At 70.3% G+C, this 57191-nt stretch carries 48 protein-coding genes (1 of these 48 running past the window's edge); 23 read left to right on the plus strand and 25 right to left on the minus strand.

The window, feature by feature from the left end; translation table 11 throughout:
- From ACFQ7C_RS17855 to ACFQ7C_RS17875, 5 genes are all read right to left on the minus strand, one after another.
- On the minus strand, positions 1-617 hold a 617-nt coding region (locus tag ACFQ7C_RS17855), incomplete at its 3' end, for an ABC transporter substrate-binding protein (RefSeq protein WP_378904364.1).
- Positions 618-672: 55 nt separating this feature from the next.
- Positions 673-1983, minus strand: a complete 1311-nt coding sequence (locus ACFQ7C_RS17860; protein ID WP_378904366.1) for a sulfate adenylyltransferase subunit 1 — start codon at positions 1981-1983, stop codon at positions 673-675.
- On the minus strand, positions 1983-2903 hold the full coding sequence (gene cysD / locus ACFQ7C_RS17865; protein WP_378904368.1) for a sulfate adenylyltransferase subunit CysD: 921 nt from the start codon (positions 2901-2903) through the stop codon (positions 1983-1985). The genes ACFQ7C_RS17860 and cysD overlap by 1 nt, the downstream gene beginning before the upstream one ends.
- On the minus strand, positions 2900-3643 hold the full coding sequence (locus tag ACFQ7C_RS17870; RefSeq protein ID WP_378904371.1) for a phosphoadenylyl-sulfate reductase: 744 nt from the start codon (positions 3641-3643) through the stop codon (positions 2900-2902). Before ACFQ7C_RS17870 ends, cysD begins: the two co-directional genes overlap by 4 nt.
- Before the next feature lie 124 nt (positions 3644-3767).
- Complete coding sequence (locus ACFQ7C_RS17875; RefSeq protein WP_378904542.1) at positions 3768-5495, minus strand: nitrite/sulfite reductase; 1728 nt, start codon at positions 5493-5495, stop codon at positions 3768-3770.
- Positions 5496-5788: 293 nt separating this feature from the next.
- Here ACFQ7C_RS17875 and ACFQ7C_RS17880 point away from each other — a divergent pair, with 293 nt between their 5' ends.
- Positions 5789-7453 (plus strand): cell wall-binding repeat-containing protein, encoded by a 1665-nt coding sequence (locus ACFQ7C_RS17880; RefSeq protein WP_378904374.1) that lies wholly within the window; start codon positions 5789-5791, stop codon positions 7451-7453.
- 37 nt (positions 7454-7490) lie between these two features.
- Here the strand turns inward: ACFQ7C_RS17880 and ACFQ7C_RS17885 are convergent, their stop codons facing one another.
- The gene (locus ACFQ7C_RS17885; protein WP_378904377.1) at positions 7491-8198 is read right to left on the minus strand and encodes a sirohydrochlorin chelatase; all 708 of its coding nucleotides are present in this window, start codon (positions 8196-8198) and stop codon (positions 7491-7493) included.
- 124 nt (positions 8199-8322) lie between these two features.
- Positions 8323-9168 (minus strand): hypothetical protein, encoded by an 846-nt coding sequence (locus ACFQ7C_RS17890; RefSeq protein ID WP_378904380.1) that lies wholly within the window; start codon positions 9166-9168, stop codon positions 8323-8325.
- 117 nt (positions 9169-9285) lie between these two features.
- Here ACFQ7C_RS17890 and ACFQ7C_RS17895 point away from each other — a divergent pair, with 117 nt between their 5' ends.
- Complete coding sequence (locus ACFQ7C_RS17895) at positions 9286-9921, plus strand: MarR family winged helix-turn-helix transcriptional regulator (protein WP_378904383.1); 636 nt, start codon at positions 9286-9288, stop codon at positions 9919-9921.
- Positions 9922-10016: 95 nt separating this feature from the next.
- Positions 10017-12287 carry a cell wall-binding repeat-containing protein gene (locus tag ACFQ7C_RS17900; RefSeq protein ID WP_378904386.1) on the plus strand — a complete coding sequence of 757 codons (2271 nt, stop codon included), beginning with the start codon at positions 10017-10019 and terminating at the stop codon, positions 12285-12287.
- A 65-nt stretch (positions 12288-12352) separates the two neighbouring features.
- Here the strand turns inward: ACFQ7C_RS17900 and ACFQ7C_RS17905 are convergent, their stop codons facing one another.
- The 3 genes from ACFQ7C_RS17905 to ACFQ7C_RS17915 all read right to left on the minus strand — a co-directional run bounded on the left by ACFQ7C_RS17905 (position 12353) and on the right by ACFQ7C_RS17915 (position 16698).
- Entirely contained in the window at positions 12353-14320 is a 1968-nt protein-coding gene (locus ACFQ7C_RS17905) for a substrate-binding domain-containing protein (RefSeq protein WP_378904389.1), read from the minus strand.
- Between the two features lie 200 nt (positions 14321-14520).
- The gene (locus ACFQ7C_RS17910) at positions 14521-15093 is read right to left on the minus strand and encodes a hypothetical protein (RefSeq protein ID WP_378904392.1); all 573 of its coding nucleotides are present in this window, start codon (positions 15091-15093) and stop codon (positions 14521-14523) included.
- Between the two features lie 123 nt (positions 15094-15216).
- Complete coding sequence (locus ACFQ7C_RS17915) at positions 15217-16698, minus strand: MFS transporter (protein WP_378904395.1); 1482 nt, start codon at positions 16696-16698, stop codon at positions 15217-15219.
- A gap of 81 nt (positions 16699-16779) precedes the next feature.
- On the opposite strand from ACFQ7C_RS17915, the gene ACFQ7C_RS17920 reads away from it, so the two are divergent.
- The 6 genes from ACFQ7C_RS17920 to ACFQ7C_RS17945 all read left to right on the plus strand — a co-directional run bounded on the left by ACFQ7C_RS17920 (position 16780) and on the right by ACFQ7C_RS17945 (position 23138).
- Positions 16780-18363 (plus strand): MFS transporter, encoded by a 1584-nt coding sequence (locus ACFQ7C_RS17920; RefSeq protein WP_378904398.1) that lies wholly within the window; start codon positions 16780-16782, stop codon positions 18361-18363.
- On the plus strand, positions 18360-18896 hold the full coding sequence (locus ACFQ7C_RS17925) for a hypothetical protein (RefSeq protein WP_378904401.1): 537 nt from the start codon (positions 18360-18362) through the stop codon (positions 18894-18896). Before ACFQ7C_RS17920 ends, ACFQ7C_RS17925 begins: the two co-directional genes overlap by 4 nt.
- 162 nt (positions 18897-19058) lie before the next feature.
- Positions 19059-20927 carry a molecular chaperone DnaK gene (gene dnaK, locus ACFQ7C_RS17930; protein ID WP_378904404.1) on the plus strand — a complete coding sequence of 623 codons (1869 nt, stop codon included), beginning with the start codon at positions 19059-19061 and terminating at the stop codon, positions 20925-20927.
- 2 nt (positions 20928-20929) lie between these two features.
- Positions 20930-21547: a nucleotide exchange factor GrpE gene (locus tag ACFQ7C_RS17935; protein WP_378904407.1), complete on the plus strand. Its 618-nt coding sequence runs from the start codon at positions 20930-20932 to the stop codon at positions 21545-21547.
- Between the two features lie 15 nt (positions 21548-21562).
- Positions 21563-22561 (plus strand): DnaJ C-terminal domain-containing protein, encoded by a 999-nt coding sequence (locus ACFQ7C_RS17940; protein ID WP_378904410.1) that lies wholly within the window; start codon positions 21563-21565, stop codon positions 22559-22561.
- Positions 22562-22667: 106 nt separating this feature from the next.
- Entirely contained in the window at positions 22668-23138 is a 471-nt protein-coding gene (locus tag ACFQ7C_RS17945; protein WP_378904413.1) for a heat shock protein transcriptional repressor HspR, read from the plus strand.
- A 63-nt stretch (positions 23139-23201) separates the two neighbouring features.
- Here the strand turns inward: ACFQ7C_RS17945 and ACFQ7C_RS17950 are convergent, their stop codons facing one another.
- The gene (locus tag ACFQ7C_RS17950) at positions 23202-26564 is read right to left on the minus strand and encodes a DUF5979 domain-containing protein (RefSeq protein WP_378904416.1); all 3363 of its coding nucleotides are present in this window, start codon (positions 26562-26564) and stop codon (positions 23202-23204) included.
- 126 nt (positions 26565-26690) lie between these two features.
- On the opposite strand from ACFQ7C_RS17950, the gene ACFQ7C_RS17955 reads away from it, so the two are divergent.
- Positions 26691-27107 (plus strand): MmcQ/YjbR family DNA-binding protein, encoded by a 417-nt coding sequence (locus tag ACFQ7C_RS17955; protein ID WP_378904419.1) that lies wholly within the window; start codon positions 26691-26693, stop codon positions 27105-27107.
- Between the two features lie 48 nt (positions 27108-27155).
- On the opposite strand, the gene ACFQ7C_RS17960 is transcribed toward ACFQ7C_RS17955, so the two are convergent.
- Positions 27156-28556: a DUF2252 domain-containing protein gene (locus ACFQ7C_RS17960; protein ID WP_378904422.1), complete on the minus strand. Its 1401-nt coding sequence runs from the start codon at positions 28554-28556 to the stop codon at positions 27156-27158.
- 54 nt (positions 28557-28610) lie between these two features.
- Between ACFQ7C_RS17960 and ACFQ7C_RS17965 the strand changes: the two genes are divergently transcribed.
- Both ACFQ7C_RS17965 and ACFQ7C_RS17970 read left to right on the plus strand, forming a co-directional pair.
- The gene (locus ACFQ7C_RS17965) at positions 28611-29705 is read left to right on the plus strand and encodes an AI-2E family transporter (protein ID WP_378904425.1); all 1095 of its coding nucleotides are present in this window, start codon (positions 28611-28613) and stop codon (positions 29703-29705) included.
- 43 nt (positions 29706-29748) lie between these two features.
- Positions 29749-30843, plus strand: a complete 1095-nt coding sequence (locus tag ACFQ7C_RS17970) for a DUF998 domain-containing protein (protein WP_378904428.1) — start codon at positions 29749-29751, stop codon at positions 30841-30843.
- Positions 30844-30849: 6 nt separating this feature from the next.
- On the opposite strand, the gene ACFQ7C_RS17975 is transcribed toward ACFQ7C_RS17970, so the two are convergent.
- The gene (locus tag ACFQ7C_RS17975; RefSeq protein WP_378904430.1) at positions 30850-32193 is read right to left on the minus strand and encodes an ion channel protein; all 1344 of its coding nucleotides are present in this window, start codon (positions 32191-32193) and stop codon (positions 30850-30852) included.
- A 113-nt stretch (positions 32194-32306) separates the two neighbouring features.
- Between ACFQ7C_RS17975 and ACFQ7C_RS17980 the strand changes: the two genes are divergently transcribed.
- Positions 32307-33095 (plus strand): potassium channel family protein, encoded by a 789-nt coding sequence (locus ACFQ7C_RS17980; RefSeq protein ID WP_378904433.1) that lies wholly within the window; start codon positions 32307-32309, stop codon positions 33093-33095.
- 102 nt (positions 33096-33197) lie between these two features.
- Here the strand turns inward: ACFQ7C_RS17980 and ACFQ7C_RS17985 are convergent, their stop codons facing one another.
- Genes ACFQ7C_RS17985 through ACFQ7C_RS17995 form a run of 3 tightly spaced genes read right to left on the minus strand, consistent with a single transcriptional unit; the run spans position 33198 to position 34392 of the window.
- On the minus strand, positions 33198-33533 hold the full coding sequence (locus ACFQ7C_RS17985; RefSeq protein ID WP_378904545.1) for an SHOCT domain-containing protein: 336 nt from the start codon (positions 33531-33533) through the stop codon (positions 33198-33200).
- A gap of 25 nt (positions 33534-33558) precedes the next feature.
- Positions 33559-33975 carry a DUF6325 family protein gene (locus tag ACFQ7C_RS17990; protein WP_378904436.1) on the minus strand — a complete coding sequence of 139 codons (417 nt, stop codon included), beginning with the start codon at positions 33973-33975 and terminating at the stop codon, positions 33559-33561.
- 24 nt (positions 33976-33999) lie between these two features.
- Positions 34000-34392: an SHOCT domain-containing protein gene (locus ACFQ7C_RS17995; protein WP_378904439.1), complete on the minus strand. Its 393-nt coding sequence runs from the start codon at positions 34390-34392 to the stop codon at positions 34000-34002.
- Positions 34393-34566: 174 nt separating this feature from the next.
- On the opposite strand from ACFQ7C_RS17995, the gene ACFQ7C_RS18000 reads away from it, so the two are divergent.
- Positions 34567-35706, plus strand: coding sequence for an AI-2E family transporter (locus tag ACFQ7C_RS18000; protein ID WP_378904442.1), 1140 nt, complete (start codon positions 34567-34569; stop codon positions 35704-35706).
- A gap of 174 nt (positions 35707-35880) precedes the next feature.
- Here ACFQ7C_RS18000 and cls read toward each other — a convergent pair whose 3' ends face one another.
- A complete protein-coding gene (gene cls, locus ACFQ7C_RS18005; protein WP_378904445.1) occupies positions 35881-37356 on the minus strand; it encodes a cardiolipin synthase in 1476 nt (491 codons plus the stop codon).
- 93 nt (positions 37357-37449) lie between these two features.
- Between cls and ACFQ7C_RS18010 the strand changes: the two genes are divergently transcribed.
- Complete coding sequence (locus ACFQ7C_RS18010; RefSeq protein WP_378904448.1) at positions 37450-39093, plus strand: SulP family inorganic anion transporter; 1644 nt, start codon at positions 37450-37452, stop codon at positions 39091-39093.
- A gap of 48 nt (positions 39094-39141) precedes the next feature.
- Here the strand turns inward: ACFQ7C_RS18010 and ACFQ7C_RS18015 are convergent, their stop codons facing one another.
- On the minus strand, positions 39142-41484 hold the full coding sequence (locus tag ACFQ7C_RS18015) for an arylsulfatase (RefSeq protein WP_378904451.1): 2343 nt from the start codon (positions 41482-41484) through the stop codon (positions 39142-39144).
- Positions 41485-41610: 126 nt separating this feature from the next.
- On the opposite strand from ACFQ7C_RS18015, the gene ACFQ7C_RS18020 reads away from it, so the two are divergent.
- Positions 41611-42546, plus strand: a complete 936-nt coding sequence (locus tag ACFQ7C_RS18020; RefSeq protein ID WP_378904454.1) for an HAD family hydrolase — start codon at positions 41611-41613, stop codon at positions 42544-42546.
- A 53-nt stretch (positions 42547-42599) separates the two neighbouring features.
- Here ACFQ7C_RS18020 and ACFQ7C_RS18025 read toward each other — a convergent pair whose 3' ends face one another.
- The 4 genes from ACFQ7C_RS18025 to ACFQ7C_RS18040 form a co-directional block, all read right to left on the minus strand.
- The gene (locus ACFQ7C_RS18025) at positions 42600-43514 is read right to left on the minus strand and encodes a formylglycine-generating enzyme family protein (RefSeq protein WP_378904457.1); all 915 of its coding nucleotides are present in this window, start codon (positions 43512-43514) and stop codon (positions 42600-42602) included.
- 91 nt (positions 43515-43605) lie between these two features.
- Entirely contained in the window at positions 43606-44277 is a 672-nt protein-coding gene (locus ACFQ7C_RS18030) for a GAP family protein (RefSeq protein WP_378904460.1), read from the minus strand.
- 61 nt (positions 44278-44338) lie between these two features.
- Complete coding sequence (locus ACFQ7C_RS18035) at positions 44339-45178, minus strand: LLM class F420-dependent oxidoreductase (protein WP_378904463.1); 840 nt, start codon at positions 45176-45178, stop codon at positions 44339-44341.
- 13 nt (positions 45179-45191) lie between these two features.
- Positions 45192-45833, minus strand: a complete 642-nt coding sequence (locus tag ACFQ7C_RS18040; RefSeq protein ID WP_378904466.1) for a hypothetical protein — start codon at positions 45831-45833, stop codon at positions 45192-45194.
- Between the two features lie 129 nt (positions 45834-45962).
- On the opposite strand from ACFQ7C_RS18040, the gene ACFQ7C_RS18045 reads away from it, so the two are divergent.
- The 3 genes from ACFQ7C_RS18045 to ACFQ7C_RS18055 all read left to right on the plus strand — a co-directional run bounded on the left by ACFQ7C_RS18045 (position 45963) and on the right by ACFQ7C_RS18055 (position 49795).
- Positions 45963-47180, plus strand: coding sequence for a glycosyltransferase (locus tag ACFQ7C_RS18045; protein WP_378904469.1), 1218 nt, complete (start codon positions 45963-45965; stop codon positions 47178-47180).
- Positions 47181-47186: 6 nt separating this feature from the next.
- Positions 47187-48452, plus strand: coding sequence for a glycosyltransferase (locus tag ACFQ7C_RS18050; RefSeq protein WP_378904472.1), 1266 nt, complete (start codon positions 47187-47189; stop codon positions 48450-48452).
- A 302-nt stretch (positions 48453-48754) separates the two neighbouring features.
- Complete coding sequence (locus tag ACFQ7C_RS18055) at positions 48755-49795, plus strand: GlxA family transcriptional regulator (RefSeq protein WP_378904475.1); 1041 nt, start codon at positions 48755-48757, stop codon at positions 49793-49795.
- A 27-nt stretch (positions 49796-49822) separates the two neighbouring features.
- Here the strand turns inward: ACFQ7C_RS18055 and ACFQ7C_RS18060 are convergent, their stop codons facing one another.
- Positions 49823-50233, minus strand: a complete 411-nt coding sequence (locus ACFQ7C_RS18060) for a hypothetical protein (protein WP_378904478.1) — start codon at positions 50231-50233, stop codon at positions 49823-49825.
- 208 nt (positions 50234-50441) lie between these two features.
- On the opposite strand from ACFQ7C_RS18060, the gene ACFQ7C_RS18065 reads away from it, so the two are divergent.
- The 3 genes from ACFQ7C_RS18065 (at position 50442) to ACFQ7C_RS18075 (ending at position 54942) form a co-directional block, all read left to right on the plus strand.
- Positions 50442-52106 carry a SulP family inorganic anion transporter gene (locus ACFQ7C_RS18065; protein ID WP_378904481.1) on the plus strand — a complete coding sequence of 555 codons (1665 nt, stop codon included), beginning with the start codon at positions 50442-50444 and terminating at the stop codon, positions 52104-52106.
- A 94-nt stretch (positions 52107-52200) separates the two neighbouring features.
- On the plus strand, positions 52201-54414 hold the full coding sequence (locus ACFQ7C_RS18070) for an ATP-dependent Clp protease ATP-binding subunit (protein WP_378904484.1): 2214 nt from the start codon (positions 52201-52203) through the stop codon (positions 54412-54414).
- Between the two features lie 33 nt (positions 54415-54447).
- Entirely contained in the window at positions 54448-54942 is a 495-nt protein-coding gene (locus ACFQ7C_RS18075) for a hypothetical protein (RefSeq protein WP_378904487.1), read from the plus strand.
- Positions 54943-55103: 161 nt separating this feature from the next.
- On the opposite strand, the gene ACFQ7C_RS18080 is transcribed toward ACFQ7C_RS18075, so the two are convergent.
- Positions 55104-55685, minus strand: a complete 582-nt coding sequence (locus tag ACFQ7C_RS18080) for a nitroreductase family protein (RefSeq protein WP_378904490.1) — start codon at positions 55683-55685, stop codon at positions 55104-55106.
- A gap of 131 nt (positions 55686-55816) precedes the next feature.
- Between ACFQ7C_RS18080 and ACFQ7C_RS18085 the strand changes: the two genes are divergently transcribed.
- On the plus strand, positions 55817-56659 hold the full coding sequence (locus tag ACFQ7C_RS18085) for a UbiA family prenyltransferase (RefSeq protein WP_378904493.1): 843 nt from the start codon (positions 55817-55819) through the stop codon (positions 56657-56659).
- Positions 56660-56676: 17 nt separating this feature from the next.
- Here ACFQ7C_RS18085 and ACFQ7C_RS18090 read toward each other — a convergent pair whose 3' ends face one another.
- Positions 56677-57191: the final stretch of an FAD-dependent oxidoreductase gene (locus ACFQ7C_RS18090; protein WP_378904496.1), read on the minus strand. It continues 625 nt past the right edge of the window; only the last 515 of its 1140 coding nucleotides appear in the window; its start codon lies off the right edge, out of view — the gene reads right to left on this strand; it ends in the stop codon at positions 56677-56679.

The following is a 57191-nucleotide window of genomic DNA, read 5'->3' on the forward strand; positions in this document are numbered from 1 at the left end:
ACCCACGGCTCGGGAAGCCATGCGCCGTCGAGCTGGCCGTCCTGGAACAGCGTCAGCGTCTGCGCGTTCTCGGTCGGGGTGATCTGCACGTCGCCCCCGCCGGAGGTGTCGGTCTCGAAGCCCTGGTCGGCGAGCCAGACGCGGGCCGACACGTCCTGCGTGTTGCCGAGCTGCGGCGTCGCGATGGTGGTGCCTTCGAGGTCTGCCGGGTCGTCGATGCCGTCCCGTACGACGAGCGCTGCGCCGCCGGTCGCGGCACCGGCGATGATGCGGGCGGACTCGCCGCCGGACTGGATGAAGGTGTTGATCGACGGGTTCGGGCCGATATAGGTCGCGTCGATCGCGCCGGCGGAGAGCGCCTCGATGGCGGCGGGGCCGGCGTTGAAGACCTGCGTCGTGACCTCGACGTCGCCCAGGGCCTCGTCGAACAGGCCCTCCTCGAGGCCGACGAGCGCCGGCGCGTGGGTGACGTTCGCGAAGTAGCCCAGGCGCAGCTCGCTGACCGAGGCGGCGTCGCCGCCGTCGCCCGGCTCCGCTGCGGCGGAGGCGCAGCCGGCCATCATCGCGGCCACGAGTCCCAGGGTTGTGAGTGCTGTCGCAGTGCGGATCTTGTTCACGGTGTCGCCTCCTTAGGTCGGGTGTTGCTCAGTGGTGGTGGGTGTGTGCGCCGGGTCAGGCGCGCACGATGCCGGCGGCGAGCGTTGCGCCGTCGGACGGATGGATCACGAGGAACGAGCCCCCGTGGCGGCTGGCGGCGTACGGCTCGAGCGGCAGGTCCGCCGCCAGGCGCAGCCGCACGCGGCCGATGTCGTTGGTCTCGAGCGTCTGCGCCGCCCCGTGGGTCAGCGCATCGAGGTCGTAGCGCGACTCGATCTGCGCGACGATGGCCTGCACGGTCGCGGTGCCGTGCTTGACGAGGACACGGATGCCGGGGGTCAGCGCCCGCGCATCGAGCTGGAAGAGCTCCGCATCGAACTCGCGACGCCCTGCGGGCAGCGTCCCCGCGGCGACCACGAGCGCTCCGCGGGCGGTGTCGATGTCGCGGTCGAACTCGAGCGAGACGGACTGCGGAGCCGTCGCCTCCTCGACCTCGGCACCCGCCACACGGATGCCGGTGACCGCGGTCTCGGAGCCGCCCGGGAAGATCTCGACCCGGTCGCCCACGCGCACGACGCCGCTCGAGATACGGCCGGCGACGGCGCGGTAGTCGCGCAGGCGCTCGGCCTCGGCAGCGTCGATGCCCGGGGCGAGGCCGCCCTGCGGGCGCAGCACGAGCTGCACCGGAAGGCGCAGCGGCTCGAGCTCGCGTTCGGCGTCATCCGCGGCGGGAAGGGTCTCGAGCAGTTCGAGCAGCGCCGGACCCTCGTACCAGGGGGTGCGCTCCGAGCGGTCGACGATGTTGTCGCCCTCGAGCGCCGACACCGGGATGACGTGCAGGTCCTCGATGCCGAGCTCCGCCGCCACGGCCTCGGCCTGGGCGGCGACCTCGGTGAACGTCTCCTGCGAGAAGCCGACCAGGTCGATCTTGTTGACCGCGACGATGACGTGGGGCACGCGGAGCAGGGCGACCACCGCGAGGTGCCGCTTCGTCTGCTCGAGGACGCCCTTGCGGCCGTCGACCAGAACGATCACGGCGTCGGCGGTCGTCGCGCCGGTGACCATGTTGCGGGTGTACTGCACGTGCCCGGGGCAGTCGGCGAGGATGAACGACCGCGCGCCCGTCGAGAAGTACCGGTAGGCGACGTCGATCGTGATGCCCTGCTCGCGCTCGGCGCGCAGGCCGTCGGTGAGCAGGGCGAAGTCGAACGCGCCGTGCGCGAAGCCGCGGTCGGCCGAGGTGCGGGCGACCTGCTCGAGCTGGTCGGCGAGGATCGCCTTCGAGTCGTGGAGCAGGCGTCCGACGAGCGTCGACTTGCCGTCGTCGACCGAGCCCGCCGTCGCGAACCGGAACAGCGTGGGCTGGGCGGTGAGAGTCGCGGTCATCAGAAGTACCCGTCCTTCTTGCGGTCCTCCATGGCCGCCTCGCTGAGGCGGTCGTCGGCGCGGGTCGCACCGCGCTCGGTGAGGGTGGAGACGGCGACCTCGGCGACGATCGCGGCGAGGTCCGCAGCATCCGATTCCACCGCTCCGGTGCAGCTCATGTCGCCGACCGTGCGATAGCGCACGGTGCGGCGCTCGACGGTCTCGTTCTCGCGGGGCGGCGAGAACTCGCCCACGGGCCGCCACATGCCGTCGCGGGCGTACACGTCGCGCTCGTGCGCGAAGTACAGCGGCGGGAGGGCGATGCCCTCGCGCCGGATGTACCGCCAGACGTCGAGCTCGGTCCAGTTCGAGATCGGGAAGGCGCGCACGTGCTGGCCCGGCGTGTGGCGGCCGTTGTACAGGCTCCACAGCTCCGGGCGCTGGTTGCGCGGGTCCCACTGGCCGAACTCGTCGCGCAGCGAGATGATGCGCTCCTTGGCGCGGGCCTTGTCTTCGTCGCGACGGGCTCCGCCGAAGACGGCGTCGTGGCGGCCGGCGGCGATGGCGTCGAGGAGCGGCAGCGTCTGCAGCGGATTGCGCGTGCCGTCGGCGCGCTCCTGCAGGCGGCCGTCGTCGATGTAGTCCTGCACGCGGGCGACTTCGAGGCGGATGCCGAGGCGCTCGACGGTCTCGTCGCGGAAGGCGATGACCTCGGGGAAGTTGTGGCCGGTGTCGACATGCAGCACCGGGAAGGGCACCTTGCCGGGCGCGAACGCCTTGGTGGCGAGGTGGAGCACGACGACGGAGTCCTTGCCGCCGGAGAACAGCAGCACGGGCCGTTCGAACTCGGCGACGACCTCGCGGATGACGTGGATGGCCTCGGCCTCGAGCAGGTCCAGGGTCGAGAGCGCTGTAGGGGCTGCGGTGTTCGAGAGGGTCATTCGTGGAGCCCGCATTCGGTCTTCGAGGACCCGGCCCAGCGGCCGGATCGGGGGTCTTCGCCGGGCGCGACCGGCTTCGTGCACGGCTCGCAGCCGATCGAGGGGTAGCCGAACCCGACGAGCAGGTTCACCGGCGCCTTGTGCGCGGCGGCGTAGGAGAGGACGTCGTCGAAGCTCCAGGCGGCGACCGGGTTCACCTTGACGAGGCCGTTGCGCTCGTCCCATGTCACGAGGGGCGTGTTCGTGCGGGTGGGCGCCTCATCGCGGCGCACGCCCGTGAACCACACCTCGTAGCCGCCGAGGGCGTCCTGCAGGGGCGCGACCTTGCGGCGCGCGCAGCACAGGCCCGGGTCGCGCTCGAAGAGCTTCGCGCCGAACTCGGCGTTCTGCTCGGCGACGGTCTGGTCCGGCGTGATGTCGACGATCCGCACGTCGAGCGCGCGCTGAACCTCGTCGCGCGTCGCGTAGGTCTCCGTGAAGTGGTAGCCGGTGTCGAGGAACAGAACGTCGACGCCGGGCAGCTGCTCGGCCACGAGGTGGGGCAGCGCGGCGTCGGCCATCGAGCAGGCGACGGCGGCAGCATCCGTCCCGAAATTCCGTGCGACCCACGCGACGACGTCGGCAGCGGATGCCTCGTGATCGGTCAGGCTGCCGAGCTCGAGGTTCCCCTGCTCGGCGAGAGCCTTCAGCTCTTCGTGGGTGCGCTTGGTGGTCACGCGGGGTGCGAGTGAGACGGTCACTGGAGCCCCACCCCCTTCCCGCGAGAGAACACCTGGTGGACGAGAGGTAGGGAACCACCCGTCATCTCGGCGAGCAGCTGTACTCTCGCGGAGCATGGAGCGGTGGTGAGAGCGAGGCCGCGGGTCACTGGAGCGCCTCCTCTTCGGCGCGGTGGGCCCACTGGGCGAACGTCTCGTCGGCAGCGGCGTCGCGCTCGGCGAGGAAGCGCTTGACGACCCGCTCGGTGTAGTCGGCGATGCCGTCGGCGGCGACCTTCAGCCCGCGCACGGTGCGGCCGAGGCCGGCGTCGTCGCGGTCGGCGTTCACGAGCCCGCCGCCCAGGTGCACCTGGTAGCCGGGGACCTGCTCGCCGTCGATCGTGACGAGCTGGCCCTTGAGGCCGATGTCGGCGGTCTGGATGCGCGCGCACGAGTTGGGGCAGCCGTTGACGTGAAGGGAGATCGGATGCGGCAGCTCGAACTGCTCGAGACGCTTCTCGAGGTCGAGCACCGCTGCCGTCGCGTACGCCTTGGTCTCGACGATCGCGAGCTTGCAGAACTCGATGCCGGTGCACGCGATCGTGCCGCGGCGGATGAGGCTCGGGCGGGCCGAGAGTCCGAGCTCGTCGAGGCCGGCGATGAACGGCTCGACGTTCTCCTCGGGGATGTCGAGGAAGACGAGCTTCTGGTGAGGAGTCGTGCGCAGGCGCGTCGAGCCGTGGGCCTCGAGCAGGTCGGCGAGCTTCGCGAGCGTCGGGCCAGAGACGCGGCCGACGATGGGAGTCGCCCCGATGTAGAAGCGGCCGTCCTTCTGCTTGTGCACACCGACGTGGTCGCCCTGCGTGAGCGGCTTCGGCGCGGCCGGGCCGTCGGGCAGCGCGTAGCCGAGGTACTCGTCCTGCAGCACCTGGCGGAACTTCTCGGCTCCCCACTCGGCCAGCAGGAACTTGAGGCGCGCCTTGTTGCGCAGGCGCCGGTAGCCGTAGTCGCGGAAGATCTGCGCAACGCCGTGCCAGGCGTCCGCCACCCGCTCGGGGGAGACGAAGACGCCGAGGCGCTCCGCGAGGCGCGGGGTCGTCGACAGGCCGCCGCCGACCCACAGGTCGTAGCCGAGGCCCAGCGACGGGTGCTCGACGGCGACGAACGCGACGTCGTTGATCTCGTGCACGACGTCCTGGCTCGGGTGACCGGTGATCGCGGACTTGAACTTGCGGGGCAGGTTGGCGAGCGACTCGTCGCCGATGAAGCGCGACGTGATCTCGTCGATCTGCGGCGTCGGGTCGATGAGCTCGTCGGCCGAGATGCCGGCGACCGGGGAGCCCAGGATGACGCGGGGAACGTCGCCGCAGGCCTCGGTGGTGCCGAGGCCGACTGCCTCGAGGCGGCGCCAGATCTCGGGCACATCCTCGACGCGCACCCAGTGCAGCTGCACGTTCTGGCGGTCGGTGAGGTCGGCGGTGTCGCGGGCGAAGTCGGTGGAGATGCCGGCGATCACGCGCAGCTGCTCGGTGGTGAGCTGTCCGCCGTCGATGCGCACGCGCATCATGAAGTACTCGTCCTCGAGCTCTTCGGGCGTCAGGGTCGCGGTCCGGCCGCCGTCGATGCCGGGCTTGCGCTGCGTGTAGAGCCCCCACACGCGGAAGCGTCCGTGAAGGTCGGTCGGGTCGATCGACGCGAAGCCGCCCTGCGAGTAGATGTTCTCGATGCGGTCGCGCACGCTCAGGCCGTTGTCGACCTGCTTCCACTCCTCGTTGCCGTTGAGCGGGGTGGTGCCGTCGATCTTCCACTGGCCGTTCGGCTTCGACGACGGGCGCGGCGGGCGCACGGCCGCGCGCGGGCGCTCCGCGCCGGCGGGCGCTTCGGTGTCGCTGATGGTCACGGTGGCCTCCGGGGTGAAACCCGGGGCGTCCCCCGGGCGGGACCCTATCGAGTCCATTGCCTGAGGCTAGAAGCGGGCGTCCGTGAGACCTATCCGAGCGTCAAGAGGCGTTAACCGACGTAACGGGGCGTCACAGAGTTGCGGGTGGCGAGGTTTGTGGACCGGTCCTGTAGATCGACGGATGCCGCGGCCGACGCGCTGTGGATAAGTCTGGCTGCCCGCGCCTGCCCGCTGATACGTTGGCGCCGAACGCCCGATGGGGCGCCCTACGGCAGGAAGGCTCTTTGTTGCCCCTGAAACGGCTCGCCGCGCTCGTCAGTCTCTCCCTCGTCTTCGTCGGGCTCGTGCCGGTGGCCGCGCAGGCCGTGGAACCGGCGCCGGTCGCGAACGGCTCGATCTCGGGCACCGTGACGGTGCTCTCGCAACGCGAGTCGTCGCCTGCGCAGGGGTACGTGCAGCTCTTTCGCTGGCCCGCTGACGGCCAGCCGTACTACATCGCGAACTCCGCGTTCACGAACGGTGCGTACGCGTTCGACGGCCTGCGCCCAGGCGATTACGCACTCATCTTCTCGTCGGACATCGCCGGGGGTGCGCGATGGTGGAGCGGTACCGGCCCCGCAGACACGCCGGCCCGTGTCACCGTGACCGCGGACGCCGCCGTGGTCGTGGACGCGCAGCTGGTCGCCCCGGTCCAGGTGCTCGCGTCCATCGAATACCGCGCCCGCGCCGCGGACACTCCGCGACGCTTCGACGAGCAGATCGTCGACGCCTACCGCTTGGACGAGCAGACGGGTCGCTTCGAATTCTCGTCGGCCATCCACGTCAAGAGCGTCGTCGACCCGCAGCCGCACGGTGGGCTCGAACCGGGGACGTACCGGTTCGCCGCGCACAGCAGCTCCGTGCAGGTCGACGGCAAGTGGTACGACATGGCTCGCCGGTTCTTCGACGACACCGCGTTCCTGGGTGAAGCCCGCACCGTTGCGATCCAGCCCGGCGACGTCGTCGACCTCGGATCCCTCGTGTTGGAGCCGTGGGGGTTCAGGGAGACCCGGCTGGCGGGGCCCGACCGGTTCTCGACCTCGGTCGAGGTCTCACGGGCTGTCATCCCCGACGGTCATCGGGCGCCGGTGGTCTACCTCGCCAATGGGTACCGATTCCCCGACGCGCTCGCGGCCGGTCCTGCCGCTGCTCGTCAGGGCGGCGTGGTGCTGCTGACCGATCCCGAGGTGCTTCCCGACGTCGTCGCGGCGGAACTGCGACGACTCGATCCGCAGCGGGTCGTCGTCCTCGGACGGGCCGACGCGGTCTCCGAGGCGGTCGTCGATCGCATCGGTGACGCCCTGCCCTCGGCAACCGCCGTCGAGCGCATCGCCGGCGTCGACCGGTTCGAGACCGCGGAACTCCTCGTCAGGGACGCGTTCCCCGGCGCCGAACAGGCCTTCGTGGTCTCGGGGCTCAAGTTTCCCGACGCGCTCGCCGCGGGCGCGGCGGCGGCGTCGGTCGACGCGCCGGTTCTGCTGGTCCAAGGAGACGGGGGTCTCGACGCGCGCACGAGCGGACTGATCGCCGACCTCGGCGTGAGCCGGGTCGTGGTCGCGGGCGATGCGGCGACGGTGAGCACGGCGATGGAGGCAGGTCTGGTGCAGCAGCTGGGGCGCGCCGACGTCGTGCGCCACGGTGGCGCCAACCGGTTCGAGACCGCGTTCGAGATCAATATGGCGTCCTTCTACGAACCTGACCACGTGCTGGTGGCGTCGGGCCTCGGCTTCCCCGACGGCCTCTCCGCGATCGCGTTGGCCGGCGCCTACGATGCGCCGCTGTACCTCTCCACCCCGACATGCGTGCCGTCGTCGGCGCGAGTGGGCACCTGGCGCACGACGGTCGGCGAGGTGACACTCATCGGCGGGCCGACGTCGGTCGCCGTCGTCAACACCAGCGCGCCCCTCTGCTGAGCCCGCCGGAACGAGAGCCGTCCCGACCGTCGCGGTCTCAGACGGGCGCTACGCCGCGACCGGCCAGGTAGCGGTCGATCACGAGTTCGACCAGGGCGGCCGGCGGCTCCCTGTCGTCGAGCAGGGGATCGGCCACCGCCGTTCCGCCGGCGAGTCTCACGGCGAGGTCGTGGAAGTAGCCGGGGGCAAGGAGGTAGTCGGCGACAACCACGCGGGGGGCGTGCACCCCGGCCTGAGCGACGGCGACGTCGACGCGGGGGTCGACCGCGGCGAGGAAGCCGACCGTGACGTCGCGCTCGAGCCGTGCGCTCAGCATCCGCGCGATCTCCCGGCAGTCCTCGTTCGCACGGTCGTCGGTCGAGCCGGCCACCGCGAGCACGAGCGCGTCCTTCGGTCCCAGACCGAGCGGTTCGAGGCGTGCGAGGAGCGCGTCGACGAGGCGCGGGTCAGGCCCGAGTGCCGGCGCGATGACGACGTCGTCACGTCCCGCGGACTGCTCGATGAGGTCGACGCGCACGTGGTACCCGGCTGAGAGCAGCAGCGGCACGATGACGACAGGCAGGCCCGCCGGGATCGCATCGAGGGATGCGGCGACATCCGGCTGCTGCACGTCCACATGGCCGAGTCGCACCGTCACACCGGGCAGCCGCTGCGCGACGGCGTCGACCAGCGCCGCGACCGCGGCCTGCCCCGCGGGCGACGACGTGCCATGCGAGATGGCGAGGAGCGCGGGGGCGGTGGTCACGGCCCCATTGTGCCCCGCCCGTGTGTCGCGCGTGTGACGGCCTGGGCGTGGAATCGCGAAAGGGTGTGTTCCCGCACTCTGCGGTGGAGGGAACACACCCTTTCGCGGATCCGGATGCTGCGGCTCAGGCCGCGCCGGACTCCCGGCCGCGGGCGAAGCCGGCGTCGAAGCCGCGCTCGTACGCCCGCTGTGTGCGACGCCCGCCACGACCGTGACCGCCGTGGTGGCCGTGACTGCCATGCGGGTGGCCGTGGCCCTCGTGGTGGCTGTGGCCGGCGTGCGGGTGCTGACCGTGGCATCCGCCGTCTCCGTGGCCGCGGAGGGGCTCGTCGAAGCGCTCGGCCGGGTGGCCGGGGCGTCCGGGAGCGAAGCCGCGGTGGCGGTTGCGACCGTAGCCGTCGTGGACGTCGGGGTCGAACGGGCGCGGACGCCCGCCGAAGCCCGGACCGAAGCCGCCGAACCCCGGACCGAAGCCCGGCCGGAACCCGGGGCCGAAGCCGGGACGCCCGACTCCGCCGCTGCGACCGGCTTGGTTCTCGTCCCAGCCGAGCTCGCGCGCGATCGCCTCGAGCGAGCCGGTCAGGGCGGTGTAGGCCGCGTCGTCTCCGACGGCGGAGACGACCCGGGCGCGGAGGCCGTCGACGATCGCGCCGATGCGCTCCTTCTCGGAGCGGCCGAGGCTTGTCAGGACCCACGTGCCGTCCCCCTGCTCCTCAGCCGAGCCGCGCTCTTCGAGGCCGCGCAGGCGCTTGCCCCTGCGGGCGAGGCGCTCACGGAGCTCCGGGGCGTCGATGTCGCCCGACAGCACGTTCAGCAGCATCCAGTCGCGTCGCGAGATGCCCTCGGCCTCGAGCGCCGTCGCGAACTGGCGGCTGAGGAGCCCGTCGATTGCGCGCAGCCAGTAGCCGAACGGGCGCTGATCGGTGGGGCTGGTGTCGTCGATCGCTTCGTTGTCGTTGATGTCGTTCATAGGAAGTCCTTTCGAAGGCGGCTCACGAGGGCCGCCGGGGAATACATGTCGAAGTGCATGTACATGCAGTGTGACATGCACTTCGAATCCATGTCAAGTCGCATGTAAATTGGAGGCATGCCGTCCACCCCTGACGACCAGTCCGACGCGATCGCCGCCGCACTCGCCCGCCTGCGCGGACGACGGATGCCTCGGCCGCCGTGGGGCGACGGCCCCGGTCCGCACTCCGCGGGGCCGCACGGCCACGGCCACGGCGCGCCCCACGCTTACGGGGAACACGGCCACGGCGCCGAGCACATCCACGACGACGGCTCCATCCACGGCTTCGCGGGTCGCGGAGGCCCGTGGGGTCGAGGCGGTCCAGGTCTCGGCGGCCCGGGCTTCGGCGCCCCACCGTGGGGCGGCGGCGGCCGCTTCGGCGGGCCGGCGCGCATGAGACTGCTCGAGGCGCTGGCCGCAGCATCCCACCCTCTCTCGGTCGGCGAGATCGCTGACGCCGTGGGCGTCGATCAGCCGCGGGCATCCCGGCTCGTGCAGCAGGCCGTCCAGCTCGAGCTGGTGCGGCGCGAGGCCGACCCCGACGACGCCCGCCGCACGCGTGTGGCCCTGACGGACACCGGAACCCGTCTGGTGCGCGGGTTCCGCGGAGAACGGCGAGAGGCCGTCGACGCGGCGCTCGCGGCCTTCACCGACGCCGAGCGCGCGGAGCTCGCGCGTCTGCTCACCAAGCTCGCGGACGCCTGGCCGGTCTGACCTGAGGACTTTGTCCACAGGGCCCACAGTGCGCAGGGTCGCGCTCTGTTACGGTCGCTCTCGATGACCCTTGGGGTCGACCGGGAAGGACCGCCGTGGCCAGACTTTCACGTCCCCTGGGCTTCGCTGCATCTGCTGTCGCCATCGCCATCGCGGCCGGCGCCAACGTCGCGCTGCCGGCGGAGGCGAGCGCTCCCCCGACGGGCATCGTCGGAACCGTGCTGCCCCCGGACGGGGGCGCGTGGCGCGCGGACGAGCGGGTGGTCGTACGGGCCTGGATCGGCGACCTGAATGTCGGCCCGATCGTCGACGTCGACCGCACCACGGGTGCATACTCGCTGCCGATCGACGCCGGCACTTACAGCGTCTCTTTCCACTACGTCCTGACCGCCCCCGCGCCCCGCTCCATCATCGGCGAGTGGGCGGGCGGGGCGTATTCGCAGGCGGAGTCGATCCCCATCACGGTGACGCCTGGTGAGCAGGTCGACGTCGACGCGCAGCTTGACGTGGGAGCCATCGTCTCAGGCGCCTTGACGGGGGCGACGGGGGCGATCGATGAGGGCCTGGGCCGCATGACGATCTACGGTCAGCGCGACACTCGACTCGGCGGCGCGTGGGGCACGGTCGTGGGCGGCCGATTCTCCAGCAGTCCACTGTGGCCGGGCGAGTATCTGCTGTCCTTTGAAGGCGGGGAGAAGTGGCAGGGAGGGCTCTTCGACGGCTCGACTCTGCCGCCGCCCAACGGCAGCGCCGGCACGAAGTGGATCAGCATCCGGCCCGCTGAGCAGCTCGAATTCGACGTCGTCCTCGATCCGAACGCCTCCGTCTCGGGACGGGTGATGATCGACGACGGCGCCGGGCAACGCATTCCCTATGCCGATGCGCCGGTCTCCGTTCTGCTGATGGAGAACGGCGGCTCGGTCGCGTCGAGGTCCGCGAAGACGGCAGCTGATGGCACGTATACCGTCTTCGGCGTCGGCGCGGGCGAGCACGTCGTCTCGGTGCCCGAGTCTTCGGTGAGCATGACGTTCGGAGCACAGTACCCGTCGGAAGGAGAACTTCTCCCGGTCGCCGACGGGGAGGCCGTCAGCGGGATCGACATCGTCGTGCAACGAGGTGGGACGATCGAGGGGTCCCTGCACTGGCGCACCGCTCCGGGGCAGGATCTCTTCACCTTCGGCGACGCAGACGTCAGGGCTTACCGGCTGGACGAGGAATCATCGCTCTACGAGCCGCTCCCCGACTTCATGACCGGCGGACCGTATGCCGACGGCGTGTTCGTATCGCCTCTCCTCGAGCCGGGGCGCTACGCGCTGCAGTTCGCGAGCAAGTGGGAGTACATCGGCAGTGAGTGGTACGACAACGCGCGATACTTCGCCGGACGAACCGATATCGAGGTGGGTCCGGGTGAGAAGACCGATCTCGGTCAGATCGAGCTCGAGCCGCGCGCTTTCGACGTCGGCAGACTCTCCGGCCCCGACCGCTTCGCAACCGCCGTCGAGATCAGCCGATCGACAGCCCCACCCGGCACGGATGTGCCTGTGGTCTACATCACCAACGCCTATAAGTTCCCCGACGCTCTCGCGGCCGGGCCGGGCGCAGTGCTGGGCGGCGGGGTGATCCTCCCCACCGCCGCGGATGGACTGCCTGGCATCATCGCCGAGGAGCTGCGCCGTCTCGCGCCGCAGCGCGTGGTGATCACCGGCGACCTGGCTTCCATCTCGGCGCACGTCGAACGGCAGATCGAGCAGACCGTCGTGGCCGGCACGGCCGTGGATCGGATCGGCGGGACATCGCGGTATGAGACGGCGGAGCTGCTCGTGCGCGACGCCTTCGCCGATGCGGCCCTCGCGGTCATCGCGACGGGAGAGAAATTCCCTGACGCGCTGGCGGCCGGCCCGGCCGCGTCGGCCAACGGCGCGCCGGTCATCCTGGTGCCGGGCACGGGGGCGCTCGACGAGCGGTCGAGGTCGCTCATCGCTGATCTCCGGATCGCCGAGGTCGTGATTGCAGGAGGCGAAGAGACCGTCAGTTCGGAGATCGAGTCCGAGCTCGTCGCGATCCTCGGCCGGGATGCCGTCCTGCGCGCGGCCGGTGCGAACCGCTACGAGACGGCACGGATGGTGAACTCGGTGCTCTTGGGTGAGAGCGAGGAGGCGTTCCTCGCCACGGGTGCGGGGTTCGTCGATGCGCTCGCCGGTGGCGCCCTCGCGGGTGCGCTGGGCGCCCCCTTGTTCCTCTCGCCCGCCGAGTGCCTCAGCGCGGACGCAGCCTGGGGGCTGCTGGAGAAGAACGTCGCCGGCGTGACGCTCCTGGGTGGCGAGCCATCCCTGAGCCGGCAGGTGGAGGAGCTGGTGTCGTGCTGACCGATCTCACCGAGCCCACCGATCCCTTGGCCGGAGTCTGACACCGACCACAGCGGGCGGCCGCCTCAGAAGCTCGTGACGAGGTCGCCGAGCACCGCCTCGAGCTTCGACGGGTCGGTCGCGTCGTAGTAGTGCGCGCCCGTGGCGCTCGAGATCGACTGCAGCGTCGCCACGTCGGCGTCGGCACCGTACGCCAGCGTGAAGATCAGCACCGGGGTGGCGTGGTGCATGTCCTTCAGGTTCGCGAGCATCTGGTCGGCGCTGATCGTCGGCGCGTTCGGCGCGTCGTTCTCGCCGTCCGAGAGCAGCACGATGGCGTTGATGTGGTCACTCGACCACGAGGCGGCCTGCTGCGCCGCGAAGGTGTCGACCGCCTGGTAGAGCGGGGTGTCGCCCATCGAGGCGATGCCGCCGAGCGCACCGAGGAAGGCGTCGCGCGACGAGCCGATGTCGGAGACCGAAGACACGAGTCCCGGCACCATCGCGCCGTCGGGGGCCTGCGCGAAGGCCGCGAGGCCGACGTCGTCGCCGCTCGTGAAGTGGCCGAGCGCCGCCTCGATCGCCTTGCGCGCCTGCGTGAGCTTCGTGTCGCTCGCCGAGATGGGCTCGTCCATCGAGCCCGATACGTCGAGGAGGAACAGCACGTTCGCGCGCTTGCGCACGTCGGGGAACGACGCCTGGACCGCGGTCACGATGTCGGCGCCGGGGAACGGGAGCGTGCCCCTCTGGTCGCCGTCGAGCTGACCGACTTGCTGCACGCCCTCGTCGAGGTCGCGGTTGAGGTCGCGGTAGCCGGCGGTGCGCACGGCGGCCTGCCCCTGCGCGGTGTGCGTGAAGCGGATGAAGTCCGCCGCCGCCTCCGACTCGACCGGGTCGATCCACGGGCCGGTGAGGCGCATGATGGGGTTGTCGGCGGAGTAGTAGCCGTCCGCCGGATAGATCGGCACGAGCTGCTCGGCCGGCGGGTCGGCCTGCGTGCGGGTGATGCCGTCGCGGCTCGTGATGCCGCGGTTGTAGTCCCACACCGACTTCTCGTCGACGATGACCGCCGAGAGGAAGTCGGCGGCGGAACCGGATGCCTCGGCCTGGCGTGCGTGCCAGAGGAAGTGCTCGGGCGTGGCCATGTAGTGGCTCGTCGCCGTCTCGTTCTCGTGCACCTCCGCCTGCACGGCGGGGTCCTGCACCTGCGCGGCGGTGAAGTCCGTCATCGAGCCGGCGGCGGTGCCGTAGGAGGCGAACATGGCCGCCTCCCCCGACGTCGCGACGAGCGGGCTCGTCTTGCCCAGCTTGAACGCGCCCCACTCGGGGTGGCCGAGACCGCTCCAGAGGTCGGGGTCGCCGGCGGACTCGAAGATCTCGGGCCACGTCGGGGCCTCGGCATCCCATCCGATCGCGGCGGCGAGGTTCTCGGGCATCGCGAGCACGATGTCGGAGACCGCGACGCTCGCGCCCTCCGCGCGCAGGTTGGTCGCGCCGTCGGCCTGCGCGACGTCGACCCAGGTCGACGAGTCGGGCAGCCACACGGTGGGCTTCTGGTCGTCGGCGAGGTTCGGGAAGCTCGTCGCGACGACGGCGGCAGCCACACCCGACTTCTCGCGGGTGGTGGTGACCGTCACGCACGAGCCTGCGACGTTGCGCGGCTGGCTGTTGTAGGCGGCGGCGAGGCCCTCGACCATCTCGGCGTTCTCGAACGAGGACAGCACCTGCACGCTCGCGCAGGGCTCTGCGCCCGCGGTGGCGGCGGGCTCGTCCTCGGGGAAGACGATCGGCTCGGCGACGGCCGGCGCTTCGGCAGCGGGCTCGGCAGCCGGCTGCTCGGCGTCGGCGAAGTTCGAGACGATCGCGTACGACACGGTGCCGATCGAGCCGACCAGCACGACGATGCCGATGATGGTGGTCGCGATCAGCGCCTGGCGGCGGCGCTTGCGCCGGCGTTCGCGGCGCTCGTCGATGGCCGACGGCCGTGCGGGCTTCGACGGCGAAGCGCCGGCGGAGAAGGTGGGAGAAGGGGTCGATGAAGATGCCGAGGGCATCGGTGCGGTCTTCGGGTGGGAAGTCTGGCCCCTACGGGGGCCAGGGACGTCTTCCTCGCCGCGCGTTCCATCGCGCATGGGGGCATCCTCAAAGCGGGTGCGGCCGTGAAGCCGGGCGGGGGGTCACCGGCCGGGTAGTCCGGTCAGGCGACAGCCTAGCCCGAGTGCTCTTGCGAGACGAGCGGGAGAAAACCGTGAGATCACCGTGAAGCGGTGTTCAGCATGCCGATCAGAACAGCCGTCCACCAGGCAGTTTGCGACACGACGGCACTCCAGACGCACCACAACTTCAACCGGGTCGGCAGCGACGAGAAGCGCACGGAGCCCGGCAGGCGGTCGAGCTGGTCGGTGAGCCTCGTCATGGCCACGCCGTTCATCGCGGCGACCAGCACGGCGATCATCTTGATCGCGGTGAGCGGCTGTGCGAGGTCGGGCTGCAGGAACGCGCCGGTCGCGAACAGGCCCGCGATGCCCAGCCACGCCAGGGCGGTCACGGGGGGCTCGGTGCGGCGGAGGTCGTCGAGAGACGTGCGGCGCAGCATCCAGAGCAGCCCGCTCATCTCCAGCAGCACTGCCGCGCCGAGCCCCACGATCACCGATGCCAGATGACCGAACAGCGCCGGGGCGTGCAGCCACTCGTGCGGCACGACGGATGTGCCGATCCACAGCGACAGGAGCCACGCGATCAGCACCCACCAGTACCCGACCGCACGACGGTGACGGGCGGCGCGCAGGCGCTCGGCGCGTTGGCGCTGGATCAGCGGGGTCGTCACGGTGCCTCTCGGGTTCGGCGAGGTGAGGCACGCGTGCGCGACGACCCCCCGTCCGCATGTTGCCCGAAAGCGAGGGTATCGGATGCTGCGCCCCCGCCGGCCGGCCGGACCGATCCGCTGCTGTCAGCCGGCGATGTCTGCGGGCCGCAGCTTCACGGGGAGCAGCAGGAGGAGCCCGACGAGCAGCACGATCACGATGCCGAGGATGCCGAAGTGCGTCGCGCCGAACCACGCGATGAAGGCCGACCACAGCAGCGGTGACAAGAAGCTCATGACACGGCCCGTCGTCGCGTAGAGGCCGAAGACCTCGCCCTGCATTCCGGTAGGCGTGACGCGGGCGAGAAGCGAGCGGCTCGATGCCTGAGCGGGGCCCACCGCGGCGGAGAGGATGATGCCGCCCACCCAGAACACCGGTTTGCCGCCCTCGCGGAGGAAGAAGACGAACAGCGCGCTCACGATGAGGATCGTGAGCGCGGTGATGATCACCGCGCGCGCCCCGAAGCGGTCGTCGAGGCTGCCGGCGATGATCGTCGAGACGCCGGCGACGAGATTGAGCGCGATGCCGAACGCGATGACCTCGGTGGCGCCGAACCCGAACGAGACGGCGGCCAGCACACCGCCGAAGGCGAAGACGCCGGCGAGGCCGTCGCGATAGACGGCGCTGGCGATCAGGAACCAGAACGTCGGCCGGTGCTCGCGGAAGAGCGCGACGATGTCGTGCACGAGCACGACGTAGCCCTCGAAGAACCCGACCTTCCTGCGGCCCGGATCGGGCGGCGACTCCGGCACCAGGAAGATGAACGGCAGGGCGAAGAGCACCGTCCACACCGCGGCCCCGACCGCGATGAGGCGGTAGGCGAGTCCGTCCGAGACGTCGAGGCCGAACCAGCCGACGGTGTTCAGCACGACGACGAGCGCGAGCGCGAGGATGCCGCCGATGTAGCCCAGGCCCCAGCCGAGGCCGCTCACGCGGCCGATCGTCTTCGGGGTCGAGACCTGCACGAGCATCGCGTTGTAGTTGACGCCGGCGATCTCGGACGAGACCGACCCGAGCGCCACGAGGATCGCCCCGAGCCAGAAGAACTGCGGCTCGGCGTAGACGAAGAAGAGCGCGAACTGCAGGAGCGCCAGCACCGCGGTCGCGCCGACAACCCAGCGCTTCTTCGTGCCCGCCGCGTCGGCGCGCTGACCCAGCACGGGTGCGAGGAGAAGGATCAGGATGCCGGCGGCGAAGGTGACCCACCCGTACCACTCCGACAGGTCGGCGAGGGCGCCGCAGTACGCGGTGCCCGCGTCCGCCGCGCTCGAGCACACCATGTCGCCGTCCGCGTTCTGCGCCGCGATGTCGGCCGGCAGGAAGGCATCCGACACGAGGTACAGCGAGACGAAGACGAAGGTCAGGATGACCGAGTTGAAGGGCTGCGTCGCCCAGTCCCACAGGGCCCACGCGAACACGCGACGGCGCGGCACCGGCGTGTCGTCGAGGCCGTCGGTGTGGAGGGCCGCGGTCGACAGAGCGTGCTCCGGCGAAGGGCCGGACCCTGCCGGGGTGCCGGACTGCGCGGGCGTGCCGGACTCGTCCGAGCCGGGGACGGGAGAGCTCATGTCGGTCACAGTACGGCCCTTCGGTGAACTGGTGCGGAATCACCGTAGCGCTCGCGAGGGACGTGGTGGTTTGCTTCGTTCATGACCGCGGAATCCTCGCCGACCACCGCCTTCAACGGACGCCTCGCCATCCTGCTCGCGATGGCGATGTTCGTGCTCGTGGTCGACACGTCCATCATGAACGTCTCGATCTCGGCCGTCGTGGAGGAGCTCGGCACCACGGCCAGCGGCGTGCAGGGGGCGATCGCCCTCGAAGCCCTGGTCTCGGCGGCATTCATCCTCATCGGCGGCAAGACGGGCGACCTGATCGGGCGCAAGCTGGCGTATCTCCTGGGTCTTCTCGGGTACGCCGTCGGCGCCGTCGCGATGACGTTCGCACAGAGCCTGACAGCCGTCATCATCTTCTGGGCGGTCATCGGCGGGATCGGAGCATCCCTTCTCCTCCCGTCCATGCAGTCGCTCATCCACGGCAACTTCTCCGGCGCCCACCAGAAGCGCGTCTACGCGCTGGTGGGCGCGTCGGCCGCCATCGCGGCCGCGGTGGGGCCGCTGCTCGGCGGATTCATCACCACCTTCTGGTCGTACCGCGTCGCCTTCGGCCTCGAGGCGGTCATCATCGCGATCGTCCTGCTGGGCGCCGGCCTCGTGAAGGACGTCAAGTACACCGGCGATCGCTCCATCGACCTCGTGGGTGCCGCCCTCTCGGTCATCGGCATGGGCGGCGTGGTGCTCGGCATCCTGGTGTGGCAGGAGGGCGGGGGCTACGTCGGCATCATCATCGGCCTCGGCGCCGTCGCGCTGGGCGGCCTGGCGTGGTGGCTCAACTCGCGCAAGAAGAAGGGCAAGCCGGTCCTCCTCGACCCGGCGCTGTTCTCGTCGAAGCCGTTCCGTACCGGCGTGAGCGGGCAGCTGCTCCAGCAGATCGCCCTGGGCGGCACCATGATCGTGCTCCCGCTCTACCTGCAGATGGTGCTGGAGTACAACGCCCTGCAGGCCGGTCTGTCGATCGCCCCGCTGTCGCTCAGCATGTTCGCGGTCGCGATCTGGGCCGGCCGCCGAGCCAAGGGACGCGCCGCGAACCTCATCCTCCTCGGCTTCTCGCTGGCGGCCGCGGGCCTCATCGCCATCGTGCCGCTCGTGCCGATCGCCGACAACGGGTGGTACCTCACGGTTCCGCTCATCATCGCCGGCTCCGGCCTCGGCCTCCTCGTCTCGCAGCTCAACAACTACACGCTGTCGCCCATCTCGGACGAGCGGGTCAGCGAGGCGGCGGGCGTCAACTCGGCCGCCGGGTCGTTCGGCCTGTCGTTCGGCCTCGCGTTCGCCGGCGCGATCATGCTCGCGACTCTCGCGGCGTCGTTCACCTCGCTCGCGTACTCGAGCACGGTGCTGACCAGCGAGCAGCAGGAGCAGGTGGCGACCGCGCTCGAAGAGGACGCGGAGCTCATGTCGAACACCGGGCTCGAGCAGCTCCTGGCGGACGAGCCGCCGGAGGCATCGGCCGAGGTGATCCGCATCAACACCGAGGCCCGCCACCTCGCCCTCCAGGTGGCGCTGCTCATCCCGATCCTCGCCGCCGTGCTGGGCGTCCTCAACGGACTCCGCATGCGGCGCCTGCCCGACCCGAAGCCGAACGAGGCCGCGGAAGGGATACTGGGCGGGTGAGCCGGCGGACGGACCGCGCGCGAGCACAGCTCGCCCAGGTCGAAGGCGGCGAGCAGGCGATCGTCGCCTACTTCAAGGAGCGCGTGTACGCGACCTTCACCGGTCTCGCGATCGTGCTGGTCGTCGCCTCGAGCGAGCACGCCGAGGCCGACCACGCGTTCTGGGCGCTCATCCTCGGCGTCGTCGGCATCACAGCGGCGGGGTTCGTGTCGGACGTCATCTCGCACCTGTCCGTGCACCGCACGTTCCCGGGCCGCGTCGACCTCCTCATCTCCACGCGGATCGCGGGCGGTGCGCTGGGCACGCTGCTGACCCCCGGCATCCTCCTCCTGCTGGCTCTCCTCGACGTCATGCCGCTGGAGGCGGCGCTGCGCGCGAGCGCCGTCGTCTACATCGCGACGCTGGCGGTCATCGGCTGGTTCGCGGTGCGCCGCTCCGACCTCGCGTGGTGGAAGCAGGTGATCGCGCTCGCGATCCTCGTCGCGCTGGGGCTCCTGGTCGTGGGTCTGCAGACCCTGGCGCACTCGATCTGAGAACAAGTTGAGCCGAGTCATATCAACTTTGATTTGACGGATGCTGCATCCCGGGCGTATGGTTGAGTCATCGCGACTCAACCTCATGGTGGGCCGCGAGAAGACTTCCCTGTAACCCCGGGTGGCAGCATCCGTCTGCGCCCATATGAAGGAGAGATACACATGGCACGTGCTGTTGGAATCGACCTCGGTACGACCAACTCGGTCGTGAGCGTCCTCGAGGGCGGCGAGCCCAAGGTCATCGCGAACGCCGAGGGCTTCCGCACGACCCCGTCGGTCGTCGCGTACACCAAGGACGGCGAGGTGCTCGTCGGCGAGACCGCCAAGCGCCAGGCCGTCACCAACGTCGACCGCACCGTCTCGTCGGTCAAGCGCCACATGGGCACCGACTGGGGCTTCGACGTCGACGGCAAGCACTGGACGCCGCAGGAGATCTCGGCGCGCATCCTCCAGAAGCTGAAGCGCGACGCCGAGCAGTACCTTGGCGACACCGTCACCGACGCCGTCATCACGGTCCCCGCGTACTTCAACGACGCAGAGCGCCAGGCCACCAAGGAGGCCGGCGAGATCTCGGGCCTCAACGTCCTGCGCATCATCAACGAGCCCACCGCCGCGGCCCTGGCCTACGGCCTCGACAAGGGCAAGGAGGACGAGCTCATCCTCGTCTTCGACCTCGGCGGCGGTACCTTCGACGTCTCCCTCCTCGAGGTGGGCAAGGACGACGACTTCTCGACCATCCAGGTGCGCGCGACCGCCGGCGACAACCGCCTCGGCGGCGACGACTGGGACCAGCGCCTCGTCGACTACCTCATCAAGCAGTTCAAGGACACCACGGGCGTCGACGTCTCGGGCGACAAGATCGCGCTGCAGCGCCTCAAGGAGGCCGCCGAGCAGGCGAAGAAGGAGCTCTCCTCGTCGACGAGCACCTCGGTCAACCTGCCGTACCTGTCGCTGACCGACTCGGGCCCCGTGTCGCTGAGCGAGACGATCACCCGCGCGAAGTTCGAGGACCTCACCAAGGACCTCCTCGACCGCACCAAGAAGCCCTTCGAGGACGTCATCCGCGAGGCCGGCATCAAGGTCGGCGACATCGACCACGTCGTGCTCGTCGGCGGCTCGACCCGCATGCCCGCGGTCTCGGAGCTCGTGCAGCGCGAGGCCGGCAAGGAGCCCAACAAGGGCGTGAACCCGGACGAGGTCGTCGCCGTCGGCGCGGCCCTGCAGGCCGGTGTCCTCAAGGGCGAGCGCAAGGACGTCCTCCTCATCGACGTGACCCCCCTGAGCCTCGGCATCGAGACCAAGGGCGGCATCATGACGAAGCTCATCGAGCGCAACACCGCCATCCCGACCAAGCGCTCGGAGACGTTCACGACCGCCGACGACAACCAGCCGTCGGTCGCGATCCAGGTCTTCCAGGGCGAGCGCGAGTTCACCCGCGACAACAAGCCGCTGGGCACGTTCGAGCTGACCGGCATCGCGCCGGCTCCGCGCGGCATCCCGCAGATCGAGGTCACCTTCGACATCGACGCGAACGGCATCGTCCACGTGTCCGCCAAGGACAAGGGCACCGGCAAGGAGCAGTCGATGACGATCACCGGCGGCTCGTCGCTGCCGAAGGACGACATCGAGCGCATGGTGCGCGAGGCCGAGGAGCACGCCGCCGACGACAAGAAGCGTCGTGAGGCCGCCGAGGTGCGCAACCAGGCCGAGACGCTGTCGTACTCGATCGAGAAGCTCATCAAGGAGAACGAGGACAAGCTCCCGGCCGAGGTGAAGACCGAGGTGCAGGGCGACGTCGACGCTCTCAAGACCGCGCTCGCGGGCGAGGACGACGACGCCGTGAAGGCCGCGTTCGACAAGCTCAACCAGAGCCAGGGCAAGCTCGGCGAGGCGATCTACGCGTCGAGCCAGGCTTCGCAGTCTGCTCCGGATGCTGCCGCCGGCGACGCGGGCGACGGCCAGGCTTCGACGGACTCCGATGAGGACGTCGTCGACGCCGAGGTCGTGGACGAAGAGGACGAGAAGAAGTAACCATGGCGAACAAGGACCACAACCCCGACCCGGTCGAAGAACCGGGCGACGGCGAACAGGTCCGGCCTGAGGGCGAGGGGTCGGAGGCGAACGCCTCCGGCCCCGCGCCGCAGGACGGGCAGGACGACGAGCTGACGGTCGACGACATCCTCGGCGCCCCGCAGAACGTCGACGCCGCAGCGGAGGACGCCGTGCTCGCCGACCTCGAGTCCGCGCTGCTGAACGACCTCAAGCGCCTGCAGGCCGAGTACGCCAACTACCGCCGCCGCACCGAGGAGCAGCGCGAGGTGGAGATCGCGCGCGCCCAGGGCGCGGTCGCGAAAGGCCTGCTCCCCGTTCTCGACGACCTCGACCGCGCCGAGAAGCACGGCGACCTCGAAGAGGGGTCGGCGTTCGCGGCGATCGCGGACAAGCTCCGCGGCGTCGCCGAGCGCATCGGGATCACCACGTACGGCGCCGCCGGCGAGGGGTTCGATCCGCAGCAGCACGAGGCGATCTTCCAGGTGCCGACGCCCGGCGCGACCGAGACCACGATCCTCGAGGTCGTCGAGATCGGCTACCGCCTCGGCACGGTGGAGCTGCGTCCGGCGAAGGTCGTCGTCGCGGTTCCCGCCGAGTAGCCCGAAGGAGGCTCCATGGCCAGTCAGGACTGGTTCGACAAGGACTTCTATTCGGTGCTCGGCGTCTCGAAGGATGTCAGCGAGGCGGACCTCAAGAAGACGTATCGCAAGCTCGCGCGGAAGTACCACCCCGACTCCAACCAGGGTGACGCGGCCGCGGAGGCGAAGTTCAAAGAGGTCAGCGAGGCGTACTCGGTGCTCTCCGACGCGGAGCAGCGCAAGGAGTACGACCAGATCCGTGCGATGGGCTCGGGCGCCCGATTCACTTCGGGCGGTCCGGGCGGCGCCGGCGGCTTCGAGGACGTCTTCTCGATGTTCAACCAGGGCCGCGGTGCGCGCTACCAGAGCGCCGAGGACTTCGACGACATCTTCGCGATGTTCAACCAGCAGCAGGGCGGCACCGGGTTCGGCTCGGGGCGGTTCGGGCAGCCGAGCGGCGGCTATCGCGGCTTCGGCGGCCCGACCCGCGGCGCCGATGTCACGGCGCGCACGACGATCGACTTCGTCACCGCGACCAAGGGCGAGACCATCACGCTGCAGGGCGAGGACGGCAAGCCGTTCAAAGTGAAGATCCCCGCGGGCGTCGCGGACGGACAGAAGATCAGGCTCCGCGGCCGCGGGCGCCACTCGCCCGACGGCGGCGAGAACGGCGACATCGTGGTGCAGGTGACCGTGCGTCCGCACCCGGTGTTCACGCGCGACGGACTGAACCTCAGGGTCACCGTGCCGGTGACGTTCACCGAGGCCGCGCTGGGCGCCACCATCGAGGTGCCGACGCTCGGCGGCGATCCGGTGCGGCTGCGCGTCGCCCCGGGCACGCCCTCGGGGCGCGTGCTGCGCGTCAAGGGGCGCGGCGTCGAGACCGCGAAGGGCACCGGCGACCTCCTCGCCGAAGTCCAGGTGGCCGTGCCGTCACACCTCGACGAGGCCGCGCGCGAGGCGCTCGAGCGGTTCCAGAGCCTGGAGTCGAAGGAGAACCCGCGCGCCGACCTCATGGCCAAGGCGCAGGGCTGAGATGCTTGCCGAGAACAGGAGATCTGGCGAGAACAGGACGATTCCGCGCGAAGCGTCCTGTCCTGGCGGGATCTCCTGTTCTCGTGAGCGATGAGGAGGTGACGAAATGACCGAGGACGACATCGACGAGGATGCCCCGATCTTCGCGATCGCCGTCGCCGCCGAGCTGTCGGGCATGCACCCGCAGACGCTCCGACAGTACGACCGGATCGGACTGGTCGTGCCCGCCCGCACGCAGGGCGGGTCGCGGCGCTACTCGCTGCGGCACGTCGAGCAGCTGCGCGAAGTCGCCCGCATGTCGTCGGACGGCATCGGCCTTCCCGCGATCGTGCGCATCCTCGAGCTCGAGAACCGCGTGCAGGAGCTCCACGGCCGCGTCCGCGACCTCGAGGACCGCATGCGCGCCGAGCTCGAGAAGAGACCGGGCGCGCGTGTGTTCGCCGCCGGCTCCACCGGCTCCGTCGTGACGCTGCGGCACGGCACGCGCGTGCGCCGGGCGACCGAGGTGGTCGTGTGGCGACCCCGCATGCCGATCGAGCAGCCGGGCGAAGCTCCCGACGAGACGCCGGCGGGCTGATTCACGAAGAGGGAGGGGACGGATGCCGTCCCCTCCCTCTTCGCGTGCGCCCGCGGTGGAGCGTCAGACGCGTCGCGCGCGTCGGGTGGCCAGAACCACCCCGAGGGCGATGAGCCCGAGGGCACCCAGCGGCACGAGCGGCGACATCGCGCCGCCGCCGGTCGCCGGGAGCGGACGCGTGGTGGCGGTGTTGGTGAGCGTGAGCTCGGCGAACTCCTGGTCGCGCGTCACGGACTGGGGCAGCGTCACGAGCCCGTTCGCGTCGGGCACCAGCTGCTCGCCGTCGACGGTCCAGGCCGGGTCGCCCCAGTCGACGCCGGGGATGTCCGGCAGCGCGCCCTCGCGTCCCTGGATGATCGAGCCGACCGGGAAGTACGGCGAGTACACCGGCACGTTCGGGGTGAGGCTGAAGCCGGGCTGCGGCTCGTAGTCCCACCACCATTCGATCGGGAACGTCGTGCCGGCGGGAAGCGCGGACGCGCCATCCCCGTCGACCACCTTGGTGACCGCCCAGCGGGTCATCTCGACGGCGGTGTTCGTCACCTCGAGCACCGGCGTCTCGCCGAGCCCGATCGTCACCGAGTTGGAGGGCCGCCAGACCGACTCGCCCCATTCGTACCCCTCCGGCAGCGCCGAGGCGTCCGGCTCCTCCTCCGTGAGGTGGATCACGGTGCCGATCGGAAAGGTGATGGGTCGACCATCAGCGTCGACGGGGCCGACAGGGTCGCCGTTCGCCGGAATCTCGAACCGGCCCACCTCGACGCTCGGGCCAGGAACGAACGCCACGTAGCCGATCGTGAACGAGTCGACGAGCAGGTTCTCGGGATCGATGCCGGCGAGGGACTTGGAGACCTCGAAGATTCCGGTGAGATGAGAGCCGTCGTTGGTGAGGGTTGACGTCACGACGGCTTGACCGTCCGCACCTATCGTGAGCTCGTCCGGCGTGAACACCGCGGCTCTCCAGTCGACCTGCGGCACCGCCGGCGACGGAAGCTCGGCGAACGTCACGGTGGTGCCGTAGGGGAACAGGCGGGTCGCGCCGTCGTCGCCCACCGGACTGACTGCCTCACCGGTGCCCGGAAGCCGCATCACGCCCTCCTGGACCTCGCCGGTGGGGAGCGTCGCGGTCCAGGCGACCGTGAACTCGAGGCCTTCGAGCCCGATGCCGCCGGGGAGGTTGGTGAACCGCTTCTGCAGTTCGAACGTGCCCTCCTTGAGCGCATTGGTCACCACGATCGAGATGTCGCCCGTCTCGGGGATCTCGATGTCGACGATGGCGCCGGTCAGATCCTCCTGCCCCTCGTCGAACGCTGTGGGGCGGTAGATCGTGGGATCGCCGCCGTCGATGCTGACCTCGATGACGGGAAGCGCCCAATCCGCGGGATCGACCGGCTGGCCGTCCAGCGTCGGCAGCAGCTCGGCGAGCTCCAGCGTGTCGGCGCCCGTCTCGAGGTCGGTGATCAGCTGCGGTTCTCCGACGGGGAGGGGCAGTTCTGCACGGGCCGGCGCAGGATCGGTGTTGTAGCTCACGCCGTACCCGAACGCGGAGTCACGCGCCTCGCCCTCGGCTGCTTTCACGATCGTGATGGTGCGCTCGGACTCGACGGGAGTGACGCCATTCGTGAGTTCGACGGCGACCGTGTCGCCTTCCTCGTCGCCGGCGGTGATCAGGAAGGTGCGCCCTGGGCTCCAGCCGATGCTGCTCCACTCGAATCCTGGCGGTGGGGCCGTGCCTTCCAGGTCCTCGGCGAGCACGATACGGGTGCCTGCGGGGAACTGCTCATCGGGGAAGGCGGGTGTGCCGTCGACCGGCACTCGCAGTTCACCGGTGGTGAAACCGCCCTCCGGAGCAGGGAAGAACGCCGCCCACCGGACCAGGACGGTCGTTCCCTCGGGGAAGGGCACCGGAGCGCCGTCGGCAGACAGATCCACGATGGACTTCGAGACGCTGAAGGTGCCGGCGAGCTCGGCCGCCGTGTTGGTGACGACCACCTGCGCGGTGCCGGCTCCGACGATCAGCGGATTCGGCGCGATCGAGACCTCGCCCCACTCCCAGCCGGGCACGGTCTCGGGCGCGATCTCCTCGAAGGTGATCTCGGTCCCCTCCGGGAATCGCTCGCCCGCGGCGACGGGAGTGCCGTCAGCGGGCACCTCGAGCGAGCCGACGGTGACGTTGTCGTCGGGGTCGACGGCGCGGTAGTTGACGGTGAAGGTGGTGCCCTCGGGGAGGTCGGCGGGCTCGATGCCGTCGAGCTCCTTGCGCACGGTGAATGTGCCGCTCGCGTCGTTGCAGGAGATCTCGCCCGAGAACAGGAACGAGTGGACCTCGCCGCCTTGGATGATCACATTCTGGCCGATCACCTGACCGTCCAGCGGCGCGGCGTTCACCGTGACCGATGCGTTCGGCGCATAGATCGAGCCGTCGATGCGGGCCTGCCCGGCGGTCACGGCGACATCGCCGGTGAGCTGCGAGAGGTCCCACACGATGTACGGCGAGTGGACGCCCTGCGGATCCGCCCGCGCGCCGATCACCTCGGTCGTGCCCGCGGGCACCCGGATGACCAGCGGGTTCGCCACGCCGGGCGTCGGTCCGGGCGAGAACTGGATGAGCGATGCGCCCGCGATGTCGGCGTAGTCGACGATGTTCGGCTGGTCCGCGCTCAGCTGCGCGAGCACGACGCGGTCGCCGGCGTCCTCGGCGACGCCCACCGGGTAGCCGATGCCGGTGGTGGGGTCGGCGATGTCGTCGAAGCAGCTCGACGCCTCCTCCCATGACGCGTCACGGTTCGCCTCGACGTAGTCCGCGACGGCGGTCTGCGACGTGTTCGCGGTGTAGATGCTGCCGTCGCCGGCTGCGCCGGCCGGCGGCGCGGCGTTCGTGGGATAGGTCTGATGGGTGGCGTCGATCAGGGGGGTCTGGTCGGCGTTCGAGCGGTTCTGGTTGAGTCGCAGCCAGTCGGCACGGGCGAACGCCTCCCAGCCGCCGTCGCGCTGCACCATCTTGAGATCGCCCCACAGCGCCGGGTCGCTCGTGCCGGCGCTGGTGATGGCGAGGATGCCGGTGCTGTCGGTGCTGTACTCGCCGACGAGGAAGCGCGTCGGATCGCCGTCGACCGTCGGGAGGTCGTAGTCGCCGGTGCCCGCCACCACGTGGACGATGGTGTACTGCCCGCTGCTGCCCTGCACGGTGGCTGTGCGGCCGACGGCGATGCTGCCCTCCGTCTCCTGGTTCTGCAGCAGCGCGTTCTCCCGGGCGTAGACCGTGAAGCCGCCCGCGATCGCGAAGGGGTTCACGGACTCGGGGTAGGCGGCGGCGGCCGGCTGCGGATCGATCGCACCCACGACGACGGCGCCGGTGGCGGCCAGCAGCGTCGCAGTGATTCCCGCGACGACGCGTCGCAGGCGTGAACGGTCGAATCGTGGCATGTGCGAGGCCCCTCTCCCGCCGAAGGCGCGTGGGGTGCACCGCTCGGTAGTCGTACCCTATCGGTCCTGATCAACCGGACAATCGACGGGGTCGACCCGCGCCGACATCGGGCGCAGGATGGAGGAATGGCGACACTCGACGACGTCCGCGCCATCGCGCTGGAGCTTCCGGGAGCGATCGAGAGCATCGACGGGCACCGGGGAGGAGCCTCCTGGCGGACTCCCGCCGGCGCGTTCGTGTGGCAGCGCGGCCCGAGCGCCCGCGACCTCGAGCAGCTCGCGGCGCTCGGGCGCGCCTGGCCGCCGGGCGACGTGGTGGGTGTGCGCACCGACGGCACCCAGGTCAAGGAGGCGCTGCTCGAGACCTACCCCGGCGCATTCTTCACCATCCCGCACTTCGACGGCTACCCGGCGGTGCTGGTGCGCCTGGACAGCATCGAACTCGACCAGCTCCGCGAGGTCGTCACAGACGCGTGGCTGCTCAAAGTGAGTAAGCGCGTCGCGAACGAGTGGCTCGCCGCGCACCCGCCGGCTACCGGATAAAAGGACGCGTTCGAGATCGGATGCCGCGGACCGCAGCATCCGATCTCGTCATGCTGTATCGGTCTGCACGTTCCGGTGCGTGCGGAACAGCTCCCAGTCGGCGCGTGAGAGGTCGGCGTACGCGTAGGCCCACTCGAGGATCGCCTCGCCCGCCACGCGCCCGCCGCCGACGTAGCCCGCCACCGACGACGACAGCGGGGACTGGCCGTGCGCGCGGGCCAGGGTCGCCGCGCACGCGTCGGCGTACCAGAGGAAGGCCGAGTCGTCGAGCTCGTCCATGTCGAACCCGCCCTTCTTGTCGCGGAACTGGCGCACGTAGAAGTCGCGCTGGGCGCCGTACGTCGTGCGACGCACGAAGCCGAGGAAGGGATCCGACACCGACTGGAGGATGCGCTGCATGCCGACCACGCGGCCCCCGTCGCCGTACTGGTCGATGAACCGGGTGACGACCTCCGGCTGCTCGGCCTTGCCGTACTCGATCAGGACACTCCGGCCGGCCTCCTTGCCCTGGAGGAGTAGAACGCCGTCGTCGCCGTCCTGCATCGAGACCACGAAGCAGCGCGTCCCGACGCTGCCCACTCCCACCACGCGGAGGGAGATGTCGGACAGGCGGTACTTCTGCAGCAGGGCGCGGATGTCGATGTTCGCCGACTGCACGTACTGGTCGAAGACGCTCAGCACCCGCTGCTCCGACTCCGCGTCGATGTGGGTCATGGTCGGCGGAGCCTCGACGAAGACGACCCTGCCCTCGTCGTTGAGCTCCGTCATCTTCTTCGCCGCACGCGCGCCGGTGCGCTTCTCGGCCTCCTTGATCGCGGAGTCGATGGCGGCGCGGGTGTCGTCGTCGACCGCCCGCTCGGCGGCCATGGCGTCGAAGCGGTCGTAGTAGCGCTTGAGGGGGCTGCGCTTCGCCCCTGTGCCGATCGCACGCGCATAGACGCGCACCGCGTCCAGTGAGGCCTCACGCACCACGGAGTCGGCGCGTCCGGTCGACTGCCCGGCGATGACGATGCTGGTGACGAGGCGCTTCACGTCCCACTCCCACGGCGCCCAGGCGGACTCGTCGAAGTCGTTGAGGTCGAACACCAGCGTCCGCTGCGGCGAGGCGTACAGCCCGAAGTTCGACACGTGAGCGTCACCGCACGACCCGACGCTGACACCGCTCGACGGCGAGCGGGACAGGTCGGCGGCCATCAGGGCGGCGGTGCCCCGGTAGAACGCGAACGCGCTCGCGGCCATGCGCTCGGTGCGCAGCGGCACGAGCTCGGGGACGCGGTCCTCGTCCTGCGCGTCGAGGATCCCCATCGGGTCGCGGTCGTTCGTCGGCAGCTCCGCGAGCGACTCCCGCGGAGTCCGCTCGCGGGCGGCGCGCCCTTCGGCGACATGGTCGGCGTAGGACGGCAGCGGGGCCCACGTGCGGCCGATGGGCGAGGCGTCGATCGTAGACATGGGCCCAGTGTGGCACTGCGCGGTGGGCGCTCGGAAGAGCGGTACCCTGACGCCGTGACCCGCGCCGCGCAGCCCGCTCCGCCTCCTGCGATCTCGCCGAGCCTGCGCGTTCTCCTGGTGCTCGCCGCGACCGTGGTGGTGCTCGCGGGCGTGTATTTCGCGCGCAGCCTGATCGGCCCGCTGGCACTCGCCATCGTCCTCGTCGTGATCTGCGAACCGGTCCGCAGGCCGCTCGAGCGGCGCGGCTGGCCCCGCTGGACGGGCACGACCGCGGTCATCCTGCTCGCCTACCTCGTGCTCGTCGCGATGGGCCTGCTCCTGTGGGTCGCCGGGGTGCAGTTCGCGGGCCTCGTGTCGGACTACCTCGACCAGCTGCGCGGCAGCCTCGACGACTTCCTCGCGTGGCTGCAGTCCGTCGGGCTGGATCAGCAGGCGACGGATGCTGCCGCCTCGGTCCTCGACCCTCAGGCGCTGCTGGGGCTCGTGGGGAGCATCGGCGGCACGGTGATCGGGGTGGTCACCGCCCTCTTCTTCGTCGTCTCGTACATCATCTTCACGGCGGCCGATGCGGCGCGGTACCGCGATGCTGAGCGGGTCTTCGGCGCCGCGCGTCGTCCGGTGCTCGCCCGGATCGGACGGCTCAACACGGGAGTCCGTCGCTACTACGTCGTGAACGCGTCCTTCGGCGCGATCGTCGCGATCATCGACGGACTGGCGCTCTGGGCCCTGGGCGTTCCCGCGCCGATCGTGTGGGCGGTGCTCGCGTTCGTGACGAACTTCATCCCCAACATCGGGTTCGTGCTGGGGCTCATCCCACCGGCGGTGCTGGCCTTCGTCGTCGGCGGCTGGCCGCTGTTCCTGGCCGTCATCGCCATCTACTGCGTCGTGAACGTGGTGCTGCAGGTGCTCGTGCAGCCCAAGTTCGTGAGCGACGCGGTCGACCTCAGCCTCACGCTGAGCTTCTTCTCGGTCGTGTTCTGGACCTTCGTGATCGGGCCGCTGGGCGCGATCCTCTCCATCCCGCTGACATTGTTCGTGCGAACGCTGGTGCTCGAGGGCGACCCTGGCTCACTATGGCTGCGATGGCTGTCGGGGGACCGGACGGCGACGCCGGCGTCCGCCGCCCGCGATTCCCTCTCCGACTCCTGACCCGCCCCTCGCCCGCACCACCCGAGTCCTCCCGGAGCCTTCGATGACCACCCAGACCTCGCTCGACCGGCCCTCTCCCGAGCGGCCTTCCTCGCCCCGAACCGCCGCGGGCATGCTCGATGCATCCAGCGAGCGGTCGCTCGAGTCGCTCGCCCTCGGCGTCGGCGCGGTCTCCTTCGTCGTCGTCGCCCTGGTGTCGCTGATCGTGTTCCAGTTCCAGGCGGCGCCGATCTCGGGCCCCGGCTCGGTCGGCCAGTTCGCGGCGATCGCCTCGGGCGTCGTCGCGTTCCTGGCCGTGATCGCGGGGCGCTTCGTGGTGCACCGCCACGAAGGCGGTCGCCGCCTGCACGTGCTGGACTACGTGGACGTCGCGGCCCTCGCGTTCGCACACGGTGTGATCGCGCTGCTCGGCTGGACGCTGCTCGCCGTGATCCTCGAGCAGGCGTTCATCGGCGCGGAGGTGTTCGCGCTGCCGGTGCTGATCCTCGCCGGCGCGACGGCGGCGATGAGCGGCTACATCGCCTTCTACTCCGCGACCCACATGGATCTTCAGCTGCTCGCGGTCGTGCTCGCCGTGTTCCTGGTGTTCGGCGTCCTCGCCAGCATGCTCACCGCCAGCGACCCGAACTGGTGGAAGGACAACCTGAGCGCCCTCGGCATGTCGTCGAACGTGTCGGCGTTCGCGTTCAACATCACGATCATCGTCGCGGGCTTCCTCGTGACGACGCTCGCCCGCTACTCGACGCGCGGCATCCCCACCGCGAACCCGAAGGGGATCGGGCGCGTGCGCGTGACCCTGATCGTGCTCGGAGTGTTCCTGGGGCTGGTCGGCGTCTTCCCGGTGGACCAGTTCTTCGCGCTGCACACCGGCGTCGCCTCGGGCATGGTGGCCGCGTTCGGAGTGCTCGTCATCGCGCTGCCGAAGTGGATCACCGGCATCCCGCGGCCGTTCGTCGTGCTGGGGTGGCTGTTCCTCGCGGTCACGCTGCTGCTCGCCGTGTTCTTCTTCGTCGGCTACTACACGCTCACCGCCGTGGAGCTCGTGGCCGGCATCCTCGTCTTCGCGTGGATCGTGCTGTTCATCCGCAACGCGGCCGCGCTCGAACAGGACACGCGCCAGGCGCCGTCGGCGAGCTGAGGCGCCTCAGCGGGCCGAATTCGCTCGCGCCCAGGGGAGGGGCGCCTCCGGGCGCTCCTTCGCGAGGTCGGCGGGGCTGATGAGCATCTCCCGCGCCCTCGTGACGATCAGCCAGGCGGGCAGCACGATGATGCACAGCATCGGCAGCACCGTGATGTCGTCCACGAGCGCGACGGCGACGAAGAGGGCGACCCAGCCGTCGCGCGCGATGGCGAGCACGACGCCGAGGATGCCGCAGGCGACCGCGAGCGACATCGGCAGGCCCGGGAGCAACGCGGCGCCGAGCAGTCCCGCCGCGACCCCGAGGAACACGGCGGGGAAGATGCGGCCGCCGCGGAATCCCGCCGAGGCGGCGACGACCAGCGCCGCGAGCTTGACCAGCAGGATCATCGTGAGCTGCCCGGGCGGGTAGGCGCTCGGATCGGCGAGGAGCTGCTCGCTCTGGTCGAGGCCCTTGAAGAGCGTGATCGGGCCGCCGATCGCGCCGAGCAGACCGAGCACGACGCCGCCGAGGGCGGTGAACAGCAGCGGATGCCGCAGGGCGCGGAACGCGCGGTGCACGAGCGGGAAGAGGTAGACGCCGACGAGCGCGAAGGCGGCGGCGGCGCATGCGACCACTGCGCCGAGCAGCAGATCGAACGGCTGCGGGGCACCGTACGGGTCGAACGGCGCCTGCGCGCCGAAGCCCCCTCCGACGAGGAACGTCGTGACCGATCCCGCGCCGGCCGCGACGAGGGGGAGGAACAGCTTGTCCCAGAGCGAGCCGCCCATCTTGAACTCGCCCACCATCCCGGTGAAGACGAGCGCGGCGGCGACCGGTGTGCCGAAGAGCGCGCCGATGGTCGCCGAGATCGCCAGCGCCCCGATCAGCGCCGGGGGCACCGCTTTGGAGATCCGCGCGAGGATGGCGACGGCCAGCGACACGTTGATCGCGATGATCGGGTTCTCGGGCCCGAGGCTCACGCCGCCGGCGAGGCCGAGGATGACCACGACCACGAGGCCGGGCAGCACCGACAGCTTGAGCGGCGTGGCCGCGAGCTCGGTCGTCGCAGAGTCAGGACCGGCGTGACCGGGCATGAGCCACACCACGAGCCCGACGGCGATGCCGGTGAAGGTGAGGACCGCGAAGATCCACCACGGCGAATCGGGCGCGATCCCGAGGGAGTCCGGCAGGCTCGTCCAGAGCCCGTCGTCGAGCTGGTCGGCGATGAGGTCGACCGCGCGGAGCGACAGTGCGGAGAGGACCCCGATGAGGATCGCGGGGATCGACAGCAGCACCAGGCGTCGGACGGTGAGCTGCGGCCCCGGCGGCGTGGCAGGTGCGGGCGAGGCGGCGGAGGGGCCGGGCATGGGCACACGATAGCGGCCACCGGCCACGACCGCGAGGATCGCGGACGACACGATCCCGCGCGGCGGGGCGCGTCCCGCAGGCCGCACGGGCACCCATGCGCCATGATTCGGCTGTGGACGAGCACACCTGGCACAAGCGCACCTCCGCGCCGCTGATCGTCGCGGGCCTCGCGTACCTCGTCGCGTACTCGTGGCGGGTCATCGCCGACCTGGAGGGTCCGAGCCGGGCCGTCGCGACGACCGTGATCGCCGTGACCTGGGCAATGTTCATCGCCGACTACCTCGTGCGCCTCGCACTGGCGGACAACAAGCGGGTGTGGTTCCGCAAGCACCTCCCCGCCCTCACGTTCGCGCTCGTCCCGGTGCTGAGGCTCGTGCGCCTGCTGCGGGTGCTGACGCGTGTGCCGGGAATGAAGACGACGGCCGGCGGCGTCCTGCGCACGCAGATCCTCGTGTACGGGGTGGGCGCGTCGCTCATCCTCATCTACCTCGCCTCGCTCGCCGTGCTCGAGGCCGAGCGCCACGCACCCGACGCCAACATCACGAGCTTCGGCATCGCCGTGTGGTGGTCGTGCGTGACGGTCACGACCACCGGCTTCGGCGACTACACACCGGTGACGGATGCCGGACGCCTGGTCGGCGTGGGGCTGATGTTCGGCGGTGTGGCGCTCGCCGGGGTGATCACGGCGACGTTGGCGTCGTGGGTGCTCGAGCGCGCCGCGCGCGACCACGACGACGAGGAGCCGGCGACCCGCGCGCAGCTCCGCGCGCTCATCGAGAAGATCGACGCGCTCACCCCGCCCCCGGCGCCCGGTGGCGCTCCGGGCCCCGAGCGCGGTCCAGGCCCGGAGCACGGCGCCGGGCCGATGGGAGACGGCGGCGACGACCGCCCGGGCGGCTGATCGGGGGCCATTGGGGCGGGCGGCGGGGCGCAGCATCCGTCTCCCCCTCACGCAAGAAGGCCGCGTCCCCCGGAGGGTGCGCGGCCTTCTCGACGGTGGGCGTCAGGAGAGCAGCTTGGCCTTCGCGGCCGCGAACTCCTCGTCCGACAGGATGCCCTGAGCGTGCAGCTGCGCGAGCTGCGTGATCTTCGCCATCATGTCGTCCTGTGCGGGAGCAGCCGCCGGCGCGGGCGCCTGTGCGGCCTGCGCGTTGGCGACGGTCTGGGCGGCAGCCTGGTCCATGGCCGCCTGCTGCGCCTGGGCCTCGTAGGCCTGCTGCTGCGACTGGTCGTAGTACTTCTGCTGCTGGTGGCGCGCGACGCTGCCCGAGACGGCCGTCGCCGTGCCGGCGACGACAGCGGTGCGGGCGGCCATGCCGATCAGGCCGGGGCGGCCCATTCTTCCGAGTGGCATGTCTTCCTCCTTACTCGGCGTTCTCGGACAGGAACGCGTTGACGATCGGTGCGGGGATGCCCTCGCGCGCGATGACGGCGCCGCCGGCGTCGTAGAGCGCCGCGGCGAACGACTTCGCCCACAGGAGCTCGACCACGAGGATCGCGGCCGACTTGCCGTGCTCGAGGCTGTCGGCCAGGTACAAGATGTCGTCCTGGCCCGCGAGGCCCGCGAGGTCGAGCGCCGGAGCGCCGTCGTCGATGGTGTCGGAGAGCTCGAGCACCTCGATCTCGCCCTCCGGCGAGCGGCGCGCGAACACGAGGTCGAGCACGTTCACCGTGCCCGAGGCGACGAGGTCGTCGATCGCCTGGAGCACAGCGGGTCCCGGGCGGTCACCATCGAAGCCGATCGCGTAGAACTCGATCGGGCCGTAGTCGAAGGTCGTCATGTCTTCTCCTGTTCCGGTGCCGGCTCAGGCCGCCAGCGCCTTGGCCTTGAGAGCGTCGAACTCGGCCTGCGAGATCGCGCCCGAGTCGAGCAGCGACTTCGCCTTGGCGATGTCGTCGGCGGCGCTCGAGCCGCCGGTGCCCGCCGTCTGGCGGATATACGCGTCCTGCGCCGCGCGGAGCTCCTGCGCCTGCTCGATCGACCGCTTCTGCATGCTGCTTCCACGGGCGATCAAGTAGATCAGCGCGGTCAGGAACGGAACGAAGATCAGGAACAGGATCCACACGGCCTTCAGCCAGCCGTTGAGCTCGTGGTCGCGGAAGATGTCGCCGATGATCGAGAACAGCACCATCAGGTACGCGACGAAGACGAAGATCCAGAAGAACCAGAGGATGAAGTCCCAGAAGCCGCCACCCATGTCACACCAGCTTTCTCGACGGGACGAGCCGTCGGAATCGAATTGACGAAGGGACCGACTCTGTCGTCGTCATCCCCTGGCAGAACCGTACTCCCAAAACACCCGTGGGAACCAAGGAAAATCCACGCCGCGTCGGACTGTTCCTCAGGAGTTCAGAGGCCCCATCATTAGGGCATGACCGACCCCGCCGAACCCGTCTCGCCGCCTGTGTCCGCCGAGGAGGCCGTCGCCGTCGCGCCCGACCGCCCGCGCCGCTTCTCGCGCGTGCTGGCTGGGCTCGACCATCCGCTCGCGACGGGGTTCCTCGTGACGCTCGGCGTACTGGGCGCGCTGGTGCTGGGCTCGGCCATCGGGTCGATCTCGACGATCCTCGTCTACATCATCCTGGCCATGTTCCTCGCCGTCGGCCTGGATCCGATCGTGCGCATGCTGGAACGCCACCGCGTCAAGCGCGGCGCGGGCATCGCGATCGTGTTCGCCGGCTTCGCGCTGGTGATGGTGGCCTTCTTCGTCTTCGTGCTGCCGCCGGTCATCGCCCAGATCGTGCAGCTGGTGCAGGCCATCCCCGAACTGGTCGAGAACATTCCGCAGTCCGAGTGGTTCGCGCGTCTCGCTCCCGACGCGCAGGTCGCGGTGCTCGGCGCGCTCCAGCAGATCGCCGAGTGGATCTCGGCCCCCTCGACGCTGGCCGCCCTCGGGGGCGGAGTTCTGGCGGTCGGCGTGGGCTTCGTCGCCGCGATCTCCGCGAGCTTCGTCGTCATCGCGCTGACGCTCTACTTCCTCGCCTCGCTCACGGCCGCCAAGCGTGCGCTGTACGCCCTCGCGCCGGCACACAGCCGCGTGCGCCTCGCCGACCTCACCGAGCGCATCACCGACTCCGTCGGCAGCGCCCTCATCGGCTCGGTCATCCTGTCGTCGATCAACGCAGCCGTCGTCTTCGTGCTGCACGTCGTGATCCAGCTGCCGTTCCCCGCGCTCATGGCCGTGATCGCATTCGTGGTGACGCTCATCCCGCTGTTCGGCTCGGTGATCTTCTGGATCTTCGCGTCGATCATCGCCCTGTTCACGAGCCCCACGCAGGCGCTCATCTTCTTCATCGCGTACCTCGTGTACATCCAGCTCGAGTCGTACGTCGTGAGCCCGCGCGTCATGAACCGGGCGATCGAGATCCCCGCCGCTCTCGTCCTCATCGGCGCGCTCGCCGGCGGCGCCCTGGCCGGCATCGTGGGCGTGCTGGTGGCCCTGCCCGTGATGGCGTCGATCCTGCTGATCATCCGCGAGGTCGTGGTCCCGAGGCAGGACCTCAAGGTCTAGCCGCGCTCCGCGCGGTGCGAACACCGAGAAACCTCATGTCGCGCGAGACACCACGAGCCGCGGGGTCGTCTCCACCGCATCGAGGTTTCTCGACGTCACCCGGAGACGACAGCGCCGCGGACACGCAGAACGGATGGCGGATTCCCCGGGCCGAGGCATCCGTCGGCCGAAGAGTCAGTTGAGGGCGGACGTCAGGCGCATCAGGCCGTCGAGGAAGGTGGCCTTGGCGGGCTCGCGCCGCCACTCCTCGAGGGTGAGCTCGCGGCCGGCGTCGCGGTAGGCCTGCTCGACCTCGCGCATGCCGGCGACGAAGGACTCGCCGCGGACCATCAGCGAGACCTCGCTGTTGAGGCTGAACGAGCGGATGTCCATGTTGCTCGAGCCGATGACGGCGATGTCGTCGTCGATCGAGAAGTGCTTCGAGTGCAGGATGAACGGCGCGGGGTAGAGGAAGATCCGCACGCCCGCCTCGAGCAGCACCTGATAGTACGACCGCTGCGCGTGCCACACCATGAACTGGTCGCCGATCTCCGACACGAACAGCTGCACCTCGAGGCCCCGCTGGCAGGCGCTCGTGATCGCGTAGACCATCGCCTCGTCCGGCACGAAGTAGGGGCTCGTCAGGATGACCTTCTCGGTCGCGCCGTAGATGAGCGACAGGAACAGGCGCAGGTTGTTCTCGGTGTCGTAGCCGGGGCCGCTCGGCACCACCTGGCACTGCAGCGCGCCGGGCGCGGTCGACACGGGCAGCTGCGCCGCCGGCACCTGGGCGGTCTGCGACAGGTCCTCACCGGTCTCGATGAGCCAGTCCGACAGGAAGACGGTGTTGACGGATGCCACAACCGGCCCGGTCAGCCGCGTCATGAGCTCCTGCCACTTGAGGCCGCGCTTGATGTTCTTCGGCGACTCGTAGTCGCGGGCGATCAGATTCTGCGAGCCCATGAAGCCGACGCGGCCGTCGACCACCACGATCTTGCGGTGATTGCGGAGGTCGGGACGCTGGTACTTGCCCTTGAACGGCTCGACGGGCAGCATCCAGGCCCAGGTCACGCCGATGCGGTCGAGCTCAGCCAGCATCGCCTTGCATCCCGGCACCTTCTTCGTCGCGACGTAGTCGGCCAGGAGGCGCACCGAGACGCCGCGGGCGACGGCACGCTCCATCGCGGCGAAGAATCCGCGCGTCGTGTCGTCCCACCCGACGATGAAGAACTCGATGTGCACGAAGTCCTTCGCGGTGTCGATCTCAGCGGCCATCGCGTCGATCGACTCCTGGTAGTGCGGAAGCAGGGTGGCCTCGTTGCCGCTGGACGCGGGGAGGGCGGTCAGCGCCTGGTTCTGCTGCACCACGCGCTGGAACCACCGCGGCCACGCAGCATCCGTCTCGTCCAGCGCGTTGTCGGCGACGCGGCGGCGGATGATCTCGTCGATGCGGGCCTGCTCGGCTCGTCGCTCCTCGGGCAGCCGGAAGTTGCCGATGACGAGGTAGAGCACCACGCCGACGCCCGGAAGCACGACGATGAGCAGGATCCACGCCATCGCCGCCGTGGGCTTGCGCCCGCGAGGGATGACGATGAGCGCGGTGATCACGATCGCGGCGTGCACGAGGGCCGCGAGAGACCAGGACAGGTTGGCGAGGAATCCGGAATCCACGAGGTCAGTGTGGCACCAGTGAACGCCCGACACGATGATCGGCGGGCCCCGGAGCATCGTCGGCGCGTCGCCGCCGATGGGTAGATTCGGCGCATGACGACGAAGCGTGCTGCGCCGCGCCCTCGGTGGCTGCTGCCGACGTTCGCCGGCTACCGTCGCGAGTGGCTCGCCCCCGATGTCATCGGCGGCATCTCGGCCGGGGCCGTCGTCGTACCGCAGGCGATGGCCTACGCGACGATCGCGAACCTGCCGGTGCAGGTCGGCCTCTACACGTGCATCGTGCCGATGCTCGTGTACGCCCTCCTCGGCGGCAGCCGCGCGATGAGCGTCTCGACCACCTCCACGATCGCGACGCTCACCGCCACCACGCTCGTGTCGGCAGGCGTCGCCGCGTCGGCCGAGAGCGCCGCCGACGCCCTCGGCTCCCTCATGATGCTGACCCTGCTCGTGGGCGGGATCCTGCTGCTGGCCAGACTGTTCAAGCTGGGCTCGCTCGTCGAGAACATCAGCGGTGCGACGCTGCTCGGCATGAAGATCGGCGTGGGCGCCACGGTCGCGGTCGGGCAGCTGCCGAAGCTCCTGGGCGAGACGTACAACTTCTCGGGGCACGGCTTCATCCGTTCGCTCGCAGCCGTCGGCGAGGCGTTCGGGAGCGTCAACTGGCCCACCGTCGCCCTGTCGGCCGGGTCGATCGCGACGCTCCTTGTGCTCAAGCGCTTCGCCCCGCGAATGCCGGCGACCCTCATCGTGGTCGCGGCCGGCATCCTGCTCGTGGCCTTCGCGGGGCTCGAGCAGGCGGGCGTCGATCTCATCGACCCGGTTCCCTCAGGACTCCCGGTGCCCGGCCTTCCGGACCTTGCCCACCTCACCGCGCTCGTGCCCGGGGCGCTCGCCATCGCCGTGATGGCCTTCCTCGAGTCGGCCGCCGTGGCGCGCGGCATCCGTCAGACCTCCGAGCCCCAGATCGACAGCAACCAGGAGCTGTTCGCCACCGGCGCCGCGAACGTCGCGGGCGCGTTCTTCACGACCATGCCGGCGGCGGGCGGGTTCTCGCAGAGTGCCGTGAACCAGAGCGCCGGAGCCAGGACGCAGCTGTCCACGCTCGTCACCGTCGCCCTGGCCGTGCTCGTGTCGCTGTTCCTCGGGCCGGTGCTGAGCCTGCTGCCCGAGGCGACGCTCGCCGCGATGGTGTTCGTGGCGGTGATCGGGCTCATCGACATCCCGGAGCTCGTGCGGTGGCGGCGCATCAGCCCGCGCGACTTCTGGGTCGCGGTCGCGGTCGCCCTGATCGGACTGGTGGCGGGTCTGCTGGCGGCGGTCGCGGTCGGGGTCGTGGTCACCCTCGTCATGGTCCTGCGCGAACTCAACATCCCCAAGGTCGTGATCGAGGACGCGCGAGGCGAAGCCATGGCCGTGCATGTCATCCGTGCGATGTACACCGCCAACGCGCTCGAGAACGAGCAGGCGATCCTCGAGCTCGTGGCCGACCGGGACGCGGCCGCGGTCGTGCTCGACCTCGAGCGGCAGTACCTCGTCACCATCACCGTGCTCGACATGTTCGAGGACCTCGACCGGGAGCTCGCGCAGCGGGGGGTCACGCTCCACATCGCCGCGCTCCCCGACACGGCGGAGACGGTCGCCCGCCGCACGCCCTGGTACCAGGGTCTCGAGGCCGCGGGCCGCGTGCACGCCACCGTCGAGGAGGGGCTGGCGGCAGCATCCGTCTCCCGTCCGTGAAACGAGGAGGACGGATGCCTCGCAGCATCCGTCCTCTCGTCGACCCGGTCAGTCGCGCGCGTAGGCGGCGGCGAGGTGCGCCTCGAGGTCGAGGTACACGTCGTCGCCGATGTCGAACACGATCTTGGAGATCTCGCCGCCGGTGAAGTCGAAGCCGTAGCCGTACAGCGACGACACCGGGTCGGCGCTGTCGCGGCCGATCGTGAGGCCCTCGCCGCACAGCGAGAAGTGACCGAGCACCGTGCGGATCTGCTTCTCACCGACCTGCTCGTCGTCGATGTAGAGCTTCACCGGTCCCTTGGGCTCGCGGTAGTCGCCGGTGCCCTCCTTGACGAACTCGATGCCGATGATGTGCCTGCCCGAGGTCGGGACCGGCGCCGAGACGCGGTCCTCCGGCGGAATACCGAGGAAGTTGTAGACGTAGTGCACCTCGCCGTCCTTCACCACGAGCGCATGGCCGCCGAAGCGCGAGCCGTGCGCGAAGATCACGCCCTGCGTGTCGGGCGTGAACTCGACCTCGGCGAGGATCTTGTACGAGCCGCCGTGCACGTTGGCCGCCGACCGCTCGGGGATCTCGCTCGTGCCGGGGTAGTAGACGAACTGCCCCGACGGCGGAGCGGGTTGGTGGAACTCCATCGCGACGAACGTCTCGAAGTCCTTCGGGTTGCCGATGATCTGCAGATCGTTCAGCGGCAGCACGTTGTTGGCCTTCGCCTCCTCGAGCCAGAGCGCCTTGAGCTCATCGACCCTGTCGGGGTGCTCGGCGGCGAGGTTGTGCGCCTCGGCCCGGTCGACGTCGGTGTGGTAGAGCTCCCACTCGTCGTCGTCGAAGCGGCTGCGGCCGGCCATAGGGCCGTGCACTGTCACGGCCTTCCATCCCTGGTGCCAGATTCCCCGGTTGCCGAGCATCTCGTAGTACTGCGTCTGCTTCTGCGTCGGCGCGTCCGGCGCCGCATCGAAGGAGTACTTCATGGATACGCCCGACAGCGGCGCTTGATCGACGCCGTTGTACGTGTCGGGGAAGGCCACGCCGCACGCCTCAAGGATCGTCGGCACGATGTCGGTGGAGTGGTGATACTGGTGGCGCACCTCTCCCTTCGCGGTGAACCCGGCCGGCCAGTGGATCACCAGGGGGTCGCACACGCCTCCCTGGTAGACGTAGCGCTTGAACATCTTGTACGGAGTCGAGAACGCCGCCGCCCACCCGGTCGGGTAGTGGTTGTAGGTGTCGGGCGAGCCGAGCTTGTCGACCAGGCGCAGATTGTCTTCGAGGCTGTCCGGATAGCCGCCGAAGACCTTGCCCTCGTTGACCGAACCGTTGGCGCTGCCCTCTCCCGAGGCGCCGTTGTCGGCGCAGTAGATGATGAGCGTGTTGTCGAGCTGACCCGACTCCTCGAGGTAGTCGACGATCCGGCCGACCTGCGCGTCGGTGTATTCGCTGAAGCCGGCGAAGACTTCGGCCATGCGGCTGAACATCGCCTTCTGCTCGTCCGACAGCGTGTCCCACGGGAGCACCTCGTCGGCGTCGCTGAAGGTTCCGTCGGGCAGCGGGTTGAGTTCGGTCAGGGAGGTGTCGGCCGGAAGGATGCCTCGCTCGACCATCCGCGGGAGCACCCATTCGCGGTACGCCTCGTACCCGTCGTCGAACTTTCCTTTGTACTTGTCGATGTACTCCTGCGGGGCGTGGTGCGGCGCGTGGTTGGCACCGGGGCAGAACCACAGGTACCAGGGCTTGTCGGGCTCGGTCTGCTTCACGTCGCGGATCATCTTGAGCGCCTGGTCCGCGAGATCCTTGGACAGGTGGTAGCCCTGCTCCGGCAGGTAGGGCTGGTCGATGTAGTGGTTGTCCTCGGCGAGCGACGGGAACCAGTTGTTCGTCTCGCCGCCGATGAAACCGTAGAAGCGGTCGTAGCCCTGGGCGAGTGGCCAGTTCTTCTTCGAGGCGCCCGCTGTCCACTCGTCGATCGGCACGTTGTGGTTCTTGCCGACCCAGAACGTCGACCACCCCGCATCCCGCAGGACATTCGCCATGGTCGCATTCGACGGGGGGATGTGCGAGTTGTAGCCGGGGAAGCCGGTCGACGACTCGGAGATCGTCGCGAAGCCGTTGAGGTGGTGGTTGCGGCCCGTGAGGAAGGTGGAGCGCGTGGGGGAGCACAGGGCGGTGGTGTGCCACTGCGAGTAGGTCAGGCCGTTCTCGGCAAGCCGGTCCATGGTCGGCATGTTGATCCGGCCGCCGTACGGCGACCACGCCGCCATGCCCGTGTCGTCGTACAGCACGACCAGCACGTTGGGCGCGTCCTTCGGCGCCTTGGTCGGCAGGAACGCGTCCCAGTCGGCCACCGAGTCGCGGACGTCGAGTTCGATCTTTCCCTGGAATTCCCGAGGCACAGGGTTCTCCGTTCTTCACACCGGTCACAACGCAGAAGGGACCCGACGAGGCCCCTCACTATGGACCCTATTGAGACTCCGTGTCCCGCGAAAGGGTCGACTCACCACCGCGCTAGAGTCGCGACCATGAGCGAGCCGCTGCCCTCGTGGCGCGACACGGCGACCCGTGCCGCGATCGTGGAGTTCGTCTCCGCCGTGACCGCCGAGGGCGGCCCCGACTTCGTCCCGCCGGACGCCCGCGTCGCGGTGTTCGACAACGACGGCACACTCTGGACCGAGAAGCCGATGCCGACGCAGCTGCACTACCTGCTGCAGCAGTGGAAGGCGCAGGCCGCGGCCGACCCGTCCCTCACCGACCGGCAGCCCTACACGGCTGCGGCCTCGGGCGATTTCACGTGGCTCGGAGAGGCGGTCGACAAGCACTACGCCGGCGACGACTCCGACCTCGGCGCGCTCATCGAGGCCGTGTCGGGATCGAGCGCGGGGGCGAGCGTGGAGGAGTACGAGGCATCCGTCGCCGCGTTCTACCGCGACGCCCGCCACCTCTCGCTCGGGAGCTCCTACGCGCACACCGTCTACCAGCCGATGGTCGAGCTGATCCGCTACCTCGAGGCGAACGGGTTCACTGCGTACATCGTGTCGGGCGGCGACCGCGACTTCATGCGGCCGATGACCCAGGACTACTACGGCATCCCCGCCGAGCGCGTCGTCGGCACGGGCATGGGACTCGAATACGACGCCGACGACAACGTGGTGCGGTACACCGCGAAGCTCGCGTTCTTCGACGACGGCCCCGAGAAGCCCGTGCGCATCTGGATGCGGGTCGGCCGGCGCCCGATCCTCGCCGTCGGCAACTCGAACGGCGACATCCCGATGCTCCGGTTCGCGCAGGGCAGTCCGCGCAGCCTCAGCGTGCTGATCCACCACGACGACGACACCGGCCGGGGTGATGCCCCCTACGACAAGGGTGCCGAGAAGGCGCTGGCGGCAGCATCCGTCCACGGCTTCACCGTCGTGAGCGTCCGCGACGACTGGTCACGGGTCTTCCCGCCGGCGGACTGAGCGCGCCGGGCCGAGGGCGTTTCGTCGCGCTTCGCTCGCTCGACGACCGCAGGTCAGGCGTCGGCGGCGCAGCGGAAGCCGATGTGCGACATGCCGGTGTCCTCCGCCTGGGGGGAGCGCGCCGCGGGGCGGAAGCGCAGGCAGTAGTCGGGCGAGCACAGGTGCGAGCCGCCCTTGAGCACGCGGCGCGGGATCGAGGGGAACCCGTCCTGTGCGCTCGCCGCGGCGAGCAGGTTCGCGCGCTTGCCGGCGTCGACGGGCTTGTCCGACAGCCGCAGGTGGCGCGGCGTGTAGTAGTCGGTCGTCCACTCCCACACGTTGCCGGTCATGTCGTACAGCCCGTAGCCGTTGGGCTCGTACGAGCCGACCGGCGCGGCATCCCCGACGCCCTGGTTGTCGTACGGGAACCGCCCGAGCCATGAGTTCGCCTGCGCCGCGCCGCCCGGGTAGGGCTCATCGCCCCACGCGAACCGCTTGCCTTCGAACCCGCCGCGAGCGGCGAACTCGTGCTCGGCCTCGGTGGGCAGGCGCAGCCCCGCCCACTCGGCATACGCGGTCGCGTCCTCGAAGGCGACGTGGACGACCGGATGCTGCAGCCGCTCGTCGATCGACGACTCCGGCCCGAAGGGCTTGCGCCAGAACGCGCCCGGCTGCCATCGCCACCAGTTGCGCCAATCGCGCAGGTCGACCGGACCCGGTGTGGGGGTGAACACCATCGCGCCCGGCACCAGGTCGGCGGGATCGGCGCCCGGGAAGGCCGCAGCGTCGAGCTCGCGCTCGGCGACGGTGACGTAGCCGGTGTCGTCGACGAACGCGGCGTACTGCGCGTTGGTGACCGCGTACCGGTCGATGCGGAACGGCGCGACCTCGCGCTCGTGCACGGGCTGCTCGTCGGGGTAGAACTCGTCGGAGCCCATGCGGAACACGCCGCCGTCGAGGAGCACCTGGTCGTGGGCCGCCGCAGTCACCGCTCCACCGTAGCCCGGCGCTTCATCGCTCACCTGTCACGATGTGCCGCCCGGCCCGACACATCGTGACAGGTGAGCAGACAGGTGAGGGTCAGAACGAGCCGATGCCCTTGCCGATGAGCGAGACGCCGATGACGAGCAGCAGCACGGCCATGATGACGGCGTTCTCCCTCGACAGCCACACCCGCAGGGCGTCGAGGGGGTCGCGGAGCTTGTCGGCGGCGATGAGGTATCCCACCACCGGAACCAGGACGGTGGATGCTGCGATCACCGTGAAGATCGCGATCACGAGCACGATCTCCCCGATCTCGAGGACCGCCGACCCGATGTCGACGCCGGCCGCCGCCGCGAGGAGGAGGTTCTTCGGGTTGACGGCCGACAGCAGGAAGCCGAGCCCGAGCGCGACCGGGAACGTGACCTTGTCGATCGCCTGCATCCACTTCGGCATCGCGGGCTCCTCGCCCGCCTTCGGCCGCCCGCGCCACTGACGCAGCGCGAGCAGGATCAGCAGCGCCCCCAGCACGAGCTGGATCACGCCCTGGATCGGCTTCGAGGCATCCTCGTCCTGCCCGGGGAGGATCGACGACAGCAGCGTGAACACGGTCACGGCGACGACGATGCCGAGCACCCAGCCGAGGAGGAACCCCACGCTCGTCACCCGCGCCTTCGGCGACAGGAGCATGAGGATCGCCGCGATGATCGGGATCGGGCTGATCGCCACGCCGAGGGCGAGGGGAAGGATCTCTCCGATGACGGCGCCCATGGGCGTCCTCCTGAGGGTGTCGAGCGACAGCGGCGTGGCCTACCGTATCGGCCGACGGCCCTCAGACGCCGTTGATCCGGTCGCGCCACTCCAGGAGCGCCCTCACGGGCGCGAGGTCGTAGTCGGGCCCGTCGATCGCCGGGACGATCAGGCGGAAGCCGAGGTCGTACAGGCGGGATGCGGCATCCGTGCCCTCCAGCAGCGGGCCGAATCCGCGAACGGTGTAGCCGGTCGACAGCTCGATGTCGGCCGGGTCGCGACCTTCGCGTGCGCACCACTCGTGCAGCACGCCGATCTTCCGGTCGAGGTCGTCGAGCCGCGTGAAGGTGTGCCAGATGTCGGCGTGCTGTGCGACGAGCCGCAGCGTCTTGCGCTCGCCCTGGCCGCCGATGAGGATCGGGATCCGCCGCGTGGGTGCGGGGTTCAGGCGGTCCCAGCGGGCGCGCACACGGGGCAGGTCCTCGGCGAGATCGTCGAGGCGCGAGCCGACGGTGCCGAACTCGTAGCCGTACGCGTCGTAGTCGGGCTGCGCCCAGCCTGAGCCCGTGCCGAAGATGAGCCGGCCCGTGCCGGTCGCGCGTGCGCTGATGTGATCGACGGTGCGCGCCATGTCGGCCTGCAGGTCGGGGTTGCGGTACGAGCTGCAGTTGACGAGCGGACCGAACTCGACGCGCTCGGTCTGCTCGGCCAGCGCTGCCAGGACCGTCCACGCCTCGAAGTGCTCGGCCTCGAACGGCTCGGTGAGCGGGAAGAAGTGGTCCCAGTTGAAGATCGCGTCGACGCCGAGGTCCTCCGCGCGCAGCACCGCGTCCCGGTACGCCGCGTACGACGCGTGCTGCGGCGCGAGCTGCACGCCGATCCGCAGGGGACGATGGGACGCCGGATGCCTCGACTCGGTCACATCGGGGAGTCTCTCAGCTCTTCGGCTCGATGCGGAGCACCTCGGGCGACTCGCCGACGGTGAGGTCGTCCACGACGCGGAGGGTGCGGGCGAGGTCGTCGACGCTGCCGATCACGGTGCCGAAGCGCTCGCGGTCGGAGCAGACCGCGGTCACCGTGACGAAGTGCGTGCCGGTGTCCCACGTGTAGGTGGCGAACGGCGGGGTGCGGGTGTCGGACGGCAGCGCCATCTCGAGCTTCTCCCCGACGCCGAGGTAGGGGTTGCGGAACGACTCGGTGTCGTCGTACTCCATCGGCATCATCGCGCGGGCGGCGCGGAGGTCGTTGGTGGCCTGCTGCACCTGCGCCATCACGACGACGAGTTCGGCATCGGCCTTCCACACCCACACCAGCACGCGGCCCGCGGCCTTGCGCATCAGGAAGGGCGCGGCCTGGCTCATCGCCCAGGCGGCGAAGCCGTTCCCGGGGCGTGGCTGCCCGGTCGCGCCGGCGGCCGACTCGATCGGCACGGCGCCCGCCGGACCGATCATCATGCCGCCGGCCTGGTTGAGCAGCATCCGTATCGCCGTCTTCCGGTGACGGCGCCCGCGGAAGCCGAGCGACTCGGTCACGGGCACCCAGAGGTTCGGGTCGGCGTCGGCCTGCAGTCGGGGCATGCGACCAGGGTACGTGCCGCGACCGGCGCGTTCCTGGGGAGGCCCCGGAAACCGCTCGGGTAGGGTGGAGGGCGCGTGGCGACCAGCCGCCGCCGCGCGTCCCCGCCGCACAGACAGGCCCAAAACCCCGTGACCGATCCTGCGACGCCCGACGACACCCCCGCCGACGCCGCGAGTCCTCGCGCACTCAAGATCCTCTACGGCGCCGACACGTTCCTCCCGCACGTGAACGGCGCCGCCCGCTTCGCCGAGCGCCTCGCCGCCGGCATGGTCGCGCGCGGCCACGACGTGCACGTGATGGCGCCCAGCAAGACGCACCGCGAGCACGGCACCTTCACCGAGGTCATCGAGGGTCAGCGGATGACGATGCACCGGCTGCCGTCGTGGCGCTGGTATCCGCATGACTGGCTCACGTTCGTCCTGCCGTTCCGCTCGAAGTACTACGCGCGCCGCGTGCTCGACGAGGTGCAGCCCGACGTGGTGCACATCCAGTCCCACATCGTGATCGGGCGCGGCCTCACGCGCGAGGCGCGCAAGCGCGGCATCCCGGTCGTCGCGACCAACCACGTCATGGCGGAGAACGTGCTCGACTTCACGGTGCTCCCGGCGCCGTTGACCCGGTACGCGGTCAAGCTCGCGTGGGAAGACGCCGAGCGCACCTTCAAGATGACGCGCGCGGTCACGACCCCGACCCGCAAGGCCGCCGAATTCCTGGAGCGCACCGTCGACATCCAGGACGTCATCCCCGTCAGCTGCGGCATCGACGCCTCGAACTACACGGCCGACCTCACGCCCCGCGACGCGCACCGGCTGGTGTTCGTCGGCCGCCTCACGACCGAGAAGCAGATCGACGTCGTGCTCCGCGCGATCGCGACGCTCGACCCGGCGCTCGACGTGCGCTTCGACATCGTGGGCTCGGGGGATCAGCGCCGCAACCTCGAGCAGCTCGTCTCCGAGCTGGGCCTCGGGGACCGCGTCCACTTCCACGGCCACACGACCGACGAGGAGCTGCGGTCGCTGCTGACCGATGCGAGCCTGTTCGTGATCGCGTCGATCGCCGAGCTGCAGTCCATCGCGACGATGGAGGCGATGGCGTCGGGCCTTCCGATCGTCGCCGCAGACGCGGTGGCCCTGCCGCACCTGGTGCACGACGGCGAGAACGGGTACCTCTTCCGGCCCGGCGACGTCGACGACCTCGCCGCCAAGCTCACGACGGTGCTCACGCAGGAGCCCGAGGAGCGCGCCCGGATGCAGCATGCCTCGCTCGACGGCGTCAAGGTCCACGACATGAAGCGCACGCTCGACACGTTCGAGGCGCTGTACCGCGACGAGCCGCTGCCGGAGTAGACCGCAGTGCACGTCGTGATGTTCGGCGACCAGCACGCCGAGTCGCTCGGCGGGGCGCAGGTCTCGATGCGGCTGCAGCGCCGCTTCCTCGAGAAGGCCGGCCACACCGTCACGATGGTCGCGCCCGCGATGCACGGCCCCCGCGCGCGGCGTGGGGCGCCCGACCCCGCCTACGTCGACCTGCCGTCGGTCCCGATCACGGTGGACCGCGAGTACTCGATGACGTGGCCCGGACGGCGCACGGATCGATGGTTGGATGCTGCGATGGCGAGCCGCCCGCCGGTCGACGTCGTGCACATCCAGGGCGACTTCTGGGGTGCGTTCATCGGCGTCCGGTACGCCCAGCGGCACGGCATCCCGATCGTCCATACGATGCACAACCGGCTCGACGTCGGGATCGAGGCGACCACGCCGTTCCCGAAGACGGTGCTGCGGGTGCTGAACGCGTGGCAGCGCCGCGCGCTCGGGCGATGGTTCGAGTCGAAGACGTCCGGCCGCGACGGGTGGGAGTTCCTGCGGCGCTTCGCCGCCCGCGCTGACGCGGTCACGGCTCCCTCGGCGCACTTCGCCCGACGTCTGGAGGAGCACGGCGTCGTCCCCGGCGCCGGCCGCGTGCCGAGCGACGGCGGATCGCCCGCTCGGCCGGAGCCTGCGGTCGACGTGATCTGGAACGGGATCGACGATGATGCGCTCGACGAGGTGCTGCCGACGTCGCCCGCGCAGCGGGCTCCCGGGCCGCCCCGGTTCGTCTGGCTGGGCCGCATGAGCCCCGAGAAGCGCCTGCTGCCCTTCCTCGAGGCGGTCGCGGCGTCGGGCATCGACGCGGAGGTCGAGCTCATCGGCGGCGGCGGTCAGCTGCGCGCAGCGCGGCGTCTCGTCGAGAAGCTCCGGCCTCGCGCGAGCGTTGTCTTCGCGGGACGGATGCCGTACGCCCAGACCCTGCGGCGCATCGCGGCGGCCGACGCCGTCGTGCAGACTTCGATCGGCTTCGAGACGCAGGGCATGACGATCTTCGAAGCGGCCTCGCTCGGAACCCCGTCGGTGGTCAGCGACCCCGACCTTGCGGCCGAACTCGGCGCGGGTCACTGGGCCGTGGGGGACGGCGTCACCGCGGACCCGTCGGTGGCCGCGCTCGCGGACGCGCTGCGGGTCGCAGCATCCGATATCTCCGCCGGAACGCCCCCCGTGCCCGACCCGACCATCCGCGAGCGATTCCGGCAGTCGTCGCGCACCGCGGCGATGGTCGAGGTCTACGACCGCGTCACCGCCTGACCTGGCACGGAATCGCGAAAGGGTGGATCTCCGCACGTGTGGTTGTGCGGAAACCCACCCTTTCGCGTTCCTGGATCGGCTGCCGGTCGGGGGCCGAGTCAGGGGAGGCGGGTGCGGTCGGTGGGGAGACGGTGGTAACCGTCGTTGCGGAGGGCGGCGATCGTCGAGGCGAGGGCCACCGCGGAGAGGGCTGCGAGAAGAATCACCATGAACATGGCAGAAACGCTACGCTTGCGGTGCGACTGCCACGAGTGGCAGAATGGACACACATCGCACGAAAACTGCCAGTCGCGGAGGTTCGCATGAAAACGGTGGCCTGCATCGTCACGGACGGGTTCGCGCCGTTCGAGTTCGGGGTCGCATGCGAGGCGTTCGGCCTCGATCGCTCCGACGACGGCATCCCGAACTTCGACTTCCGGGTGGTCACGCCCGACCCCGGCGTCGTCCAGTCCAAGATGGGCTTCTCGATCAATGTGGATGCCGACCTCTCCTTCGCGTACGAGGCCGACCTCGTCGTCGTGTCGCCGGTTCCGCACCAGTACTGGGGCAGGGTCGACGACCGCGTGCTCGACGTCATCCGCGCCGCTGTCGCCCGCGACGCGTGGGTGCTGAGCGTGTGCAGCGGCTCGTTCGTCGTCGCCGCGTCAGGCGTGCTGGACGGCCGCCGCGCGACGACGCACTGGATGTACGCGCAGAAGATGAAGGAGATGTACCCGTCGATCGACGTCGACCCGGACGTCCTCTACGTGCAGGACGGCCGCATCATCACGAGCGCCGGCACCGCGGCCGGCCTCGACGCGTGCCTGCACCTGCTGCGCCAGGAGCTCGGCGCCGAGCTGACCAACATCATCGCCCGCCGCATGGTCGTGCCGCCGCAGCGCGACGGCGGCCAGGCCCAGTTCATCGCGAACCCGCTCCCCGCGACGACGTCGCTGTCTCTCGCACCCGTCACCGACTGGATGCTCGACAACCTTCGCCTGGATCTCACGGTCGACCAGCTCGCGACGAAGGCGCACATGTCGCCGCGCACCTTCGCGCGCCGCTTCAAGGCCGACTTCGGTGCGACGCCTGCCGCGTGGCTCGCGCGGCAGAGGATCATCCACGCCCAGCGCCTGCTCGAGAAGACCGACCTCGGACTCGATCGCATCGCGTACGAGAGCGGGTTCGGGTCGGCGGCGGTGCTGCGCCAGAACTTCGCCCGCGTGCTGGGCATCACTCCCACGGCGTACCGGTCGCGCTTCGCGTGCCACCTCGACGAGGCGTGCGACGACACGGGAATGACGGATGCCCCGGCCTCCGCCGAAGCGGGGGCCGAGGCATCCGTTCTCGTGTCCGTCGCGTAGGGGACCGGTTCGTCCCCTACGAGGGGGTCAGGCCTTCTTGGCGTCGATCTCGCGGCCGTGCACGGTGAGCGCGTAGATCACGACGACGTCGATAGCGAGCAGCGCGAGCGACAGCCACGGCTGCACCGAGATGAGCGACAGCTGGCCGATCGCGTTGATCGCGACCAGCACGATCGCGGTGACACGGGCCCACTTCGCGCCCAGGAGCAGGAACACGCCCACGAGGATCAGCAGGGCGCCGACGATCAGGTGCCACCAGCCCCAGCTCTGGATGTCGATCGAGAAGAGCGCTTCCTGTCCGAGGAAGTAGGCCGTGTCGGGCCCGATCAGGGCCTGGAGGCCGTGGAATGCGTCGATGGTGCCACCGACGATGAGGACGACGGCGGCGAAGACGCCCCAGCCGGCCCAGCCGGAGGTGTTGACGTCGGAGTTGGTCATGGCGAGGTCCCTTCATGTCGGCCCGAAGGCCTTCAGCGTCGGGCGGGTGAGCCCGGGCGGCATTCGTGCCGCCAGGCGTCACATTAGTGAACCTGGGAGAACGCTGGGAAGAGGGTGGGCGTCGCATTCCCCGAGAATTTCGCCGCATGGCCGCCTGTGTCGGAAAGAGACCCGGCGACGGCGCACGGGCCTTCGCTACCGTGGGGCCATGGGGCTCGATCCGCGGACGTGGTTCTCGCGCAAGACGCTGCGCAAAGACGCGGTCGCGGGAGTGATCCTCGGCGTCGAGGCGGTGCCCGACGGCCTCGCCGCCGGGCTGCTGGCCGGGGTCAATCCGCTCGCGGGACTCTACGGGTACCTCTTCGGCATGGTGGGGGCGGCGGTGCTCACCAGCAGCGCGTTCATGGCTGTGCAGGCGACGAGCGCGATGGCGCTCGTCGTCTCGGACGCGGGGCTCGACACGCTCCCCGATCCCGATCGCGGACTCTTCACGCTGGCGATCCTCACGGGCATCATCATGGTGATCGCCGGCCTCCTGCGCGGCGGGCGCCTGATCAGCTTCGTGCCCACGCCGGTCATGACGGGATTCGTCACCGCGATCGGGGTCAACATCATCCTCGGCCAGCTGTCGAACTTCACCGGCTACCAGGCGCAGGGTGCCAACCGTCTGCTGAAGACCATCGATGTGCTCGTCCACGTCGGGCAGTGGAACATCCCGTCCCTCGTCGTCGGCACCATCGCGGTCCTCATCATCGTGGTTCTCCTCCCGACCCGGGTGGGGAGCATGGGGCTCGTCATCGCCGTCGTGGTGGGCTCGGCGTGCGCGGTGCTGCTGAACCTGTGGGTGCCGAACTCCGTCGTGCTGCTGCGCGACATCGTGGACGTGCCCCGGGGTCTGCCGGCGCCGGTGCTGCCCAGCATCTCCGACGTGCCGACGCTGCTCATCCCCGCTCTGTCGCTGACCTTCATCGGCCTCGTGCAGGGTGCCGCCGTGTCGGCCGGCATCCCGACCGCCGACGGGAAGCGCGCCGACGCGAACCGCGACTTCATGGGGCAGGGCCTCGGCAACGTCGTGTCGGGGCTGTTCCAGGGCATGCCGGTCGGCGGGTCGATGTCGGGGTCCTCGCTGATCGTCCAGGCGGGCGCGAAGACGCGCCTCTCGCTCTTCGTCGCCGGCGCGGTCATGGCGGTCGTGGTCTTCGTCGCCGCCGACGTCGTCGCGTTCGTGGCGATGCCCGCGCTCGCGGGGCTTCTCATCGTCGTGGGGTGGCGTGCCATCAAGCCCAGTCGCGTCTACTCCGTCATCAAGTCCGGCCTGCTGCCGACGACGATCATGGCCGTCACGTTCGGCCTCACCCTGATCATCCCGCTGCAGTTCGCCGTGCTGGTGGGCGTCGGGCTCGGCATCATCCTCTACGTCGCCGAGCAGTCCAACCGCGTGCGCGTGCGGGCCGTCGTGATCGCCGACGACGGGCGCATGCGGGAGGTCGATCCGCCGGCGGTGGTCCCGCCGGGGGAGGTGCTGGTGCTGCAGCCGTACGGCAGCCTCTTCTTCGCCAGCGCGCCGGTGTTCGACCGCCAGCTGCCCGAGGTCAGCCGCGAATCGAGCGGGTCGGTCGTCATCGTGCGCCTGCGTGGCACCGATGAGATCGGTCTCTCGCACGTCGAGGTGCTGCGCCGGTTCGCGGCCGAGCTGCGCGACGCCGACTCGACGCTCAAGATCGTCGCGACCGAGGATCGCGTCATCTCCCAGCTCGAGGCCGGCGGGCTCACCGCCGACATCGGCGTCGAGAACGTGTACCGCGGCACCGAGTGGGTCGGCGAGGCTCTGCGGCGCGCCTATGCCGACGCCCGCGTGGAGGTCGAGCGCTAGCGTCGCGTTGCTCGTCGAGCGGACCGCTGATAAACTTGAGCCACGACGACTCAACTTTGACGAAGAGTTGAGATCCACAGATTTCAGGAGACACATGAACGCCACGCAACAGCCCGGACAGGAGGACGCGCAGAGCGCCCTCGAGCAGTTCGGGATCAACCTCACCGACCGTGCCCGCCAGGGCAAGCTCGACCCCGTCATCGGGCGGGACAGCGAGATCCGCCGCGTCAGCCAGGTGCTGACGCGCCGCACCAAGAACAACCCCGTCCTCATCGGCGAGCCCGGCGTCGGCAAGACCGCCGTCGTCGAGGGCCTCGCCCAGCGCATCGTCGCGGGCGACGTCGCCGAGTCGCTCAAGAACAAGGAGCTCGTCACCCTCGACATCTCCGCCCTCGTCGCCGGTGCGATGTACCGCGGCCAGTTCGAGGAGCGGCTCAAGAGCGTCCTCAAGGAGATCACCGAGTCCGACGGGCGCATCATCACGTTCATCGACGAGCTGCACGTGCTCATGGGCGCCGGAGGCGGCGAGGGGTCGGTGGCGGCATCCAACATGCTCAAGCCCATGCTCGCGCGCGGCGAGCTCCGCCTCATCGGCGCGACCACGCTCAACGAGTACCGCGAGTTCATCGAGAAGGATGCTGCGCTCGAGCGTCGCTTCCAGCAGGTCTACGTCGGCGAGCCCAGCGTCGAGGACACCGTCGCGATCCTGCGCGGACTCAAGGGCCGGTACGAGGCCCACCACGGCGTGACCATCAACGACGGCGCGCTCGTGGCGGCAGCATCCCTCTCCAATCGCTACATCCCCAGCCGCCAGCTGCCCGACAAGGCCATCGACCTGATCGACGAGGCGATGAGCCGGCTCAAGATGGAGATCGACTCGAGCCCGCTCGAGATCGATCAGCTGCGTCGACAGCTCGACCGCATGCGGCTCGAGGAGCTCGCGCTCAAGAAGGAGAAGGACGCCGCATCGAAGGAGCGGCTCACCGTCCTGCGCGAGCACATGGGCGAGGCGGAGTCCGAGCTCCAGGTTCTCGAGCAGCGCTGGCAGCGCGAGCGCGCGGGTCTGAACCGCGTCGGCGAGCTCAAGAAGCAGCTCGACCAGGCGATCATCGACCGCGACCGCGCCCTGCGCGAGGCGGACTACACGCGCGCGTCGAAGCTCGAATACGAGACGATCAAGCGCCTCGAGGTGGAGATCGCGCAGGCCGAGCAGGCCGAGGCCGCGTCCACCGAAGAGCGCATGGTCAACGAGCAGGTGACCGACGAGGACATCGCGGCCGTCATCGCCGCCTGGACGGGCATCCCCGTCGGCCGGCTGCTGCAGGGCGAGACCGAGAAGCTGCTGCACCTCGAGGCTGAGCTCGGCAAGCGGCTGATCGGGCAGAAGGAGGCCGTGAAGGCGGTATCGGATGCTGTGCGCCGCTCTCGTGCGGGCATCAGCGACCCGGGTCGCCCGACGGGTTCCTTCCTCTTCCTCGGCCCGACCGGTGTCGGCAAGACCGAGCTCGCCAAGGCGCTCGCCGAGTTCCTCTTCGACGACGAGCACGCCATGGTGCGCATCGACATGTCGGAGTACGGCGAGAAGCACTCGGTCTCGCGCCTGGTGGGCGCCCCTCCGGGATACATCGGGTACGAGCAGGGTGGCCAGCTCACCGAGGCCGTGCGTCGACGCCCGTACTCGGTGGTCCTGCTCGACGAGGTCGAGAAGGCACACCCCGAGGTGTTCGACGTGCTGCTGCAGGTCATGGACGACGGACGCCTCACCGACGGCCAGGGCCGCACGGTCGACTTCACGAACGTGATCCTGATCCTCACGTCGAACCTGGGCTCGCCGATCCTCATCGACCCGACCCTGTCGACCGAGCAGAAGCGGGACGCCGTGATGGCGATCGTGCGCCAGGCGTTCAAGCCGGAGTTCCTCAACCGCCTCGACGACATCGTGATGTTCGCGGCGCTCAGCGAGGACGACCTCGCGCAGATCGTCGAGCTCGCCGTCGACGCGCTGCAGCGCCGCCTCAAGGACCGCCGCCTCACCCTCGCCGTGACCCCGGACGCCCGCGCCTGGCTCGCCGAGCGCGGCTACGACCCCGTGTTCGGCGCGCGGCCGCTGCGCCGGCTCATCCAGTCCGAGATCCAGGACCGCCTCGCGATGGCGCTGCTCTCGGGCGGCGTCCGCGACGGCGACGTCGTGCGGGTCGACGTCGCGGCCGACGGCTCGCAGCTCGTGCTCACGAGCGACGGCCCCGCGGCACCCGAGCCGGCGGCCGAGGACGACGACGTGATCGAGGCTGAGCTCCTCGACGACTGACGCCGGAAGGGGCGCCGACGATACGGTCGGGGCATGCGATTCGCACGCTCCGGCCGTTTCGTGTACGTCGCGCAGTGGGTCGCAGCGATCGGTCTGCCGCTCTTCGTCTTCTTCGGACGCGTCGAGATCGGTGCCCAGCCGGGCTGGCTCGTGATCCTCGGCCCCGCCTACGCCGCGGTCGCGATCGCGGTATCGCTCATCCCACCGCTGCTCACGCGGTTCGATGGCGAGGGCCGGCGCCTGCGGGCGACTCGACTCGGCTATGACGTGGCCGCGATCATCCTGTGGTCGGCGTCCGTGATCGGTGCCCTCACCTTGACGGACGCCGGTGACAGCCCCGAGCCGCTCCGATCCGCGCTCATGTCGTGGACGGCGGTCTCGGCGGGGACATCGTCGACGGTCTTCACCACGAGTGCAGCGATCATCGTCCTCGCCTACCTCGCCACGCTGGTCCTCGCGATCACGGGCATCGTACGCGGCCGCTCCGGGAAGAGCGCTGCGCCTGCGCCCACGCCGCCCGCGGCCTAGCGTGCCCGTCCTCCGGCGTGCGGCGCGTGCCGTGCGTTCGGGGCGCAACCCGCACACGCCGAATGCACGCGGGTGCCGAACCCCGCATCACGGCGGCGAGATGACGGATGCCTCGCTCCGCGGCGGCGGGGCGAGACATCCGTTTCTCGTATCGAGGCCGGTCAGTCGTTCACGAGCACCGAGTCGACGGCGGGGCGGCGCACGCGCGGGGCGTTCTCGCGGGACTGCAGCTCCTCCGACGCCAGGCGGATGTCGCCGAGCTCGCCGATCGCCATGACGGTGACCGGGGTGAAGTCGGCGCTGAGACCGAAGCCGGCGGCGATGGCGTCGCGGTCGAAACCGCCCATCTGATGGGTCGACAGGCCGTTCGCGTGAGCCTGCACGGTGAAGTGCGCAGCGACCTGGCCGGTGTCGTACTGGGCCCAGCGCATGGGCTCGCCGTCGCGGGTGGTCTCGGCGACGAACACGACGAGCGCGGCGGCGTCGCCCGCCCACGCGCTGTTGAACCCGGCGAGCGAGCCGAGAACGGTCCCGTGCGCGGCCGAGCCGCGGCGGGCGACGATGACGCGCCACGCCTGGGTGTTGGCGGCCGTCGGCGTCCAGCGGGCGGCCTCGAGCGCGCTCGCGAGGGCGGCCTCGTCGATGACCGACTCGCGGTCGAAGATGCGGGTGCTCCAGCGCTCGGCGAGCACATCGATGATCGGCGCGTCCGTCTCGGCGGTACGGGCGGTGAGAGTGGACATGGGCTGCTCCTCTGGGGTCGAGCGGTTTCTGCCGGGACCCCATCGGCCCAGATCCATGCAACGACATGGACCTGGGAACATTCCCTCGATGACCTCCCGTGTCGCCGGCCGGCCCGTGAGAGCATCGACCCGTGCGCACCGTCCGGGCTCTGTGGGGCTCATCGCATCCGGGGCCGACGCTCGTCGTGACCGCGCTCGCGCTCGCCCTGGGCGTCGCGACCGGGCTCGAGGCGTGGCGGCTCGCGCTCTTGACCGCGTCGGTCTTCGCGGGGCAGCTGTCTGTCGGCATCTCGAACGACGCCCTGGACGCGGAACGCGACCGCGCGGTCGCGCGCACCGACAAGCCGATCGCCCGCGGGGACGTGTCGGTGCGCGTCGCGTGGGGCGCGGCGCTCGGCCTGCTGCTGCTCGCGCTGGTGCTGTCGGCGCCGTTGGGCTGGCGGATGCTGGCGGCCCACGCGCTCGCCCTCGGCTCAGCGTGGGCCTACAACGCGGGCCTGAAGTCCACGCCGTGGTCGATCGTGCCGTTCCTCGTGAGCTTCGGGATCTTCCCGTCGCTCGCCACACTCTCGGCGCCCGATCCGGCGTTCGCAGCGGGGTGGGCCTGGATCGCCGGTGCCTCGCTCGGCGCCGCCGTGCACCTCACCAACGTGCTGCCCGACCTCGACGACGACGCCCGCACCGGCGTCCGCGGGCTTCCGCACCGACTGGGTCCGCGGGTGGCGGCGATCGTCGCGGCGCTCGCGGTCGTGGGCGGTGCGGTCGCCGTGCTGATCGGCGCGGCCGGCGGTGACCTCCGGGCGGTGTCGCCCGTGTCGTGGGTGTTCTTCGGGGCCGTGGTCGCGGTGGCGGCGGTGACCGCGTGGCGGGCGATCGCGAGACCGCCGACGCGCGCGCTGTTCCGGCTCGTGATGCTGGCAGCCCTGCTCCTGGCGGCCCAGCTCGTGGCGTCGGGCAGCGCGTTCGTCGGGTGAGGGTGTGCGACGGCCGGTCAGGCGTCGACGTCGAAGCCCATCGAGTAGGCGCGGGCGAACACCCGGGCCGACGGGCCGGCGAGCATCGCGCGGACGGCCGCGCGCCGGAGCGCGTCGCCCCGGCCGCTCGGCCGGCCGAGTGCGGTGTTCACGCTCGCGAGGGCGGCCGCGCGCCGCGCCGACTGGACGCGACGTGCCTCCCACCGCAGCAGCCCGAGATCGGGGGCCCTGCCGGTGCGCGCCCACGAGGCCAGGAGCGGTGCGAGCGTGACCGCGTCGAGCAGGCCGAGGTTCATGCCCTGGCCGCCGATCGGGCTGACTTCGTGCGCGGTGTCTCCGATCGCGAACACGCGGCCGTTGCGCAGCCGGGGCGCGACGACGCGGCGCACGCCGAACGACGTCGCCGTCGACACCGCGTCGGCGGCGGCCCCTTCCCCGCGACGTGCGAGCGCGTCGCGCAGCCGCTGGGCGCGGTCCTCGGGCTCGTCGCTCGCGCCCGGCGCGTCCCACGCGACGTACCGGCGGCGGCCGC

The organism is Microbacterium sp. NPDC056569 (assembly GCF_042793475.1).
Lineage (GTDB): Bacteria > Actinomycetota > Actinomycetes > Actinomycetales > Microbacteriaceae > Microbacterium.

Excerpts from the sequence above, each read along its gene's own strand:
- ACFQ7C_RS17860 (WP_378904366.1), bottom strand. The coding sequence starts at position 1,983 with ATGACCGCGACTCTCACCGCCCAGCCCACGCTGTTCCGGTTCGCGACG.
- cysD (WP_378904368.1), bottom strand. The coding sequence starts at position 2,903 with ATGACCCTCTCGAACACCGCAGCCCCTACAGCGCTCTCGACCCTGGAC.
- ACFQ7C_RS17890 (WP_378904380.1), bottom strand. The coding sequence starts at position 9,168 with ATGAACGACATCAACGACAACGAAGCGATCGACGACACCAGCCCCACC.
- ACFQ7C_RS17895 (WP_378904383.1), top strand. The coding sequence starts at position 9,286 with ATGCCGTCCACCCCTGACGACCAGTCCGACGCGATCGCCGCCGCACTC.
- ACFQ7C_RS17905 (WP_378904389.1), bottom strand. The coding sequence starts at position 14,320 with ATGCCCTCGGCATCTTCATCGACCCCTTCTCCCACCTTCTCCGCCGGC.
- ACFQ7C_RS17915 (WP_378904395.1), bottom strand. The coding sequence starts at position 16,698 with ATGAGCTCTCCCGTCCCCGGCTCGGACGAGTCCGGCACGCCCGCGCAG.
- ACFQ7C_RS17920 (WP_378904398.1), top strand. The coding sequence starts at position 16,780 with ATGACCGCGGAATCCTCGCCGACCACCGCCTTCAACGGACGCCTCGCC.
- dnaK (WP_378904404.1), top strand. The coding sequence starts at position 19,059 with ATGGCACGTGCTGTTGGAATCGACCTCGGTACGACCAACTCGGTCGTG.
- ACFQ7C_RS17935 (WP_378904407.1), top strand. The coding sequence starts at position 20,930 with ATGGCGAACAAGGACCACAACCCCGACCCGGTCGAAGAACCGGGCGAC.
- ACFQ7C_RS17940 (WP_378904410.1), top strand. The coding sequence starts at position 21,563 with ATGGCCAGTCAGGACTGGTTCGACAAGGACTTCTATTCGGTGCTCGGC.
- ACFQ7C_RS17945 (WP_378904413.1), top strand. The coding sequence starts at position 22,668 with ATGACCGAGGACGACATCGACGAGGATGCCCCGATCTTCGCGATCGCC.
- ACFQ7C_RS17950 (WP_378904416.1), bottom strand. The coding sequence starts at position 26,564 with ATGCCACGATTCGACCGTTCACGCCTGCGACGCGTCGTCGCGGGAATC.
- ACFQ7C_RS17955 (WP_378904419.1), top strand. The coding sequence starts at position 26,691 with ATGGCGACACTCGACGACGTCCGCGCCATCGCGCTGGAGCTTCCGGGA.
- ACFQ7C_RS17960 (WP_378904422.1), bottom strand. The coding sequence starts at position 28,556 with ATGTCTACGATCGACGCCTCGCCCATCGGCCGCACGTGGGCCCCGCTG.
- ACFQ7C_RS17970 (WP_378904428.1), top strand. The coding sequence starts at position 29,749 with ATGACCACCCAGACCTCGCTCGACCGGCCCTCTCCCGAGCGGCCTTCC.
- ACFQ7C_RS17975 (WP_378904430.1), bottom strand. The coding sequence starts at position 32,193 with ATGCCCGGCCCCTCCGCCGCCTCGCCCGCACCTGCCACGCCGCCGGGG.
- ACFQ7C_RS17985 (WP_378904545.1), bottom strand. The coding sequence starts at position 33,533 with ATGGGCCGCCCCGGCCTGATCGGCATGGCCGCCCGCACCGCTGTCGTC.
- ACFQ7C_RS17990 (WP_378904436.1), bottom strand. The coding sequence starts at position 33,975 with ATGACGACCTTCGACTACGGCCCGATCGAGTTCTACGCGATCGGCTTC.
- ACFQ7C_RS17995 (WP_378904439.1), bottom strand. The coding sequence starts at position 34,392 with ATGGGTGGCGGCTTCTGGGACTTCATCCTCTGGTTCTTCTGGATCTTC.
- ACFQ7C_RS18000 (WP_378904442.1), top strand. The coding sequence starts at position 34,567 with ATGACCGACCCCGCCGAACCCGTCTCGCCGCCTGTGTCCGCCGAGGAG.
- ACFQ7C_RS18010 (WP_378904448.1), top strand. The coding sequence starts at position 37,450 with ATGACGACGAAGCGTGCTGCGCCGCGCCCTCGGTGGCTGCTGCCGACG.
- ACFQ7C_RS18020 (WP_378904454.1), top strand. The coding sequence starts at position 41,611 with ATGAGCGAGCCGCTGCCCTCGTGGCGCGACACGGCGACCCGTGCCGCG.
- ACFQ7C_RS18030 (WP_378904460.1), bottom strand. The coding sequence starts at position 44,277 with ATGGGCGCCGTCATCGGAGAGATCCTTCCCCTCGCCCTCGGCGTGGCG.
- ACFQ7C_RS18040 (WP_378904466.1), bottom strand. The coding sequence starts at position 45,833 with ATGCCCCGACTGCAGGCCGACGCCGACCCGAACCTCTGGGTGCCCGTG.
- ACFQ7C_RS18055 (WP_378904475.1), top strand. The coding sequence starts at position 48,755 with ATGAAAACGGTGGCCTGCATCGTCACGGACGGGTTCGCGCCGTTCGAG.
- ACFQ7C_RS18060 (WP_378904478.1), bottom strand. The coding sequence starts at position 50,233 with ATGACCAACTCCGACGTCAACACCTCCGGCTGGGCCGGCTGGGGCGTC.
- ACFQ7C_RS18065 (WP_378904481.1), top strand. The coding sequence starts at position 50,442 with ATGGGGCTCGATCCGCGGACGTGGTTCTCGCGCAAGACGCTGCGCAAA.
- ACFQ7C_RS18070 (WP_378904484.1), top strand. The coding sequence starts at position 52,201 with ATGAACGCCACGCAACAGCCCGGACAGGAGGACGCGCAGAGCGCCCTC.
- ACFQ7C_RS18075 (WP_378904487.1), top strand. The coding sequence starts at position 54,448 with ATGCGATTCGCACGCTCCGGCCGTTTCGTGTACGTCGCGCAGTGGGTC.
- ACFQ7C_RS18080 (WP_378904490.1), bottom strand. The coding sequence starts at position 55,685 with ATGTCCACTCTCACCGCCCGTACCGCCGAGACGGACGCGCCGATCATC.